The sequence below is a fragment of the Streptomyces erythrochromogenes genome, from assembly GCF_040684695.1.
Classification (GTDB): domain Bacteria; phylum Actinomycetota; class Actinomycetes; order Streptomycetales; family Streptomycetaceae; genus Streptomyces; species Streptomyces erythrochromogenes_C.
In genome coordinates, this window is sequence record NZ_JBFBGM010000006.1 from 113,388 (window position 1) to 170,097 (window position 56,710).

The window sequence follows — 56,710 nt, forward strand, 5'->3', positions numbered from 1 at the left end:
CGGCGGAGCGGCAGACCGTGCCGACGGCGTGGGCGATGTCCCCGATCCTGTTGCCGGGCACGGCGGCGGCGATGCCCGCCGCGAGGGCCGCCTCGGACGTCTCGATCAGCCGCAGGTCCTCGGGGCGGGCGCGGCCGACGGTGAAGCTGACCGCCGCGTCCCCCGCCCAGCCGCCGAGCTTCGCCCCGCAGTCGATGCTGACGAGGTCTCCGTCGCACAGCCGGTAGTCGTCGGGGATGCCGTGCACGATCGCGTCGTTGACGGAGGCGCACACCACCGCGGGGAAGGGCACCGGCGCGAAGCTCGGCCGGTAGCCGAGGAAGGGCGACGTCGCCCCGGCCCCGCGCAGCACCTCGCGGGCCACCCCGTCCAGGTCCGACAGGGCCACGCCGACGTGCGCGGCCTTCCGTACGGCGGCCAGGGCACGGGCGACGACCCGGCCCGCGGCGCGCATCTTCTCGATCTCGGGTGCTGTCTTCAGTTCCACCATGCCAATAACTATACCGGTATAACTGTAACGGGATAACTATTGGCCGTCCGGGTAGGATGGCCGCATGGTCCGTACCCCTCTCACCCCCGAAGAGCGCGAGCGCGGCGAGCGCCTGGGCGCCCTGCTGCGCGAGGCCCGCGGCACCCGCAGCATGGTCGAGGTCGCGGCCGGGGCGGGGCTCTCCGCCGAGACCCTGCGCAAGATCGAGACCGGCCGGGCGCCCACCCCCGCCTTCTTCACCGTCGCCGCCCTCGCCGAGGCGCTCGGACTCTCCCTCGACGACGTGCTCAGGCGCTGCGCGGCCGTACCCGCCTGAGGTCCCGGGCTGCCGGGCCGGGGCCGTCCGCCGGGCCTTTCGGGCGGGAGTCGAGGCCGAACGGCCCAATCCGCGGTGGGACTTGCCGTACGCGGGGCAGGCGTGAAGGCGTGTCAGCCACGAACGCAGCCAAGCGACTCGGATTCGCAGCCGTCGGCGCCCTCCTCGCGGGAGGGCTCCTGCTGGCGGCGTGCGCGCTGCCGGACGGCAGGTCCGCTCCCGTACGCGATGCCGACGGGCCGGGCCGGACGGGATCCGTCGAGCCGGGCGGCCCGCACGGCCGTTGAGCGGTGACGCCGGCGCCCGCCCCCGACCGGTGGGGTGAGGTACCCATCCGCGGGCCGGAGGGCACCGAACCCGAAGTGTGAGCACGTTCCGCACGGCCCCCGCCGCCTCCGCCGTGACCGCGGCGTGCGGGGCCGCGCCCCTGCCCGCACGCCGGACCGCGACCTCCGTCGGGTCGAGCCGGCCCCGGCCGTCGCCCGCATCCGGCGGCAGCGGTCGGTCCCACCGAGCCCGAGGAGCAACCGATCATGGACCACGCCCGCACCAGCACCGGCACCGGCGTCCGCACCCGCGTCCGCGCCCGCATCCGCCGTACGGCGATCGCCGCGGCCGCAGCCGCCCTCCTGCCCTTCGCGCTCGTGGCCTGCGCGGACTCCGGCGGTGACGCCGGGGCCGCCCCGGCCGCCGGGTCGGCCGAGGAGGGGGCGGCCGACGGCCCCGCGGCGGCCGAGGGCGCCGTGACGACCGAAGGCCCCTTCGGCCCGGCCTGCGCCGCGGTGCCCAAGCAGGGGGCGGGTTCCTTCGAGGGCATGGCCAAGGCCCCGGTGGCCACCGCGGCCTCCGGCAACCCGGCCCTGTCCACGCTGGTCGCCGCGATCAAGAAGGCCGGCCTGGTCGACACGCTCAACAACGCGAAGGACATCACGGTCTTCGCGCCGACCGACGAGGCCTTCGCGAAGCTCCCGAAGGCCGACCTCGACAAGGTCCTCGCCGACAAGGCCGCGCTGACCAGGATCCTGACCTACCACGTGGTCGGCCAGAGGCTGGCGCCGAGGCAGCTGGAGAGCGGCACCTTCGAGACGCTGCAGAAGGGCGAGCTGACCACCGACGGCCTGGGGGAGGAGTACAAGGTCAACGGCACCTCCAACGTGGTCTGCGGCGAGGTGGAGACCGCCAACGCCACCGTCTACCTCGTCGACACCGTCCTGATGCCGAAGTAGCGGCCGACGGGCCGGGCCGGTGTGCGGGGTCGGTGGGCGGGGTCGGCGGCCGTCCGCGCTAGGGTCCGGTCATGGGTCTCCAGGAGCTCGGCAGCGCGCGGTACGTCAGCCTCACCACCTTCCGCAAGGACGGCACGCCCGTGGCGACGCCGGTGTGGGCCGTCGCCGACGGGGGTGAGCTGTACGTGTGGACGCGCAGCGACTCCTGGAAGGTCAAGCGCATCCGCAACGACGGCCGTGTCACGGTCGCCGCGTGCGACGTGCGCGGGCGCCTCGCGGAAGGAACGCCCGTGTTCGAGGGGCAGGCCCGGCTGCTCGACGAGGAGGGCCTGCGCCGGGTGCGCAAGCTGATGTCGCGCAAGTACACCTGGCAGTTCTGGGCCGTGGACGTGCCCGCCGCTCTGGTGCGCCGCGGGCAGCGGCCGCACACCGCGATCGCCGTCAAGCTTTGAGACTCCCGTAGCCCGCCCGTAACACGGGTGGGGTCCAATGCGGTCATGGAGACCGCGACTTCACTGGCGATCAGTCAACTCTCCGGATATTTGCGGGGGTTGACGCAGAGGCTGGATGCCGGGGCAGGCTGGTACGGGGAGTTCCTGCGCCGGGATCCGGAGGGCGTGCGGGCCTGCCTGAACGGGGCGGCGATACCCCCGTGGGACGTGATCGAGTCCCTGCTGAGGGACCTCGAAGGGGCGGGCGGCGCGGAACTCGCGGCGCGGGAGACCGTATACGCGGCCCGGCTGCGGGCGGCGGCCGTCACCGTGTGGGACCGCCTGCCGGGGGGCGAGGAGGAACTGCGGACCCTGCTCGCGGCGGCCGCCGACCAGCGGGCCGAGTCGGAGGCGGCCCTGCGGAGCCTGACCGCCCGCCTCGGCGGCACCGCCGACCGGGCCGAGACCGACGCCCTGACCCGCGAACTGTCCTGGACCCAGGACGACGTGGCCCGCGCCGCGGCCCGCCACGAGGACCTGGCCGCCCGCCTGACCGCCCTGGAGACCGTCCCGCCGCCGACCGTGCCCCACCAGCGATCCCCCCTGCCGCCGCGGCCCGTGCCCCGAACCGACCCCACCCCCGCGCGGCCGGGCCCCTGGCCGCAGGCCCAGGCCGAGCCGGGTACCGGCCCCGGAGCTGCGCACGCGCGGTCCGCCGCGCCCTCGGGGGCCTGGCGGGCGGCATCGCCCGGGCCCGCCGAGCCCGTGCCGACCGGTGTCCGGGCGGGAGACCGGCCGCAGGCCCCGGAGGGGGCGGACGCGGGCCCCGAGGCCGCGGCCGAGCCGGCGGTGCTGCCACCCGTCGGGCGGGCGGAGGGGCGGTGGCTGCGCGGGGCGCGCCGGGCCGGGGGCGCCCGGTACGCCGGGGCGGCGGCCGACGGGGCCCCGGTCTTCACCCCGCCGCCGGGCCACCCGGATGCCGGGGCCGCGGGCGGGGCGCCGAGCCCGGAACCCCGTCCCGCCCCGCGCGGCGCCCGCTTCGGCCGGGCGATCCCCGACCCCGAGCCGCAGTCCGATCCACAGGCCGCGCCGGCGCCCGTACCGCAGGCCGCGCCGGCGTCCGCGCCCGCCCCCGCGCAGCCGACCGCCGGGCCCCGGGCCGTCGCCGCCGAACTGCTCGCGCTGCGCGCGCAGGGGCGTACCGGCGAGGCGCACGCCCTGCTCTGCCAGGCCGCGGCCTCGCCCGCCGCGCAACTGCCCGGGCTGGCCGCCGAACTGGCCCGGGCCGGCCTGGCGGCCGACTGGGCCACCCTGCTGTGGGAGGCGGCTTCGCTGCCGCCGGAACAGCTCGCCGCGGCCGCCGCCGCCCTCGGCGACGCCGGCCGGGAGGCCGACCGCGACGCCCTGCTGCGCCAGGGTGTCGCCCGCCCCGCCGCCGAGGTCGCCGACGCGGCCCTCGCCCTCGGCGCGGCCGGCCGCGACCGGGAGGCCGACGCCCTGCTCGGGGCCTTCGTGCGGGTCCGCACCGCCGAAGAGGCCGCCGACCTGGCCCGTTACGACCCGCGATGGCTCGCCCCGCGCCTGCTGCGGGCCGCCGGATCACTCCCCGGTGCCCGCCACCGCGACCTCCTCCACGCCCTGCGCGTGGCCGGCATCGTCGCACCCTAGGTCGTGTCGTCAAAGTCCCGTCTGCTGACCGCAAACGACCGCGGCGCGACGTAACGTGATCGACTACTCCAACCGCGCACGGCGCTCTTGCCCCACGCTGTGACGGGGCCTACGTTCTACTCCCTACGCACTCCGTCTACGTGCGTAGAACCGGCGTTCCCGTCGCAAGGAGCAGCTCATGGCCCAAGTCGTCCGCGCCGCGCTGGTCCAGGCCACCTGGACCGGAGACACCGAATCGATGATCGCCAAGCACGAGGAGTACGCCCGCCGGGCCGCCGCCGAGGGCGCGAAGGTCATCGGCTTCCAGGAGGTCTTCAACGCCCCCTACTTCTGCCAGGTCCAGGAGCCCGAGCACTACCGCTGGGCCGAGGCCGTCCCCGACGGCCCGACCGTCCGCCGCATGCAGGACCTCGCCCGCGAGACCGGCATGGTGATCGTCGTCCCGGTCTTCGAGCTGGAGAGCGAGGGCTTCTACTACAACACCGCTGCCGTCATCGACGCCGACGGCAGCTACCTCGGCAAGTACCGCAAGCACCACATCCCGCAGGTCAAGGGCTTCTGGGAAAAGTACTACTTCCGTCCGGGCAACCTCGGCTGGCCCGTCTTCGACACCGCCGTCGGCCGCATCGGCGTCTACATCTGCTACGACCGCCACTTCCCCGAGGGCTGGCGCCAGCTGGGCCTGGCCGGAGCGCAGCTGGTCTACAACCCCTCCGCCACCCACCGCGGCCTCTCCGCCTACCTCTGGCAGCTCGAACAGCCCGCCGCGGCCGTCGCCAACGAGTACTTCATCGCCGCGATCAACCGCATCGGCCAGGAGGAGTACGGCGACAACGACTTCTACGGCACCAGCTACTTCGTCGACCCGCGGGGCCGGTTCGTCGGCGACGTCGCCAGCGACAAGGAGGAGGAACTCCTCGTCCGCGACCTCGACTTCGACCTGATCAAGGAGGTCCGCGACCAGTGGGCCTTCTACCGCGACCGCCGTCCCGACGCCTACGGAGGGCTCGTACAGCCGTGACCAACCCCACCCCGCTCCACAACCGCCACCGCACCGTCCTGCCCGACTGGCTCGCGCTCTACTACGAGAACCCCATCGAGCTCACCCACGGCGAGGGACGCCACGTCTGGGACGCCGACGGCAACCGCTACCTCGACTTCTTCGGCGGCATCCTCACCACGATGACCGCGCACGCCCTGCCCGAGGTCACCAAGGCTGTCGCCGAGCAGGCCGGGCGGATCATCCACTCCTCCACCCTGTACCTCAACCGGCCGATGATCGAGCTGGCCGAGCGGGTCGCCGCCCTGTCGGGCATCCCCGACGCCCGCGTCTTCTTCACCACCTCCGGCACCGAGGCCAACGACACCGCCCTGCTGCTCGCGACGACGTACCGCCGCTCCAACCAGATCCTGGCGATGCGCAACAGCTACCACGGCCGGTCCTTCTCCACCGTGTCCATCACCGGCAACCGCGGCTGGTCGCCGACCAGCCTCTCGCCGCTGCAGACCTACTACGTCCACGGCGCCGTGCGCACCCGCGGCCCCTTCGCCCACCTCGACGACACCGCCTTCACCGCCGCGGCCGTCGCCGACCTGGAGGACGTACTCGGCCAGGCCCGCGGGGGAGTGGCCGCCCTCATCGCCGAACCGGTCCAGGGCGTCGGAGGCTTCACCTCCCCGCCCGACGGCCTGTACGGCGCCTTCCGCGAGGTCCTCGACCGCCACGGCATCCTGTGGATCAGCGACGAGGTGCAGACCGGCTGGGGCCGTACCGGCGACCACTTCTGGGGCTGGCAGGCCCACGCCCAGAACGGCCCGCCGGACATCCTCACCTTCGCCAAGGGCATCGGCAACGGCATGTCCATCGGCGGGGTCGTCGCCCGCGCCGAGGTGATGAACTGCCTGGACTCCAACTCCATCTCCACCTTCGGCGGTTCACCCGTCACCATGGCGGCCGGCGTCGCCAACCTCGGCTACCTGCTCGAACACGACCTCCAGGGCAACGCCCGCCGCGTCGGCGGCCTGCTCCTGGAACGGCTGCGCGGCATCGCCGCCTCCGTCCCCGCCGTACGGGAGGTCCGCGGCCGGGGCCTGATGGCCGGCATCGAACTGACCCGGCCCGGTACCGACGAGGCCGACCCGGACGCCGCCTCCGCCGTCCTGGAGGCCGCCCGCGAAGGCGGCCTGCTGCTCGGCAAGGGCGGCGGCCACAACACCAGCGTGCTGCGCATCGCACCGCCGCTCTCCCTCACCGTCGCCGAGGCGGAAGAGGGCGCCGAGATCCTCGAACAGGCACTCCGCCAAGTGAACCGCGCCGGGTAGGGGGAACCGCCCATGAGCAACCGCACCCTGATCAGCGGCGGCCTGGTCGTCACCGCCTCCGACGAACTCCACGCGGACGTCCTCGTCGAGGACGGCCGGGTGGCGGCGCTGGCCGCGCACGGCTCCGCGGCCGCCGCGGCCTGGACCGCCGAACGCACCATCGACGCCACCGGCAGGTACGTCATCCCGGGCGGCGTCGACGCCCACACCCACATGGAGCTCCCCTTCGGCGGGACCTCCGCCTCGGACACCTTCGAGACCGGCACCAGGGCCGCCGCCTGGGGCGGCACCACGACCATCGTCGACTTCGCCGTGCAGAGCGTGGGCCACTCCCTGCGCGAGGGACTCGACACCTGGTACGCCAAGGCCGACGGCAACTGCGCCGTCGACTACGCCTTCCACATGATCCTCTCGGACGTCAACGAGGGCACCCTGAAGGAGATGGACCTCCTGGTGGGGGAGGGCGTCACCTCCTTCAAGCTCTTCATGGCCTACCCGGGCGTCTTCTACAGCGACGACGGGCAGATCCTGCGCGCCATGCAGCGCGGCGCCGCCAACGGCGGGCTGATCATGATGCACGCCGAGAACGGCATCGCCATCGACGTCCTCGTCGAACAGGCCCTGGCGCGCGGCGAGACCGACCCCCGCCACCACGGCGAGGTCCGCAGGGTCCTGCTGGAGGCGGAGGCCACCCACCGCGCCATCCAGCTCGCCCGGGTCGCCGGATCACCGCTGTACGTCGTGCACGTCTCGGCGGAGGAGGCGGTGGCCGAGCTGGCGGCCGCCCGCGACAAGGGCCTCCCGGTCTTCGGGGAGACCTGCCCGCAGTACCTGTTCCTGTCCACCGACAACCTGGCGGAGCCGGACTTCCAGGGCGCCAAGTACGTCTGCTCCACCCCCCTGCGGCCCAAGGAACACCAGGCGGCGCTCTGGCGGGGCCTGCGCACCAACGACCTCCAGGTGGTCTCCACCGACCACTGCCCCTTCTGCTTCCGGGGCCAGAAGGAGCTCGGCCGCGGGGACTTCTCGAAGATCCCGAACGGGCTGCCGGGCGTGGAGAACCGGATGGACCTCCTGCACCAGGCCGTGGTGGACGGCCACATCAGCCGACGCCGGTGGATCGAGATCGCCTGCGCCACGCCCGCCCGGATGTTCGGCCTCTACCCGAAGAAGGGAACCATCGCACCCGGGGCCGACGCCGACATCGTCCTCTACGATCCGCACGCCGAGCAGGTCATCTCCGCCGAGACCCACCACATGAACGTGGACTACTCGGCGTACGAGGGCAAGCGGATCACCGGACGCGTCGACACCGTGCTCTCGCGCGGCGAACTCGTCATCGACCGGCGCGAGTACACCGGCCGGGCCGGCCACGGGGCCTTCGTCCACCGCTCCACCTGCCAGTACCTGTAAAGAGCGTCAAGGAGCCGCCCGATGGACTTCGGCCTCGTCCTGCAGACCGACCCGCCCGCCTCCCAGGTCATCAGCCTCATGAAGCGCGCCGAACGCAACGGCTTCCGCTACGGCTGGACCTTCGACTCCGCCGTGCTGTGGCAGGAGCCGTTCGTCATCTACAGCCAGATCCTCGCCAACACGCAGAAGCTGCACGTCGGCCCGATGGTGACCAACCCGGGCACCCGCACCTGGGAGGTCACCGCCTCCACCTTCGCCACCCTCAACGACATGTACGGCAACCGCACCGTCTGCGGCATCGGCCGCGGCGACTCCGCGATGCGGGTCGCCGGCCGGGCCCCCAACACCCTGGCCCGGCTCGGCGAGGCCATGGACGTCATCCGCGACCTCGCCGAGGGCCGCGAGGCCTCCGTCGACGGCAACCCGATCCGCATCCCCTGGATCAAGGACGGGAAGCTGCCGGTCTGGATGGCCGCGTACGGCCCCAAGGCGCTGGCCCTGGCCGGGCAGAAGGCCGACGGGTTCATCCTCCAGCTCGCCGACCTCTACCTCACCGAGTGGATGATCAAGGCGGTGCGGCAGGCCGCCGCGGAGGCCGGCCGGGACCCGTCCGCGATCACGATCTGCGTGGCGGCGCCCGCGTACGTGGGCGAGGACCTGGCCCACGCCCGCGACCAGTGCCGCTGGTTCGGCGGCATGGTCGGCAACCACGTGGCCGACCTCGTCTCCCGCTACGGCGAGCACTCCTCGATGGTCCCCGACGAACTCACCGAGTACGTCAAGGCCCGCCAGGGCTACGACTACAGCCACCACGGCCGCGCCGGGAACCCGTCCACCGACTTCGTCCCCGACGAGATCGTCGACCGCTTCTGCCTCCTGGGCCCGGCGGAGGCGCACATCGAGAAGCTGCGGGCCCTGCGCGACCTGGGCGTCGACCAGTTCGCCGTCTACGACATGCACGACGCACGGGAAGCCACCATCGACGCGTACGGGGCACAGATCATCCCCGCCCTGAACGCCTGACCCGCCCCGCCTGACCCGCCCCGCCGGCCCGGCCGCCACGGCCCGGGCCGGCCGGCAGGAGGCCGGCCGCGAGGGCGCGGGCGGCGAGGGGTCAGGCCTTCTTGCGGCCACGCAGGCCGAGGCCCACCAGGACCGCCGCCGCCAGCACGATCACCGCGTCCACCGCCAGGACCGTCCGCACCCCGCCGAACAGCGTGGCCTGCGTCGTCGCCAGCACCCCGAGCAGCGGGATGCCGATGGTCAGGCCCGTCTGCTGGGTCGTGGTCACCAGGCCGGTCGCCAGCCCCTGCTCCTCGTCGGGCACGCCGCTGGTCACCACCACCCCGTAGGCGATGATCGCGCCGAGGTGGCACATGCTCGCCAGCGAGACGGCCACGGTCGCCAGCAGGGCGCCCGACTCCGTCCCCACGCCGAGCAGCGCGGCCCCCAGCACGCCCTGGCCGGCCAGCGAGCCGACCAGGGTACGGCGGGCGCCGAAGCGGCCGATGACCCTCGGCGCGTACGCACCGGCGACGACGGAGGCGATGCCCTGGACGCCGAACACCAGACCCGTCCGGAAGGAGGACAGCTCCAGCGTCTCCTGGAGGTAGAGCGTCAGGACGAAGACGACCGTCGACATCATCGAGAACGTGACCAGACCGCCGAAGTTGCCCCAGGCGACCGTGCGCCGGCCGAGCATCGGAAGCGAGACCAGCGGGGCCGGCGACTTCGACTCCACCGCCACGAACACGACGAGCAGGACCAGTCCGGCCACCAGCGTGCCCCAGACGTCCGTGTCGCCGAAGCCGCGTTGGGCCGCCGACGACAGCGAGTAGATCACCGCGAGCAGACCGCCCGTGACCGTGACGGCCCCGGGCACGTCCAGGCGCGGGCGCTCGGGAGTGCGCGACTCCGGCAGCAGCCCCGGGGCGAGGACCAGGACCACACCCGCGGCCACCGCCAGCAGGCCCATCGTGGAACGCCAGCCCAGGGTGTCGGTCATGACTCCGCCGAGCACCATCCCGACGGTGAAGCCGAGCGACAGCAGGGTTCCGGAGATGCCCAGCGCCTTCTCGCGCAGCGGCCCCTCCGGGAAGGTCGTGGTCAGCAGGGACATGCCGGTGGGCACGATGACCGCCGCCCCCAGACCCTGCAGGGCCCGCCCGGCCAGGAAGGACGCCGGATCCCACGCGAGGGTCGCGAGCACGGAGGCCGCGCCGAAGACGACCAGGCCGGCGAGGAACAGCCGCTTGCGTCCGTAGAGGTCGGCGATCCGGCCGAAGAGGAGCAGGAACCCGCCGGACGGCAGCGCGAACGCGGTGACGGCCCACTGCAGCGCCGACCGGCTCAGCCCCAGGTCCTCACCGAGGACCGGCAGGGCCACGTTCAGCACGGAGAAGTCGAGCGCCACCATGAACTGGGCGGCGCAGAGTACGAAGAGGACCAGCCGGGCCCGCGCGGAGAGCCGGCCGTCCTGCGGGGCCGCCGTGTGCGGCCCGGTGGTCGTGGTGCGTGTGTCGATCGCCATGGCCACCACCCTCGTGGCCCGGGAATGCCCGTGCGGAGTGGGAACTTATCCTGTTGGTGGCACCACCAGGCAGCGGAACAGGGGGATTTCGTGGCGACAGCGACCGATGAGCGCCGACGGTCCGAACTGCGCGAGTTCCTCATGAGCAGACGGGCCCGGATCACCCCGACGGAAGCCGGCCTGCCGGACGGCGGGGCCCGCCGCCGCACCCCGGGCCTGCGCCGCGAGGAGGTCGCCGTGCTCGCCGGGGTCGGCGTCTCCTGGTACCAGTGGCTCGAACAGGGCCGCGACATCACGGTGTCCGGGCAGGTCCTGGACTCGGTGGGCCGCGTGCTGAAGCTGACCAGTGCCGAGCGCCGGCACCTGTACGCGCTCGCCGGGCTCAACCCGCCCGCCCTGGAGGTCGCCCCGGCCGACCGGGACATGTGCGACGGCCTGACGCGGCTGATCGACGCCTGGATGCCGTTCCCCGCGCACATCATGGACGCCTACTGGAACACCGTCCTCTACAACGACGCGGCCGCGCTGGTCTTCGGGATGCGCCCGGAGATCGTGCAGAACTGCCTGATCGCCTTCTTCACCGACCCGATCTACCGGTCCCGCGCCACGCGCTGGGAGGAGATCGCCGGCCAGGTGGTCGCCCAGTTCCGCGCGGCCTGCTCCGAGAGGCCCCACGACGACGGTTTCCGGGCCGTCATCGAGGAGGCGCGCGAGCTCAGCCCCGAATTCGCCGAACTGTGGGAACGGGGCGACGTGCGCCCGGGCGGGCAGACCCGCAAGGAGATCGAGCACCCGGTCGTCGGCACGCTCCACGTGGAGTCGACCCAGCTGCGGATACCGGCCCGGCCCGACCTGGCGATCGTGCTGCACACCCCGCAGCCGGGCACCGACACGGCCGAGAAGCTGGAGTGGCTGACGTCGCCCGAGGGCCGGCGCGGATCGATGTACCCGATCGCCGGCTGACCCGGTGACCGTGCGCCGCCCCGCGGCGCCGGCCCGGGGCGGTTCACCCGGCGGCCACCCGGTGTCCGCCTCCGTGTCCGGTACCGGCGGTGGGGTTTGTCGGCCGGGCGTGCTTTGCTGGAGGCATGATCGATGAGTTCCTGGCCCAGGGCCTGCCCGATGTGGAAGAGGCCGTCCGCAAGGCGGCGGCCATCGAGATCATGCCGAGGTTCCGGCAGCTCGCCGAGCACGAGGTCGTCGAGAAGAGCGGCCCGCACGACCTGGTGACCGTCGCCGACCGAAAGGCGGAGGAGCACCTCACGGCCGCGCTGACGCGCCTGCTGCCCGGCTCGGTCGTGGTCGGCGAGGAAGCCGTCCACGCCGACCCCGCCGTGTACGAGGCGCTGCGCGCGGACGCCCCGGTGTGGATCGTCGACCCCGTCGACGGAACCCGCCAGTTCGTCAACGGGGACCCGGCGTTCTGCACCCTGGTCGCCCTGGCGCAGCGCGGGGAGATCCTCGCCTCCTGGACCTTCGCCCCGGCACTGGAGGAGCTCGCCACCGCCGTGCGCGGGCAGGGCGCGTACGTCAACGGGCAGCGGATCCACAGCGGTTCGCCCGAGCCGGGCGCCGACCTGCGGGTCGCCACGGCCCACCCGCTCTACACCACCGACGAGAACAAGCGCACCCTGGCCCGGCTGGACGTGCCCGGAGTCGCCGCCAGGCCCTGCGGCTCGGCCGGCCTGGAGTACCTGAAGGTGGCCCGCGGGGAGATGGAGGCCCTCGCCTTCACCTGGCCCTCGGCCTGGGACCACGCCGCCGGGCTGCTGCTGGTCGCCGAGGCCGGCGGCGCCCAGAGCACCGTCGACGGCGTCCCCTTCCGGGTGGACTGCGACAACGCCCTGCCGTTCGCCGTCGGGCGGGACGAGGCCACCACCGTACGCATCCGGGACCTCCTCCGGGGTGTGTAGGGGGGCCTCGCGTCCCCCAGGGGGCCGGTCCCGCGCACACGTCGCCATATCCTGGGGGTGCAGGCGCCGCCGCCGGAAACGAAGGAGTCGCAAGTGCCGTCGATTTTCGATGTGGTCGTGGTGGGGGCGGGTCCCAACGGGCTGACGGCCGCCGTCGAACTGGCCCGGCGCGGCTTCTCGGTGGCCGTCTTCGAAGCCGGCGGAACCGTCGGCGGGGGAGCCCGGACCGAGGAGCTCACCCTCCCCGGCTTCCGGCACGACCCCTGCGCGGCGGTGCACCCGCTCGGCGCCGGATCACCGGTCTTCGCCACGATGCCGCTGAAGCGGTACGGGCTGGAATGGCTGCACGCCCCACTGCCCATGGCGCACCCCTTCGACGACGGAACGGCCGCCGTCCTCTCGCGCTCGGTCGCGGAGACGGCGGCGTCCTTCGGGCCGCGTGACGCGGGCGCCTACCGGCGCCTGGTCGGACCCTTCCTCGGCCGATGGGACACCCTGGCCCGGGACTTCATGTCCCTGCCGAACACCGCGCTGCCCCGCGACCCGGTGACCCTCGCCCGCTTCGGGCTCGCCGGCCTGCCGCCCTCGACCTGGCTGCTGCGCCGCTTCCAGGACGAACGGGCGCGGGCGCTGTTCGCGGGGCTGGTGGCCCACGTCATCGCACCCCTCGGCGGGATCGGCACCGGCGCCGTCGGTCTGGTCTTCGCCCTCGCCGCCCATGCGGGCGGCTGGCCCATGGCCCGCGGCGGCTCCCAGTCGATCTCCGACGCCCTCGCCGCCTACCTGCGCGACCTCGGCGGGTCGATCCACACGGACTTCGAGGTCAAGCGGCTCGACGACCTCCCGCCCGCCCGCGCCTACGTCTTCGACACCTCTCCGACCGCGCTGGCCCGGATCGCCCGCCTGGGGCACGCCTACGACGGCTACCGGTACGGCGCCTCCGTGTTCAAGATCGACTACGCGCTGGACGGCCCGGTGCCGTGGACGGCGCAGGAGCCGCGCCGCGCCGGAACCGTCCAGATCGGCCCGCGCACGCGCGACATCGACGCCGCCCTGCAGCTCGCCTCGGGCGGCCGGGCCCCCCGTACGCCGTTCCTCATCACGGCGCAGCCCAGCCTGGCCGACCCCGGCCGGGCCCCCGAGGGCAAGCACGTCTTCTGGGCGTACGGGCACGTCCCCCGGGGCTGGGACGGCGACCTCACCGACGCCGTCGAGCGCCAACTGGAACGCTTCGCACCGGGCTTCCGCGACCTGGTCCTGGCCCGCGCCACCGCCGGCCCGCCCCAGCTCGCCGCCCGCAACCCCAACTACGTCGGCGGCGACATCGCCTGCGGAGCCGCCTCGGGCCTCCAGCTGCTGCTGCGCCCCAGGCTCAGCCTCTCCCCGTACACGACGGCCCACCCGGCGGTCTTCCTCTGCTCCTCGGCGACCCCGCCGGGCCCGGGCGTCCACGGCATGTCCGGCCACAACGCCGCCAAAGCGGTCTGGCGCCACCTGCGCAAGGCATCCTGAGGCCGGCGCCCGGCGCCCGGCGCCCGGCGCCCGTCGCCCGACCCCGAACCCGAACCCACCCGCGAAGGAACTCCCGATGGTCCGCATCACCCTGGTCCGCGGTGACATCACCGCCGAGGAGGCCGACGCCATCGTCAACGCCGCGAACTCCTCGCTGCTCGGCGGCGGCGGGGTCGACGGGGCCATCCACCGCAAGGGCGGCCCGGAGATCCTCGCGGCCTGCGAGGACCTGCGGCGCGGCCACTACGGCAAGGGCCTGCCGACCGGCCGGGCCGTCGCCACCACCGCCGGCCGGCTGGCCGCCGGGCACGTCATCCACACGGTGGGTCCCGTCTGGTCGCGCGAGGAGGACCGGTCGGAGCTGCTGGCCTCCTGCTACCGCGAGTCGCTGCGCGTCGCCGACGAGCTGGGCGCCCGTACCGTCGCCTTCCCGGCCATCTCCACCGGCATCTACGGCTGGCCCATGGACGACGGTGCGAGGATCGCCGTCCGGACGGTCCGGGCCGCCCGCACCGAGGTCCAGGAGGTGCGCTTCGTCCTCTTCGACGAAGCCGCCCACGCCGCCTTCGAGGCCGCGGTCGAGGCCTCCCGCTAGACGGCCGGGGCCGTGCGGTCGGCGCGGTCGGCGCGGTCAGCGCGGGCGCCGGGAGGCGCCCGGCGCCGGCCGCGGATAGGTCCTGGACTGCTTCACACTGCCGTAGGCGAAGCTCGACTCGATCGAGGCGATCCCGGGGATGGCGTGGATCCGGTGGCGCACCAGGGCCTCGTAGGCCTCCAGGTCCTCGATCACGACCCGGAGCAGGTAGTCGCTGCTGCCCGCCATCAGGTAGCAGTCCTGGATGTGCTCGATGACCGCCACGTGCTCTTCGAAGAGCCGCACCGCCTGCGCCGTGTGCCGCTCCAGCCGGATCCGGACGAAGACGGTCACCGGCAGCCCGAAGGCGACCTGGTCGACCATGGCCGTGTAGCCGCGGATCAGGCCCGCCTCCTCCAGCCGTCGGACCCGGCGCAGGCAGGGCGACGGGGACAGCCGGACGCGGTCGGCCAGTTCCTGGTTGGAGAGGCGCCCGTCCGCCTGCAATTCCCGGATGATCTGCAGATCGACTGCGTCCATGGCCACTCCTTGGCAGATCCTGCCCCAAACGTATGTCCGAGAGGCAGAACTGGCAATCGGCTGCCCCGGCTGAAGCCCTAGCGTTGCCCCTGAGCGGACCGGACCGGTCCGTGACCCAGAGGCTGGAGCAGATCCTTGGTCGCGACGCACACCACCCGGGCGACCCTGCCTCCCGATGCGGCGGGCCCGCGCGCCGGACACCCCGGCCGGCGCGGGCTCTCCCCCCAGGCCCGGGGCATGCTGGCCCTGCTGGTGACGGTGTCGATCTGGGCGGCGTTCGCGCTCAGCGCCCGCGCCCTGAGCAGCTCCTCACTGCTGCCCGCCGACGCGGCCCTGCTGCGGTTCGGCCTCCCGCTCGTCCTCCTCCTGCCCGCCCTGTGGCGGCGCCGCCGCGCCATCGCCGCGGTGCGGCCGGGCCCCGCCCTGAAGATCGTCTGCGGCGCCGGGGTGCCCTTCTTCCTGGCCGCCATGTACGGCGGCTCCCTGACCTCCGCGGCCTTCGTCGGCTCCATCGTCCCCGGCATGGTCCCCCTCTTCGTCTCCCTGATCATGATCCGGCGCGGCCACGGCGTGCCCAGGGGCACCCAGGCCGTCGGCCTCGCACTCATCGCGGCCGGCGTCGTCGCCCTCGTCTGGCGCCACGTCGTCCCCGTGGACACGGACGTCCTCGCCGGCTCCGGCATCCTCCTGGTCGCCAGCGGCCTGTGGGCCCTCTACACCGTGGGGCTGCGCGAGGTGGACCTCGATCCCGTCGGATCGATCGGACTGCTCTGCCTGCCCTCCTTCCTCATCATCGGACTGCTCGTCCTGACCGGCGTCCTGCCCACGGGCATGGCGCACGCCGCGGGCTCCGACATCGCCCTGTTCCTGGTCGTCCAGGGCCTCGGGGTGGGGCTGTGCGCCGGCCTGCTGTACGCCTTCGCCATCCGCCGCCTCGGCGCCGAACGCAGCTCCGTCGTCGGCAGCCTCAGCCCCGTCGCCGTGGTCCTGCTCGCGATCCCCCTGCTCGGCGAATCACCGAGCGCCGCCGTCCTCGTCGGCGTCCCCCTGATCACCGCCGGCGTCGTCCTCGCCAACCGCCGTCCCCGACCCGAGGTCCCCGCAGATGCTTGAGCTCCTCCCCACGCCGCCCACCGACCCGCTGTGGGACCTGACGTACGAGTTCGGCGGCGACGAGCGGCCCCAACGGCTGAACCTGGTCCTCGGCGTCTACCGGGACCAGACCGGCACCACCCCGGTCATGGCCGCCGTCCGCGAGGCCGAACTCCGGCTGGCGCAGCGCTCCGAGTCCAAGGAGTACCGCGGGCTCTCCGGCAACACCGCCTTCAACCAGTCCCTGCTGGAGCTGGTGCTCGGCCCGGACGGGCCCGCCGAGCGGGCCGCGGCCGTCCAGACCGTCGCCGGCTCCGGCGCGCTGCGGCTGCTCGCCGACCTGGTCCACCGCACCCGCCCGGGCGCCACGGTGTGGATCAGCGACCCGGCCTACGTCAACCACCGGCCCATCCTGGAGGCCGCCGGACTCACGGTCCGCACCTACGGGTGGCGGGACGCCGGGGGCGGCTTCGACACGGCCGGCGTGCTGCGGGAGCTGGCGGACGCGGGGCGCGACGACGTCGTCCTGCTCCAGGGGTGCTGCCACAACCCCACGGGCGTCGACCCCCTCCTGGACGACTGGGAGGCGCTGGCCGACTCGGCCGCGCGGGCCGGCTGGGTGCCGTTCGTCGACCTCGCCTACCACGGGCTCGGCGACGGACTGGAGGCCGACCTGCTGGCCACCCGGATGCTGGCGGCCCGGGTGCCCGAGATGCTGATCGCCGTCAGCTGCTCGAAGAACTTCGGCCTCTACAGCGACCGCGTCGGCTGCGCAATCGTGCTCGGCGGCTCGCGGCAGGCCGTGCGGCACGCCGAGACGGCCCTGCAGAACGCCGCCCGGACCCTGTACTCCATGCCGCCCGAGCACGGCGCCGCCGTCGTGACGACGATCCTCCAGGACGAGGGCCTGCGGGCCTCCTGGCGGGCGGAGCTGGACGTCATGCGCGGCCGGATCATGGCCAACAGGGCGGACCTGACCGCGCACCTCGACGCGCTCGGCCGCACCGACCAGGCGCGCGCGCTGGCCCGGCAGAAGGGCATGTTCTCGATGCTGGCGCTGACCCCGAACCAGATGCTCCGGCTGCGCCGGCAGCACGCCATCTACGGAACGACCTCGGGGCGGATCAACATCGCCGGCATCCCGGCCCACCGCATCCCGTGCCTGGCCCAGGGGATCGCGGAGGTCCTGGACACGGCCGAGGTGCCCCGCCCGCGCGAGCTCGCCTGAGGCCGTGGGCGGTGACTCCCGCAGGTGGTGACTCCCGCGCGGCGCGGGAGTCACCGGGCCCTCACTTGGCGGCGGTGTCCTTGAAGCACCGGGAGTACACGGCGAAGTTGATCAGGCTCTCGCCGCCCTTCGAGCCGTCCATCCGCTTGGCCTCGAGCTGGGTGTGCGTCTGCTCGTGGACCGCCAGGACCTCGATCCGCTTGCTCTCGGTGTTCTCGTTCGGGCCGTTCTTCACGACCTTCCAGCCGTTTCCCGGAAGCTGCGCGGCGAGGCTCTGCATGCCCTTGTCGAGGGCGCCGTCGTCCACCCCGTACACGGACCAGACGTGCCGGACGTTGCGGAGACCCTCCTTCTTCTCCTCGTCGCTGCCGCAGGGGTAGGTCGCCGGGCCCCCCTCGGTCACCTTGCCCTTGACCTGGGTCATGTCGAGGGCCCTGCTCGACAGGTCGCCGACCTCCTTCTCCACCTCCTGGTGCGTGCGGGGCTGCGGGTCGTACGAGCGCTGGGCGGAGGGTTCGTTGTCCATGGAAGTGCATCCTGCGGTGAGGGCCAGGGCGCCCATGAGCGCCAGGGCGGTGATGGTGCGGCTGTTCCTTCGAATCACTGGGGGGCCTTCCTGTCCAGCTCGACCTCTTCGTAGCGCCCGGCTATGACGGCTGCCTGGTTCGAGAGGCTGATGGACGCCTTGCCGTCCTGCTCGTCCCAGAAGTTGCCGTGGCCCGGGGAATCGCTGTGCATCTTGTTGGCGCCGAAGGACTCGTCCGTGGGAATGGTCCAGTTGTCACCGAGCCCCATGAGCCGGCCGCCGAGCGTGACCGCGTTGTCGTCGCCGCCGCCCTCCATGGCCCACACGTGCTTCGGCTTGAAGCCCAGGTCCGCCGCGTGGTCGGCCTGCATACCGGGGCTGCCGACCGCGACCACGTCGTCGACGGGCAGGGGATCCGCCCAGGTGTCGGCGTACTCGCTGCGGTATTTGGCCGTGTCGCCGATCAACGTGGATCCGTAGCTGTGGCCGATGAGCGTCGTGTGGGAGTTCTCGCCACCGCCTGCCTGATGGGCCGTCTGGGTGCCGTCGAGGAACTGGCGCAGGCTCGGCGCCCCGTTCTGCGCCCACTTGTCCTGCGTGGCCTCGGGGAAGATGGTGTTCGGGGCGTCGTAGTCGAACCAGGTGATGGTCGACACCGACTTGCCCGGCGCCATCGCGGAGGACTCGCGCCACAGCGCGTCGCTCTTGGCGGCCTCGTCCTCGATGCTGCCCAGGGTCGTCTTCGTGCCCGGCACGAAGACGGCCGTGTGGTCCGCGGTGTCGGGGTTGCCGTTGGCCAGGATCACCCGGCCGTCGTTGTTCGCCTCGGCGTCGAACCCGAGCAGGTACGCCTGGGGCAGCCCGCGCTCGGCGCTCTCGTCGAAGCGCCTCTGGATGGTGTCCATGCCCTGCAGTCGGTCTTCCAAGTGGGCCTTGCGGTCACCGTACTTGTCGTTCCAGGTGCTCCACGCGTCGGTCTCCTCGCGCATCCAGGCGCGCCCGCGCTGGACGTAGTGGTACCGGGGCTCGGGCTCCTTGGGGATCCCGGTCAGCTCCGTCTTGTAGAGACCGTGCGTCTCCGCGAGGACCGTCCGGTTGGCGCTGTCGCGGACATCCGCCGGGAGCCCGTTCATCGCACCCACGCTCGCGGGCTGGAGGGTGATGTAGGCCTCCCTCTCCTTGTCGGAAAGGCCCTTCCACCACTCGGCGTTCAGCTCGGGGTCGCTGCCCTTGGGCGGCGGGGGCTTGATGTGGGCGAGGTAGTCCTTCGCCCCGGCCTGTACCTGACCGGTGTCCGCCGCGACGTCGGCCCAGTCGGACTCGGAGACGACGTAGTCGTCGTCGGCCTTGAGCTTGCGCAGCTTGGGCGCCCACTGGGTGTCGGCCTCGGTCGCCTCGGAGACGGCCTGCGCGATCCGGTTGGCTATCTCCACCGCCTTGCCGAAGTTCGGGTTCGGGTGGATGTTCGCGGCCTGCCGCTCCAGCGCGGCGGACAGGTCGTTGGCGTCCTTGGTGGGGTCGATGACGTTCCCGGACGGTTTGCCCTTGGCGCTGCCGCTGACCGTGCCGCCGTCCGGCAGCTTGCCGTCCTTCTCCTCGCCGGCGGGCGGGTAGCTGACCGAACCGTCCGCGCCCACCGAGAACTTCGCGGCCTCCGCGTCCGCGACGGCGGCGTCCAGCTTCGACTTCGCCGTCGTCAGCGAGGCCGCCAGGGCGTTCAACGAGGTCGCGGCAAGCCCGCATTCGACCTGCGTGTAGTGGAAGTTCTTCGCCAGCAGCTGGAGTTGCTCCACCGCGGCGTCGACCGCCTTGCCGCTCAGCCCGGACCGGAGCCGCGTCGTGATCTGCTGCTCGGCGCTCGCGTACGCGTTGTCGGCCATGCTGCTGACCGACCGGTACCCGTCCGCCGCCTCCGTGAACTCCGAAGGTTTGAGAGCCTTCAGCGTTGCGTAGTCCATCCCCGCGATCACCGACCCCGTACGTATCTGCGAATGCAATGGTCGGGATCTTACCTACGGGTGTCTGTGGACATGACAGTCCCCGGCAGTCCGTCGGTGCCATGAGCCATCCGCCGTCGCCGATGGCTCCCGTGGTCGGCACGTCCTGCCGGGGGCCTGGCCAGAGCCTGGATCGAAGTCACTCGGGCCCCAGGACGTCTCCTGAGGGAGGTGCGGCTCTTTCCGGTGATCCGGTGTATTAGTGAGTCTCCTCCCTATTCGTCCTGAGTCAATACTTTTCGGGACGTAGGCTGGAAGAAATTCGCGTCGCGCTCCGCACCAGGCCGACGGGAGGTGTGGCCATGACCGCAGCGCCGGATTTCCGGGTCGCCCGCGGGCCCGGCGCGACCGCCTGGGCACCCGAGACGCTCACCGCCGACCCGTACAACGCCCAGACCCCGGCGGCCGCCCTGACCGGGCCCGTCACCCCCGCCGCGGCCCTGTTCGTACGGGACCACTTCGGCATCCCGCCCACCGGCCCCGGCCCGTGGCGGCTGCGGGTCGGCGGCGCCGTGGCCACCGCCTTCTCCATCGGCCACGAAGAACTGCTCGCACTGGAACACCGCGAACTCGACGTCGTCGTCGAATGCGCCGGGAACGGCCGCAGCCTGATGCGGCCGGCCCCGCCCGGCGTGCCCTGGGGGCAGCGGGCCGTCGGCTGCACACGCTTCGCCGGCGTGCCCTTCCACGTCCTCGCCGACCGCGCGGGCATCGACCCGGAAGCCGTCGAGGTCGTCTTCACCGGAGCGGACCGCGGCAGCGTGCGCGGCCGCCCGACGCCCTTCGAACGCAGCCTCCCGCTCGCCGTGGCCCGCCACCCCGACACCCTCCTCGCCACCCGCATGAACGGCGAGCCGCTCACCCCCGGGCACGGCGCGCCCGTCCGCCTGGTGGTCCCCGGCCGCTACGCCGTCGCAGATGTGAAGTGGCTGGTCGGGGTGCGGGCCGTGACCGCCCCCTTCGGCGGTGTCTTCCAGGCCGAGGAGTACCTCTACGTCACCCCGCACGGCACCCCCGAAGGCCCCGTGACGACCCTGCGGGTCAAATCGCTCATCACCGAACCCGCTCCCGACGAGGACCTGCGCCGGGGCCACGAGACCCTGGTCCGGGGCCACGCCTGGTCCGGCGGCGGGGTGCCCGTGCACAAGGTCGAGGTACGGGCCGAGCACGAGGACGACGGCCGCGACCCGGACCGCGTCCGGGGCTGGCACGAAGCCGCCCTCGACCCGCCGGCCGGCCCGTACGCCTGGCGCGGCTGGTCCTACCGGTGGACCCCGCAGCAGCCCGGCCCCTACCGGCTGCTGTCCCGCGCGACCGACGCCCGCGGCGAGACGCAGCCGCTGCGGACCCCGTGGAACGCCCGCGGCTACGGCTGCAACCCCGTGGCCTCCGTGGAAGTGGTGGTCGTATGAAAGGCTCCGAGGCGACGATCGAGGTCATCGCCACCCCGTCGCTCGGGGACACCAGCTACCTGCTCGTCAGCGGCGACGAGGCCGCCCTCGTCGACCCGCAGCGGGACGTCTGGGCGGTGATGGACTCCTGCGCCGCCAAGGGCGTCCGGATCCGGTACGTCCTGGAGACGCACGTGCACAACGACTACGTCTCCGGCGCGCTGGAGGTCCGCGCGGCGACCGGCGCCACCGTCGCCGGCCCCGCCCGCGCCCCCTACGCCTTCGACCACCTGCCCATGGCCGAGGACGACGAGGTCTGCGTCGGCGACGCGACCGTACGGGCCGTGGAAACACCCGGCCACACCGCCGAACACACCTCCTACCTGGTCTTCGACGACGCGGGCCCCACCCCGTCGGCCGTCTTCACCGGAGGCAGCCTCCTCGTCGGCAACGCCGGCCGCACCGACCTGTCCGGCAGCGGCCGTACGGAAGAACTCGCCAGGGCCCAGTACCGGACCCTGCGCCGGCTCGCCCTGCTCCCGGACGGCACGCGCGTGCTGCCGACGCACGGGGCGGGCAGCTCCTGCGCCGCCGGCCCGGTGTCGGGGGAGCGGACCAGCACGGTCGGCACGGAGCGGCGCACCAACCCCGTGCTGTCCGCCCAGGACGAGGAGGAGTTCGTCAGGGGACGGATGTCCGGCCTGCCCCCGTACCCCGCCTACTACCGCCACATGGCACCGGTCAACCGGCACGGGCCGCGCGTCCTCGGTGGCCCGCCCGTGCTCCGCGCGCTCACCCCGAGCATGGTGGAGGGGCTCGCGGGCGGCGGTGCGCAGATCGTCGACGGGCGCGACCGGGCCGCCTTCGCCGCCGGCCACCTGCCCGACTCGGTCTGCGACGAGCTCGACGAGCGTTTCGCGGGCCTGGTCGGCGAGGTCGTGCCCTTCGGCACACGACTGGTCCTGGTCCTTCCCGAACCGGCCGCGGACGCCGCCCACGAGGCGATGGTCCAGCTCCTGCGGATCGGATACGACGACATCGCCGGCTACCTGGCGGGCGGCGCCGAGGCCTGGGCGGCCGCCGGCCGGCCGCTGCGCAGCTTCCGCACCGCGGACGCGGCCGCGCTCGCCGGGCGGCTCGACGGCCGGCGGGTGCTCGACGTGCGGCCGGACCGCCCCGAGGGCGGCATCCCCGGCTCCCTCGCGGTCCCCCTCGCCGAGCTGCCCCGCAGGATCGGCGAGCTGCCCCGGGACCGGGAGATCTGGGTGGTGTGCGGCAGCGGCCGCCGGGCGGCCGTCGCGGCGGGCCTGATCGACCGGGCGGGCATCGCGGTGACCGCGGTCATCAGCGGCGGCGTCCAGGACCTGGTGGCGCACGCCTGACCGACGCCCCCCGGTACGGCGTGGATTTTCGAGCCGGCGGGTTTCCCGCCGCCCCCGCGGAGGTACGGGTCCTACCCGCCCTTCCGGCGGACACAGAGCCCGGCGCCGACGCCTCGGATAGGGTGAATCGGTAGGAATCGGGCCCCCGGGGTGAGGTCGGTGTGGACACTTACCAGTCGACGAGCGAGGTGCCGGACCCGCCGGCGGCGGTTGTCGGCTACGCGGGCGTACTCCGCGAGCTGCTGCCGATCGCCCTGTGGCGGGAGGACGCCGACGGACGCATCGCGGAGTGGTCCCTGGCCGCCCAGGACCTGCTCGGGCACCGCCCCGAGGACATCCTCGGCCGCCCCGGATCCTCCGTACTCGTCCCCGAGGCCAATCAGGAGCTCGCCGACCAGCTGACCCGCCGCGTCCAGGCGGGCGAGACCGTCGTCGGCACCCTCCCCGTGCGCCACCGCGACGGGCACCGCGTCGTGATGGAGATGTGGATCGTCCCCGCCGTGGACGCCGCCGGGCGGACGGGCGCCCTGCTCATCGCCGTGGAGACCTCCGAGGTCCTCCACATGCGCGACTCCCTCGCAGCCCTCCAGAGCCTGTTCACCCAGTCGCCCATCGGACTCGCCACCCTCGGCCCCGACCTGCGCTTCCTGCGGGTCAACGACGCGCTCGCCCGGATGAACGGCGTCTCCGCCGCCGAGCACCTCGGCAAACGGCTCACCGAAGTGGTGCCCGGCGTCAACGCCGCCGCCCTGGAGGCGACGATGCAGCAGGTCCTCGACCGCGGCGCCGCCGTCGTCGACGTCCGCCGCACCGGCCGCACCCCCGCCGACCCCGAGCACGACCGCACCTGGTCCTGCTCCTACGCCCCGCTCCTGGACGGCTCCGGGCGCCCCCTCGGCCTGATCGCCTCCCTCATCGACATCACCGAGAGCCAGCGGGCCCAGGCCGAGGCCGAGCTGGCCCAGCACCGCTTCGCCCTCCTCGCCGAGGCCGGCACCCGCATCGGCACGACCCTCGACCTGCGCCAGACCGCCCAGGAGGTCGTGGACCTGCTGGTGCCGCAGCTCGCGGACTCCGCCGACGTCCAGCTCCTCGAATCCGTCCTGGGCCCCGACGAGGGCGCGGCACCCGCCGCCTCCACCCGCGGGGTCCTGCGCCGCCTGGCGGCCCACTTCCCCGACCCGACGGCCCCCACCGCGAAACTCGCCGAGGGCCAGACCTTCCAGATCCCCGCGGGCACCGTCTACGAGCAGGTGATCACCGAGGGCCGGCCGATGAACCTCTACGTCTCCGACATCCCGGCCCTGATCACCTCCCCGCGGGCCGACGCCCTGCGGGCCTACCTGGCCACCCTGGGCTCGGCCCGCCTCGTCCCGCTCGTCGCCCGCGGCACCGTGCTGGGCGCCGTCGCCGTCACCCGGACGCGCGAGCGCGAGCGCTTCGACGAGCAGGACTGCGTCCTCGTCGACGAACTCGTCGCCCGGGCGGCCCTCAACATCGACAACGCCCGCATGTACACCCGCCAGCGCCAGGCCGCCCTGACCCTCCAGCGCAGCCTCACCAACAGCGCCCTGCCCCGGGTCCCCGGCCTCGAACTCACCGGCCGCTACCTGCCCGCCAGCGACCACGACGTCGGCGGGGACTGGTTCGACGCCATCCCGCTGCCCGGCGGTCGCACCGGGCTCGTCATCGGGGACGTCATGGGCCACGGCATCCACGCGGCGGCCGTCATGGGCCAGCTGCGCACGGCCGTACGGACCCTCGCGCGCCACGGCGTACCCCCGGCCCAGCTGCTCCGCTCCCTCGACGCGGTGGTCGCCGACCTCGGCGAGGACGAGATGGCGACCTGCGTGTACGCCGTCCACCACGCGGCATCGGGCACCTGCGTGATCGCCCGCGCCGGCCACCCGCCGCCCGCCGTCGTCGCCACCGACGGGGCAGTGACCTTTCTCCACGGCCCGCCCGGGACCCCGCTGGGCGCCGGCGGACGGGACTTCCGCACCGAGGAGGTGCACCTGCCCCCGGGCAGCCTGCTCGTCCTCTACACCGACGGACTCATCGAGGCCCGGGACCGCGACCTCGACCAGGGCATGGAACAGCTGGGACAGGCCCTGCACGGCGTGGAGCAGCCCCTGGAGGGCCTGTGCGACCAGATCCTGCGGCGGCTGCTCCCGTGCGCCCAGCAGGACGACGTGGCGATGCTGCTGGCCCGTTCCAGGCCGCGGTGACGTTCCAGGCCGCGGTGACCCGGCGTCCGTGATCCCGGCCGCCGCGACCGGCCCGGGGCGGGCGCCCGACGGGCCGCGACCTCACCAGGCCAGGTCCTCCAGCGCGTCCAGGTCCGGCGGGGCCGGCGGCTGCGGCTCCGCGCCGCCGGTCAGCGGCAGCTCCGCCCAGATGACCTTCCCGCGGTCCGTGTAGCGGGTGCCCCAGCGTTCGGCGTACTGCGCGACGAGGAACAGCCCGCGCCCGCCCTCGTCGGTGGTGGCCGCGTACCTCAGGTGCGGGGAGGTGCTGCTGCCGTCGGAGACCTCGCAGATCAGGCTCCGGTCGCGCAGCAGGCGGACCCGTACGGGCGCGCTCCCGTACCGGATCGCGTTGGTGACCAGCTCGCTGAGGATCAGCTCCGCGGCGAACGCGATGTCTCCCAGACCCCACGCGACGAGCTGCGCCGAACCGGCGTTGCGCACCCGTGAGACGGCCGCGTGGTCGCCGGGCACCTCCCATTCGGCGATCCGGTCCGCCTCCAGTCGCCGGGTGTCCGCGATCAGCAGCGCGATGTCGTCGCTCGGCACCGGGAACAGCATCGCCGCGAGCACGTCCGAGGCGGCCTCGTCGGGGCTGCGGCCGGGACGGGACAGCGTGTCGGAGAGCAGCCGCAGACCGGTGTCGAAGTCCCGGTCGCGGTCCTCCACCAGGCCGTCCGTGAACAGCACGAGCCGGCTCCCCTCGGCCAGCTGGAACTCCGCCGCCTCGAAGGGCATCCCGCCCACGCCGAGCGGGAGCCCGGCCGGCAGCTCGGGGAACTCCACCCGGCCGTCGGGCCGGATCAGCGCGGGTCCCGGATGTCCGGCGCTCGCCATCCGGCAGTGCCCGGTGACCGGGTCGTAGACCGCGTAGAGGCAGGTGGCGCCGGTGACGGCGGAGGCGCGCCCGGGCGCGCCATCGGGCTCCGGGTCCTCCCCGCCCGACCTGCCGCCGTCCCCGTTCGCGTTCCCGTTCCCGTCCCCGGGCCCGCCGCCGCCCGCCTCGTCCTGGTCGATCCGGTTGATCAGCTCGTCCAGGTGACCCAGCAGTTCGTCGGGCGGCAGGTCCAGGGTGGAGAAGTTGTGCACCGCGGTCCGCAGCCGGCCCATGGTGGCCGCGGCGTGCACCCCGTGCCCGACGACATCGCCCACCACCAGCGCCACCCGGGTGCCCGGGAGCTGGATCACGTCGAACCAGTCGCCCCCCACCCCCGCCGTCGCCGGCAGGTAGCGGAAGGCCACGTCCACGGCGCTCTGGTCGGGCAGCACCCGGGGCAGGAGGCTGCGCTGGAGGGTCACGGCCATCGCGTGCTCGCGGGTGAAGCGGCGGGCGTTGTCGATGGAGACGGCCGCCCGCGCCCCCAGCTCCTCCGCGAAGGACAGGTCCTCCTCGTCGAAGGGCTCCGGGGTGTCGGCGCGCCAGAAGTTGGCCATGCCCAGGACCACCCCGCGGGCCTGGAGGGGTACGGAGATCAGGGAGTGCAGCCCGTACTCCAGGGCCACGCGGGTGCCCTGGGAGTCCTGGGCCCGCCAGCCCATGGCCGCGTTCAGATCGGCCGCGAGGACCGCGTGCCCCTCGTCCAGGGCCGCGGCCATCGGGGCCGTCGGCACCTCGAACCGGATGAGGTCGCCGACCGGCTGGAGCGGGGAGTCGGCGCGCACGCCGGTGATGGCCGCCCGGCGCATCTCGGTGTACACGCCGCCGGCGGAGGGCTCGTCACCGCGCATCACGGGCTCCAGCAGCTCCACCGTCACGAAGTCGGCGAAGCGCGGCACGGCCACTTCCGACAGCTCCTCGGCGGTCCGCGCCACGTCCAGCGTGGTGCCGATCCGCACCCCCGCGTCGTACAGCAGCTGGAGGCGGCTGCGGGCGATCTCGGCCCGGCCGGTGAGCGAGGCGAGCTCGGTCGTGTCGCGCAGGGTCACCACGCGGCCCGCCGGCCGCCCCGCGTACGCCATGGTGGGCCGCACGTTGACCGCGAGCAGCCGGTCGCCCGCCAGGTGCACGTGGTCCGTCACGACGCGCCCGGAGGCGAGGAGCTCGGTGGTGCGGGGGTCGAGTCCGAGGTCGCCGACGGCGCGCTCCTCGGCGTCCTGCGGCAGGTCCAGGAGCCTGCGGGCCTCGTCGTTGGCCAGGATGAGCCGCTGGTCGTTGCCGATGATGAGCACGCCCTCGCGCACGGCGTGCAGAACGGCCTCGTGGTGTTCGTTCATCCGGGTCATCTCGGCGGCGCCCAGGCCCCGGGTCTGGTGCAGCAGCCGCCGGCTGACCAGGGCGGCGCCCGCCGTGCCGAGCAGCAGGCCGCTCGCCGTGGCGCCCACGAGCAGCGGGAGCTGCCCCTCCACGGCGTGGGAGACGTTCTCCACCTCTATGCCGGTGCCGACCAGGCCGATGACCTCGCCCTGGGCGTTCCGTACGGGGACCACGGCCCGTACCGCGTCGCTCGGCTGGCCCTTGAACACCTGCGTGAAGGATTCGCCGGCGACGGCCCGGGAGACGTCGGCGGCCCGCTGGCCGATCAGCTCGGGCCGCGAATCGGTGTAGCGCACCCCGCGGAGGTCCATCACGGCGATGAAGTCCAGGCCCGAGGCCCTGCGGGCGGCCTCGGCCAGCGGCTGGAGCGCGGCCGTCGGATCCCGGGACATCAGCGCCTCGGGGAGGCCCGGAGCGTGCGCGAAGGCCTCGGCGGCGGCGAGCGAGCGGTTGCGGGCGTCGCGCTGGCTGTCGTAGCGGGCCTGGAAGACCAGGGCCAGCGCGGCGGCGGTGATCAGCACCACCACGATCAGCGCCTGGAGGGCGAAGACCTGACCGGCGACACTGTGCGCCCCCCGGGACATGCGCGCGGACATGCGCGAACCCCACCCGGTCGGCTGTCGACCAAAACGTCCGGTCATGAGCCCTTTCTAACACTGTCCGCGCGTTTGGGCGTGGCCGGGCCGCAGGGCCGTCCGGAGCCGCCCGCACGGCGGCCCGCACGGCCTCCCGATCCGGCCCGTGGAACGGCAGCGGCCCGGCCCCCGGACGGGGGACCGGGCCTGCGGACCTGCCGGGGTCAGAGGACGTCGGCGGCGATGTTCGCCGCGACCTGCTCCAGGAGGGGACCGGCGTTCGGGATGGACTTGGCCGGGTCGGGCTCCAGGTCCGTCAGCGGGTACGCCTTGCCGATGCCCGCCGCCCGCAGGGCCTCCTGGCCCAGCAGCAGCCGGCCGCAGACCGCCACGACCGGCTTCCCGGCGGCCCGCGCGGCCGCCGCGACACCGGCGGGAGCCTTGCCGTGCAGGGTCTGCTCGTCCAGCGAGCCCTCACCGGTGATGACCAGGGTGGCCCGCTCCAGGGCCGGCGCGAAGCCCAGCACCTCCAGCATCAGCTCGATGCCGGGACGGAAGCTCGCGCCCAGCAGCAGCGCGCCGTAGCCGATGCCGCCCGCACCGCCCGCGCCCGGGGAGGCGGCGAGCTCGGTGGCCTTGGGGCCGATCGACTTCTCCAGCACCTGCGCGTAGTGCGCCAGCGCCGCGTCGAGCGTCGCCACGTCCTCCGGCGAGGCGCCCTTCTGCGGTCCGTAGACGGCCGCGCAGCCCTTCGGGCCGGTCAGCGGGTTGTCCACGTCGCTGGCCAGGACGAAGTCGACCTCCGCGAAGCGGGGGTCCACGCCCGACAGGTCGGCCGAGGCCAGGTCGGCGAGTGCGCCGCCGCCCGGACCGACCGGTTCGCCGTTCGCATCCAGGAACACCGCGCCGAGTGCCGCCAGCATGCCGGCGCCGCCGTCCGTGGTGGCGCTGCCGCCCACGCCGAAGACGATCGAGCGGGCGCCCGCGTCCAGCGCGGCCTTGAGGACCTCGCCCGAGCCGTACGTGGTCGCCGTCAGCGCGGCGAAGGTGCCCGCCGGCAGCAGCTGGAGGCCGGAGGCCTCCGCCATCTCGACGACCGCGGTGTCCCCGCGCAGCGCGAAGGCGGCCGTGACCTGGTCCCCGAGGGGCCCGGTGACCCGTACCTCCCGGCGTTCGAAACCGGCCGCCACGGCGGCCGCGACCGTACCGTCGCCGCCGTCCGCGACGGGGAGGGTCTCGATCTCCACGCCCGGTACGGCCCTGCGAAGGCCGGCCGTCACCCGCTCCGCGACCTGAACGGCCGTGAGCGAGCCCTTGAATTTGTCCGCGGCGATGAGCACGCGCGCGGCCTCAGTTACTGCTCCGTCCGTCACCTTTGCTATCCCTTGCTATCGAACAGTGCAGTCGCGCCGCCATGAGCTTATCCGGAGGATCCTCCTATGCCCATGAGTGGCCTGGGCCACACCCGGCGCGCCATGCCCCTAAATAGGGATATACGCCTGCATAGTGTGGCCGCATGAGCGCCGAATCACTGGAACAACCCCGTCCGGACACCCCCGGCGAGGGACCCGGCAGTCCGGTGGACGGCGCCCCCGACCACACCGTCGTGACCGTCGGCGTGCTCGCCGTGCTGGCCGTCGTCGCCTGGGCGGCCCTCGGCGAGGACTCCTTCGACACCGCCTCCGCCACCGCGCTGGCCTGGGTCCTGAACAACTTCGCGTGGCTGTTCGTGATCGCCGCCGACCTCTTCCTCGTCCTGTGCGTCGTCCTCGCGATCAGCCGCTTCGGCCGGATCCGCCTCGGCGCCGACGACTCCGAGCCCGAGTTCACCAACCTGTCGTGGATCGCGATGATGTTCAGCGCCGGCATGGGCATCGGCCTGATGTTCTACGGCGTGGGGGAGCCCCTCACCCACTACCTGGCCCCGCCGCCCGCCTCCGGAGCGGCCCCCCGCACGGGCGCGGCCGCCCTCGCGGCCATGGAGTACTCCTTCTTCCACTGGACCCTCACCCCCTGGGCCATCTACGGCATCGCCGGCCTCGCCCTCGCCTACGCGACCTTCCGCAAGGGCCGCGGCAACCGCCTCAGCTCCGCCTTCGTCCCCCTGATCGGCCGGGAGCGGGCCGACGGCGCGCCCGGCAGGGCCATCGACCTGCTCGCCGTCTTCGCCACCGTCTTCGGCACCGCCACCAGCCTCGGCCTCGGCGCGCTCCAGGTGTCCAAGGGCCTCAGCCTCACCACCGGGATCGAGGACTCCACCACCGTCGAGCTGATCATCATCTGCTCGCTCTCGGCGGCCTTCGTGCTCTCCGCCTTCTCCGGCCTGCACAAGGGCGTGAAGTGGCTGAGCACCAGCAACATCGTGCTCGCCGCCGTCCTGATGGTCTTCGTCTTCCTCCTCGGGCCCACCGTCTACATCCTCGACGTGATCCCGGCCGGCGTCGGCGGCTACCTGAGCGAACTGCTGCCCATGGCCAGCCGCACCGGCGCCTTCACCGACAGCGCCTGGCTCGGCGCGTGGACGATCTTCTACTGGGCGTGGTGGCTGTCCTGGGCCCCCTTCGTCGGGACCTTCATCGCCCGCATCTCACGCGGCCGCACCATCCGCGAGTTCCTCATCGGCGTACTGCTCGTACCCAGCGGGGCCACCGTCGTCTGGTTCTGCGTGATGGGCGGCACCGCCATCCGCCTCGACTCCACCGGCGCCGTCGACTTCGCACCCGAGCTCAAGGAGGGCACCGAAGCCTCGCTCTTCGCGATGCTGGACGGGCTGCCGCTGTCCACCGTCACCTCGTGGGTCGCCATGGTCCTGGTGATGACCTACTTCGTCACCAGCGCCGACTCCGCCTCCCTCGTCATGGGCTCCCTCACCAGCCGCGGCTCCCTCCACCCGCCCACCTGGCTCGTCGTCACCTGGGGCGTGCTCATGGCCGCCGTGGCCGCGGTGCTGCTCGTCGCGGGCGGCCTGAAGTCCCTGCAGACCGCCACCATCCTGGTCGCGCTGCCCTTCGTCGTCGTCATGCTGCTGCTCTGCTGGGCCCTGCTCAAGGAGCTCCGCGAGGACCCCGGCGCGGGCCCCGCGCGCCACCACCCCCTGCACGGCATGCGGGACGCGGTGCGGGCCATGGTCGGCGACGCCGTCAGCGAACAGGGGCGGGCGGCCGACCGGCGGCCCCCTCGGTAGGGTGGCCGGGTGACCACCACGGATGACTTCGCCACGTACATCGCGAGCCTGCCCCGGGTGCTGGCCGGCGCGGCCGCCCTCTACCGGGACGCCGAGGGCCGGGTCCTGATCGTCGAGCCCAACTACCGCGAGGGCTGGGCCCTGCCGGGCGGCACCATCGAGTCGGACCAGGGCGAGTCGCCGCGCACCGCCGCCCGCCGGGAGAGCGCGGAGGAGATCGGCATCGACGTCCCCCTCGGCCGCCTCCTCGCGGTGGACTGGACGCTCGGCCCGGGCCGACCGCCGCTCGTCGCCTACCTCTACGACGGGGGCGTGCTCGACGAGGCCCGGTTGGCCTCGATCAGGCTCCAGGAGGAGGAACTGATCTCGTGGCGGCTCGTCGACCCCGCCGAACTCACCGCCTACCTGCCCGGATCGCTCGGCCGGCGCACCGAAGAGGCCTACCGCGTCCTCCAGTCGGGTGAGGGCACCGTGGAACTGGAGAACGGCCGGCCCCCGGTCACCTCGTAAACACCCGGCTTACTTCGACCAGGACAGAATCAGAAGATGATCACGATGTACGCCTGGCCCAGCACGGCTGACGGGCCGGACGCCCTGCCCATGGTCCACTTCACGACGGACCAGCAGGCCGGTGGAGAGGTGACCCCCGACGGGACGCCGGTGTGGCTCTTCGACACCGCGATACGCGAGGGCGGGTGGGCCCGGTTCGACGACTTCGAGGGCTGGTCCGCCCCCGCCCCCGAATGGCGGGCCCTCTACCGCCGCGAGGACGACTTCCTCGCCGTCACCGGTCCCGGCGCCTGCGAGGGCTGGTACGAGGGCAACCTCGGCGCCGACACCGACTGGGTGGCGGCGGCCGCCACCCAGCAGAGCGTGGTGCTGCTCGCCGCCCCCGTGCAGCACCCCTCGCTCTACGGCTACGCCGTCGAGGCCGGCGCCGCCTTCGCCCTGCTCGTCCCGCTCCTCGTGGTCTGACCCGCGGTCAGGCCAGCAGCTTGGCCTTGGCGCGGTCGAACTCCTCCTGGGTGATGTCGCCCTTGTCCTTCAGGGCGGAGAGCTTGTGCAGCTCGTCCGCCGAACCGCCGCCGGGGCCGGCCGCCTGCTGGACGTACTTCTTGAAGGCCGCCTCGTTCTCCTGCATCTGCTTCATGTCCCGCTCGCCCATGCTCTTCCCGCGGGCGATGAGGTACACGAACACGCCGAGGAACGGCAGGATCAGCACGAAGATCAGCCAGCCCGCCTTGCCCCAGCCGCTCATCGTGTGGTCACGGAAGATGTCCGTGATGATCTTGAAGAGCAGGAAGAACCACATGATCCACAGGAACAGCCACAGCATCGTCCAGAAGAGGTTCAGAAGCGGATAGTCGTCCATGCCCGGCTCCGATCGTGTTGCGGTATTTCTTTCATACAGGCGCACCCGTATGTCCGCATGCGGAGCGATCTGTCCTCGGACCTCCTTGGAGTGACTTCGGCTCCTCCTCCGCTGCGGCGACCCCGCCGGACGCCACCCGGATGCTTGCCTGGGGGCGCAGGGCCGCACGTACGCGGCCGCAGCCGACCCCACAGGAGCAGACCCCCATGGCCGCACCCCCGGAACCGGACGCCGCGAAGGTGGAAGCCTTCATGGAGAAGGCGCTCGGCGACCTGAGCGGAGCCATGGCCACCGCCCTGTGCGCCATCGGCGACCGGCTCGGCCTCTTCAAGGACCTCGCCGCCCACGGCCCCACCCGCAGCCAGGACCTCGCCGACCGACTGGACCTGCGCGAACGCTACGTCCGCGAGTGGCTGCGCGGCCTCACGGCCGCCGGCTACCTCACCGAGCCCGAACCGGGCACCTTCGCCCTGCCCCCCGCACACGTCCCCGCACTCGCCGGCGAACCGGGACCGATGTTCCTGGGCGGCGTCCACCAGATGCTCCCCGGCCTCTGGCAGCCCTACGAACAACTCGTTGAAGCCTTCCGCACCGGCGGCGGCGTACCCCAGGCCGCCTACCCGCCCTCCGTGTGGGACGGCATGAGCCGCTTCTCCGGCAGCTGGTTCGAAAGCGTCATGATCGACGACTGGCTCTCCACCTTCCCGCACGTCATCGGCAAACTCGAACGCGGCAGCCACGTCGCGGACGTCGGCTGCGGCGCCGGCCGGGCCGTCATCGTGCTCGCCAGAGCCTTCCCGCGCTCACGGTTCACCGGCTTCGACGTCTTCCCCGCCCAGGTCGAACGCGCCCGCGCCAACGCCGAACGGGCCGGGGTCGCCGACCGCGTCTCCTTCCGCGTCCTCGACGTCGCCGAGGGCCTCCCCGACCGGTACGACATCGTCACCACCTTCGACGTCATCCACGACGCCGCGGACCCCCGGGGACTGCTGGCCGCCATCAGAGCCGCCGTCAAGGACAACGGCGACTACCTCATGCTCGAAGTCAACTCCCGCGACCGCCCCCAGGACAACGTCGGCCCGGTCGCCTCGCTCCTGTACGGCTTCAGCGTCTTCTACTGCATGACCACATCCCTGGCCGGCGACGGAGCCGCCCTCGGGACCTGCGGCCTGCCCGAGGAGACCGTCCGCACCCTCTGCGCCGGGGCCGGCTTCCGCGAAGTCACCCGTTCCCCCGCCGAAGACCCCTTCAACGTCCTCTACGACGTCAGACCCTGACCGGCCTCGAAGGCCAGCAGCCGCACCTTGCGCTCCACCCCGCCGCCGTAGCCGGTCATGCTGCCGGAAGCCCCGATCACCCGGTGGCACGGCACGATGATCCCGACCGGGTTCTTCCCGTTGGCCAGACCCACCGCGCGCGAGGCGTTCGGCTTGCCCAGCTTCGCCGCCAGCTCCCCGTACGACCACGTCTCGCCGTACGGGATCCGTACGAGCTGCTCCCAGACGCTGCGCTGGAACTCCGTGCCCTCCATCCGCAGCGGGAGGTCGAACTCGGTCAGCTCCCCGGCGAAGTACGCGGCCAGCTGGCGCACCACTTCGGGGAAGGGCTCCTCGCCGGCCGCCACCCGCTCCCCGAAGGACTCCTCCGCCGGACGGTGGCGCTGCCCGGTCATGTACAGGCCGCTGAGGACGCCGTCCGAGGCGACCAGGGTGAGCGGACCGTACGGGCTGTCCACGACGGTGTGCTGCTTGACGTTCACGGCTGCTCCTCAGACCGGCAGGTGGTTGATGGGGTGGGCGTCCGTGGCCCACAAGTACTGGACGGCGTACGCGCGCCAGGGCCGCCAGCCGGCGGCCCGCGCCGTCAGCGCGGACGGGGTCGACGGCAGACCGAGCCCCTGCGCCGCGCGCCGCACGCCCAGATCGGACGGCAGGAACGCGTCCGGGTCGCCCAGCGCCCGCATCGCGATCACCTCGGTGGTCCACGGGCCGAAGCCGGGCAGCGCCGACAGCTGCGCACGGGCCGCGTCCCAGTCGCTGCCGATGCCGAGCGGCAGCGAACCGTCCGCCAGCGCCTTCACCAGGGTGGTCAGCGTGGCCCGGCGGCTGCGCGGCAGCGCCAGCGACTCCGGGTCGAGCCCGGCCAGGGCCTGCGGCGACGGGAACAGGTGCGTCAGCCCGCCCAGCGGGTCCTCGACGCGCTCCCCGTACGCAGTGACCAGCCGGGCGGCGTGCGTGCGCGCCGCCGCGGTGGACACCTGCTGGCCCAGCACGGCCCGTACGGCGAACTCCGCCGCGTCGACCGTACGTGGGACCCGGCGGCCCGGGGCCTTGTCCACGAGCGGGGCCAGCAGCGGGTCGGAGCGCAGCTGCTCGTCGACGGCCTCGGGGTCGGCGTCGAGGTCGAGCATCCAGCGGCAGCGGCTGATGGCGATCGTGAGGTCGCGCAGGTCGGTGAGGGCCAGGCGGCAGCCGATGTGGTCGGGCTGCGGGGTCAGGGCCACGACGCCGGTGCCGTGGGGGAGGCGCAGGGTGCGGCGGTAGGCGCCGTCGCGCCACTCCTCGACGCCGGGGACCGCGGTCGCGGCGAGGTGCCCGAAGAGGTTGTCGGGGTTCAGGGGGGCCCGGAACGGCAGCCGCAGGCTGATGGTCCCCGGGATCCGGGGCGGGGCGTCCTGCTTCCGCCCGGCCTTCACGGACCGCTCCCGCAGTTCGCTCGGGGAGAGGGCGAAGACCTCGCGGACGGTGTCGTTGAAGGTGCGGATGGAGGCGAAGCCGGCGGCGAAGGCGACGTCGCCCATCGGGAGCTCGGAGGTCTCGATGAGCAGCCGGGCGGTCTGGGCGCGCTGGGCCCGGGCCAGGGCGAGGGGGCCGGCGCCGAGCTCGGCGCCGAGCTGCCGTTCCACCTGGCGGGTGGAGTAGCCGAGGCGGGCGGCCAGGCCCGGGACGCCCTCGCGGTCGACGACCCCGTCCTGGATCAGCCGCATCGCCCGGGCGACGGCGTCGGCGCGGGCGTTCCACTCGGGGGAGCCGGGGCTGGTGTCGGGGCGGCAGCGCTTGCAGGCGCGGAAGCCGGCCTGCTGGCAGGCGGCGGCGCTGGGCAGGAAGGTCATGTTCTCGACCTTCGGCGGCACGGCGGGGCAGCTGGGGCGGCAGTAGATCCGGGTGGTCAGGACGGCGGTGAAGAACCAGCCGTCGAAGCGGGCGTCCTTCGACTGCACGGCCCTTACGCAGCGCTCGGTGTCGGTGTGCATGGCTCCAGGATCCGGGGCGCGATCCCCGGCGGCTGGCGGTTTTCCGACATCAAGGCTAACCCGGTCCGGGCCGGACCGGGCCGGGTGCGCGGCGGGGGTGGTGGGGGTCGGGCGGGGCCGTGGCCGGCGGCGGGGCGGGGCCCGTCCGGGGTAGGCATGATTTATGGCCCCTCGGCCGAATGAGAAGTCGGCCCGCGACACGGGCCAACAAATCACGTTTTACACCCCGGACGGCCCCCGCCCCACCGCCGACCCCGTCCCCGCCCTCAGGCGCCCTACCGCCCCCGTGTGCGGTGTCGCGGGCCGACGGGCCGGGTCGGGGACGGGGTCGGTGGTGGGGCGGGAAGCGTCCGGGGTGTAAAACGTGATTTGTGGCCCGTGACGCCGAGTGCTGCGGGCTCCCGCTCGGGGGCCATAAATCATGCCTACCCCGGACGCTTCCCGCCCCGCCGCCGGCCACGGCCCCGACCCCACCCCCGCCGCCCTCCCCGGGCACGCAGAGGGCCCCCGGATGCCCATGGCATCCGGGGGCCCTCATCGGTACAGCTAGCGCAGCGACGTCGCTCGGGCTTCGCGGCGGTTGTGGCGGAAGGTGTTCGCCCTCCGCGTCGTCGCGAACAGCGGAATGGTCGCCGCCATCGCGATCTGCAGCGCGCAGCCGGTCTGGAGCAGCAGCTGACCGCCCGGGGCGTCGAACGCCCAGGCCGCCAGCAGACCCATCGCGCTGATGATCCAGGCGAGCATCGCCACCGCGAGGACACCCCGCGGCTTGGGGTACTCGACCCGGCTCACCATCAGCCAGGCCACCCCGATGATCGCCAGCAGCGTCGGGATGAACGGGAGCTCCAGCAGCACGATCGAGACGACCGTCAGCGCGCCGAAGGGGCTCGGCATGCCCTGGAACATGCCGTCCTTCATCGTCACGCAGCTGAATCTCGCGAGCCGGAGCACCACGGCGAGCAGCACCACGATCGCGGCCAGCGCCGACATCTTCTGGTCCGCGTCGACGGCGACCATGCCGTAGACGAGGACGAAGTAGGCCGGGGCCAGACCGAAGCTGATCAGGTCGGACAGGTTGTCCAGCTCGGCACCCATCGGCGAGCTGCGCAGCTTGCGGGCCACGATGCCGTCGAAGAGGTCGAAGACCGCGGCGAGCAGCATCAGTATCACCGCCGTGGCGGCGCTGTTGCGGGCCATGCCCGTCTCGCCGCTCCCGGTGAGGTGCGGGATGAGGATTCCGGTGGTGGTGAAGTACACCGCCATGAATCCGCACGTGGCGTTGCCGAGGGTGAGGGTGTCCGCTATCGACAGCCGCAGCGAGAGCGGCATGTCGTCCTCGGCGGACTCCTCCTCGGAGGACTCGGGCACCCAGCCGGTGGCCGGAGTCTCAGGGTCAGTCACGGTCAATTCGTGTCACCCCCGCGGTGGTGGCCTGACCGACCTCGACCGCGACCTCGACGCCCTCCGGGAGGTAGATGTCGACGCGGGAGCCGAAGCGGATCAGACCGATGCGTTCGCCCTGCTCCACCTTGGTGCCGGCCGGCAGGTACGGGACGATGCGCCGCGCGACGGCGCCGGCGATCTGCACCATCTCGATGTCACCGAGCTCGGTGTCGAAGTGCCAGACAACGCGCTCGTTGTTCTCGCTCTCCTTGTTGAAGGCCGGGACGAATCCGCCGGGGACGTGCTCCACGGACGTCACCGTGCCCGCGAGGGGCGCGCGGTTGACGTGGACGTTGAGCGGGCTCATGAAGATCGCGACCCGGGTCCGTCCGTCCTTCCACGGCATGATGCTCTGCACCACACCGTCGGCGGGCGAGATGACGCGGCCCTGAGCGATCTCGCGCTCGGGGTCGCGGAAGAACCACAGCATGCCCGCGGCGAGCGCGGTTGCGGGCACGGCCGCGGCGGCCCAGCGTCCGGACTTGCGGGCCCGGGTGAGGCTGAGCGCCGCGGTGGCGACGGTCGGCAGAAGCCACGGCGATGCTCCGCGGGCGAGACGTACGCCGAGTCGGCTGTCGCGGGGTGCAGAGGTTTGGCTGTGGGGCATGGATGACCTTCGTAGCGGGTGATTGCCGCGCCGCAAACAGGGGGACGGGACGGCGGCTTTACTGGAATGCTATCGGTTGCGCGCAACAACTGGGCAAGCCAGAAGCCGAGTCGATGACCGTCGGCCAGTGACTGGTAGTGACCTTGCTGCGACGGACCCATGGAGGATCCGCCGCAAAAGGGACTTTCAGCCCTGGAGTCGGTACTCCTCGAGCAGGCGTCGCCCGATGATCATTTTCTGGATCTCGGCGGTACCTTCGCCGATCAGCAGCATCGGGGCCTCGCGGTAGAGGCGCTCGATCTCGTACTCCTTCGAGAATCCGTATCCACCGTGGATCCGGAAGGCGTCCTCCACCACCTCCTTGCAGTACTCGGAGGCGAGGTACTTCGCCATCCCTGCTTCGAGGTCGTTTCGTTCCCCGGAGTCCTTTTTGCGTGCTGCATTCACCATCATCGCATGAGCGGCTTCGACCTTGGTAGCCATCTCGGCCAGCTTGAACTGGATGGCCTGGTGTTCGGCGATCGCCTTGCCGAAAGTGTGACGTTGCTGGGCATACGAGACACCGAGTTCGAAAGCACGCTGAGCGACGCCGCAGCCACGCGCCGCCACGTTGACGCGGCCGACCTCGACGCCGTCCATCATTTGGTAAAACCCTCGGCCGGTCTGGCCGCCGAGGACGCGATTGGCCGGAATGCGCAGTCCGTCCATGATGAGCTCGGTCGTGTCGACGCCCTTGTAGCCCATCTTGTCGATCTTGCCGGGGATCGTCAGGCCCGGGCGGACCTCACCGAAGCCGGGCTCCTTCTCGACGAGGAAGGTCGTCATCGACTTGTGGGGCGCGGTGCCCTCGGGGTGTCCTTCGTCACTCCGGACGAGGACGGCCACCAGGGTGGAGCTGCCGCCGTTCGTCAGCCACATCTTCTGGCCGTTCAGGACGTACTCGTCGCCGTCCTTCACCGCCTTGGACGTGATCGCCGACACATCGGAGCCGAGCGCCGGCTCGGACATCGAGAACGCGCCGCGCACCTCGCCCAGCGCCATGCGCGGGAGGAAGTGGTCCTTCTGCTCCTGCGTGCCGTGCTGCTTGAGCATGTACGCCACGATGAAGTGGGTGTTGATGATGCCCGAGACGGACATCCAGCCGCGCGCGATCTCCTCGACGCACAGGGCGTAGGTGAGGAGCGACTCGCCCAGGCCGCCGTACTCCTCCGGAATCATCAGCCCGAAGAGGCCGAGCTCCTTGAGGCCGTCGACGATCGCCTGCGGGTACTCGTCGCGGTGTTCCAGCTCGGTGGCGACCGGGATGATCTCCTTGTCGACGAACTCGCGGACGGTCTTGAGGATCTCCCGCTGGACGTCGGTCAGCCCGGCGGTCTGGGCGAGTCGGGCCATGGCTACTTCTCCTGGGTCTTCGGCTGGGGGCGGCCGGGCTGCTCGCCGCCGCGCTCCTTGATGTACGTCTCGGTCGGGACCATCACCTTGCGCCGGAAGACGCAGACGAGGGTGCCGTCCTGCTTGTAGCCCTTGGTCTCGACGTAGACGATGCCGCGGTCGTTCTTCGACCTCGACGGGGTCTTGTCGAGGACCGTGGTCTCGCCGTAGATCGTGTCGCCGTGGAAGGTCGGCGCCACGTGCCGCAGGGACTCGATCTCCAGGTTGGCGATGGCCTTCCCGGAGACGTCCGGCACGGACATGCCGAGCAGCAGCGAGTAGATGTAGTTGCCCACGACCACGTTCTTGCCGAAATCGGTGGTGTTCTCGGCGTAGTTCGCGTCCATGTGGAGCGGGTGGTGGTTCATGGTCAGGAGACAGAAGAGGTGGTCGTCGTACTCGGTGACCGTCTTCCCGGGCCAGTGCTTGTAGACCGCCCCGACCTCGAACTCTTCGTACGTGCGTCCGAACTGCATGGGGGTCAGGCCTCCGGGATCTCGAACTTGGTGGTGCGCTCCATGCCCGCGGCGCGGCCCTTGCCCGCGATGACCAGGGCCATCTTGCGGCTGGCCTCGTCGATCATCTCGTCGCCGAGCATCGCGGAGCCCTTCTTGCCGCCGGCCTCGGAGGTGCACCAGTCGTACGCGTCGAGGATCAGCTCGGCGTGGTCGTAGTCCTCCTGGGAGGGGGAGAAGACCTCGTTGGCCGCGTCGACCTGGCCGGGGTGCAGCACCCACTTGCCGTCGAAGCCCAGCGCCGCCGCCCGGCCGGCCACCTCGCGGTAGGCGTCCACGTCGCGGATCTGGAGGAAGGGGCCGTCGATCGCCTGGAGGTTGTGCATGCGGGCCGCCATCAGGATCCGCATCAGGATGTAGTGGTAGGCGTCCGCCGGGTAGCCGGGCGGCTGCATGCCCACGACCAGGGACTTCATGTTGATGGAGGCCATGAAGTCGGCCGGGCCGAAGATGATGGTCTCCAGCCGGGGGGAGGCGGCGGCGATCTCGTCGACGTTGACCAGGCCCTTGGCGTTCTCGATCTGCGCCTCGATGCCGATCTTGCCGACCTCGAAGCCCATGGTCTTCTCGATCTGGGTCAGGAGGAGGTCGAGGGCCACGACCTGCTGGGCGTCCTGGACCTTCGGAAGCATGATGCAGTCGAGGTTCTGGCCGGCTCCCTCGACGACGGTGACGACGTCGCGGTAGGTCCAGTGGGTGGTCCAGTCGTTGACGCGCACGACGCGGGTCTTGCCGGTCCAGTCGCCGTTGTTCAGCGCGTCCACGATGGTGTGGCGGGCGCCTTCCTTGGCGAGCGGGGCGCAGGCGTCCTCCAGGTCCAGGAAGACCTGGTCGGCCGGCAGGCCCTGGGCCTTCTCCAGGAACCGCGGGTTCGAGCCGGGCACCGCGAGGCAGGAGCGACGCGGGCGAAGGCGGTTCACCGGGTGGACGGGCGTGGTCATGCGGGGACCTCCGTGCTTGCAACGAGTGCGTTGTCTGTGTCGAGGGGGGCGAGCTTGTTGGCCTTGCGGATCTCGTCGACGATACGGCCGATGATCTCCGTGATGCCGAAGTCCTTCGGCGTGAAGACCGCGGCGACCCCCGCGGCCTTGAGCGCGACGGCGTCGGCGTTCGGAATGATGCCTCCGACGATGACGGGGATGTCACCCGCCCCCGCCCCGCGCAGCCGCTCCAGGACGTCCGGGACCAGGGCGCTGTGCGATCCGGACAGGATGGACAGTCCCACGCAGTGCACGTCCTCGGCCAGCGCGGCGGAGGAGATCTCCTCCGGCGTCAGCCTGATGCCCTGGTAGACCACCTCGAAGCCGGCGTCGCGGGCGCGGACGGCGATCTGCTCGGCGCCGTTGGAGTGCCCGTCCAGGCCGGGCTTGCCCACCAGCAGGCGCAGCCGGCCCGAGCCGAGCTCGTCGGCGGTGCGGGCGACCTTCTCGCGGACCTCGTGCATCGGGGTGCCCGGCTCGGCGGTCACGGCGACGGGGGCCGAGGAGACGCCGGTCGGTGCGCGGAACTCGCCGAACACCTCGCGCAGGGCGCCCGCCCACTCGCCGGTGGTGACACCGGCCCGGGCGCACTCCAGGGTGGCCTCCATGAGGTTCTCGGTGCCCGCCGCGGCCTCCTTCAGGCGCTCCAGCGCCTGCTGGGTGGTGGGGAAGACGAACGGGTCGCCGTTGCCCTGACGGTCCGAGGACTCCTGGCGCTCGGCGCGCCAGCGGCCGATCCGCTCGACGGTGAATGCCTCCGTCGCCGGGTCGACCGTCATGATCGCGCCGTCCAGGTCGGCCGTGAGCGGGTTCTCCTCGGTCTGCTCGAAGCAGTTGACACCGACGATCTTGTCCTCGCCGGCCTCGATCCGCGCCCGCCGTTCGGCGTGCGAGGAGACGAGCTCGCCCTTGAGGTAACCGGACTCGACGGCCGCCATGGCGCCGCCCATCTCCTGGATCCGGTCGATCTCGGCCAGGCAGTCGGCGACCAGGGAGTCGACTTTGGCCTCGATGACGTGGGATCCGGCGAAGATGTCGTCGTACTCCAGCAGGTCGCTCTCGTGGGCGAGGACCTGCTGGATGCGCAGCGACCACTGCTGGTCCCAGGGCCGGGGCAGGCCCAGCGCCTCGTTCCAGGCGGGCAGCTGCACCGCGCGGGCGCGGGCGTCCTTGGAGAGGGTGACCGCGAGCATCTCCAGCACGATGCGCTGGACGTTGTTCTCCGGCTGCGCCTCGGTCAGTCCCAGGGAGTTGACCTGGACGCCGTAACGGAAGCGGCGCTGCTTCGCGTTCTCGATGCCGTAGCGCTCCTTGGTGACCTGGTCCCAGATGCGGCCGAAGGCGCGCATCTTGCACATCTCCTCGATGAAGCGGACGCCCGCGTTCACGAAGAAGGAGATACGGGCGACCACCTCGCCGAAGCGCTCCTCGGGAACCTGTCCCGAGTCGCGCACCGAGTCCAGGACTGCGATCGCCGTGGACATCGCGTACGAGATCTCCTGGACCGGGGTGGCCCCGGCCTCCTGCAGGTGGTAGCTGCAGATGTTGATCGGGTTCCACTTCGGGATGTGGTTGACCGTGTACGCGATCATGTCGGTCGTCAGCCGCAGGGACGGCCCCGGCGGGAAGACGTGCGTCCCGCGCGAGAGGTACTCCTTGACGATGTCGTTCTGGGTGGTGCCCTGGAGCTGGGCGATGTCCGCGCCCTGCTCCTCGGCGGCCACCTGGTAGAGCGCCAGCAGCCACATGGCGGTGGCGTTGATCGTCATCGAGGTGTTCATCTGCTCCAGGGGTATGTCCTGGAACAGCCTCCGCATGTCGCCCAGGTGGGAGACCGGGACCCCGACCCGGCCGACCTCGCCGCGGGCGAGGATGTGGTCGGGGTCGTAGCCGGTCTGCGTCGGCAGGTCGAACGCGACCGACAGGCCGGTCTGGCCCTTGGCGAGGTTGCGGCGGTACAGCTCGTTGGACGCCTCGGCCGTGGAGTGGCCGGCGTACGTCCGCATGAGCCACGGACGGTCCTTCTGGCGCTCTGTCATCTCAGGCTGTCCCTTAGGCCTTTGAACGGTCTCAGACGTTGCGGAAGCGGTTGATCGCGTCGAGGTGCTCGGCGCGCATCTCGTGGTTGCGGACGCCGAGGCCCTCCTCGGGGGCGAGCGCGAGGACGCCGACCTTGCCCTGGTGGAGGTTGCGGTGCACGTCGTAGGCGGCCTGGCCGGTCTCCTCCAGGGAGTAGACCTTCGACAGGGTGGGGTGGATCTTGCCCTTGGCGATCAGGCGGTTGGCCTCCCACGCCTCGCGGTAGTTGGCGAAGTGCGAGCCGACGATCCGCTTCAGCGACATCCACAGGTAGCGGTTGTCGTACTGGTGCATGTAGCCCGAGGTCGAGGCGCAGGTGGTGATGGTGCCGCCCTTGCGGGTGACGTAGACCGAGGCGCCGAAGGTCTCGCGGCCCGGGTGCTCGAAGACGATGTCGATGTCCTCGCCGCCGGTCAGCTCGCGGATCTTGGAACCGAAGCGCTTCCACTCGCGCGGGTCCTGGGTGTGCTCGTCCTTCCAGAACTTGTAGCCCTCGGCGTTGCGGTCGATGACCGCGGTGGCGCCCATGGCCCGGCAGATGTCGGCCTTCTCCGGGGAGGAGACGACGCAGATCGGGTTGGCGCCGCCGGCCAGCGCGAACTGGGTGGCGTAGGAGCCGAGGCCGCCGCTGGCGCCCCAGATCAGGACGTTGTCGCCCTGCTTCATGCCGGCGCCGTTGCTGGAGACCAGCTGGCGGTAGGCCGTGGAGTTGACCAGGCCGGGGGAGGCGGCCTCCTCCCAGCTGAGGTGGTCGGGCTTGGGCATCAGCTGGTTCGACTTGACCAGCGCGATCTCCGCCAGGCCGCCGAAGTTGGTCTCGAAGCCCCAGATGCGCTGCTCGGGGTCGAGCATCGTGTCGTTGTGGCCGTCGGAGGACTCCAGCTCGACCGAGAGGCAGTGCGCGACGACCTCGTCGCCCGGGTTCCAGGCGTTGACACCGGGACCGGTGCGCAGGACGACGCCCGCCAGGTCGGAGCCGATGATGTGGTACGGCAGGTCGTGGCGCTTGGTGAGCTCCGACAGGCGCCCGTAGCGCTCCAGGAAGCTGAAGGTGGAGACGGGCTCGAAGATCGAGGTCCACACCGAGTTGTAGTTGACCGACGAGGCCATGACCGCGACGAGGGCCTCGCCCGGGCCCAGCTCGGGCAGCGGGACGTTGTCCAGGTGCAGGGACTTGCGGGGGTCCTTGTCGCGGGTGGTGAGCCCGGCGAACATCTCCGCCTCGTCCTTGTGCACGGTGATCGCGCGGTAGGACTCGGGGAGCGGCAGGGCCGCGAAGTCGGCGGCGGTGGCGGACTGCGACTGAATCGCGTCCAGGATGTCCTTCACGGTGAGCCTCCGGCTAGCGCTGATGAGGGTGCGCTGAGGTGAACGGGTGCGTGGAGCGGGTGCGGTGTGCCGTCGGTCCGGCTGTGCTGTGGTGCTCGTCGCCGCCCGTGGTGGGGCGTGCGGGGTGCCTGGTGACGCAGGCGTCCGGGGCGCGTTCCGTGCCGTGTGGGCGTGGGTCGCGGGGACATCCGGACGACTTCAACGTATGGCACCCCGTGTCACCCGGCAAGGCACCGCGTGCCAAAACTTTCTCTCATTTGCCGATTGACCTGCGCAGATGAGCGATGATCGATCAGAGTTACCGCCGAGTAGGGGCAACCCGGACATACGAAAGCGGCCGCCCCCTCCTCGGGGACGGCCGCTGTGACGAGCATCGCTTCCGGTGGTGCTACCTCGCGCGCAGCGCCTCTTCGATGGTCCGCATGACCTCGTCCAGGGGCGCGTCGGTGCGGGCCACCGCCACCAGCACCTCGCCCTCCGTACGGACGGCCGCCGGCGCGGACGGCGCCGCCGGGCCCAGGGTGCGGCCCGCGCCGATCCCCGATCCGAAGGTCTTGCGCACGATCGAGAAGGCGTGGTCCAGCTGCGCCTCCACGTCGCCCTGGCCGCCGGCCCGCAGCCAGCGCCGCAGCACGTGGTTGTGGGCGGTGACCACCGCCGAGGCGGCCACCTCGGCCAGCAGCGGGTCGTCGTTGCCGTCGTGGTGGTCGGTCTCGTCGAAGTGCGCCAGCAGGTAGCGCGTGAAGAGCCGCTCGTACCGGGCCACGGAGGCGATCTCCCGCTCCCGCAGCGCCGGCACCTCGCGGGTCAGCCGGTAGCGCTCCACCGACACCGCGGGCGAGGCGGCGTACATCTTCATGACTTCCTTGATCCCGCGGCACACCGTGTCGAGCGGGTGCTCGTGCGCCGGGGCCACGTCCAGGACCGCCTCGGCGCGGATCAGGGTGTCGTCGTGGTCCGGGAAGATCGCCTCTTCCTTCGACCGGAAGTGCCGGAAGAAGGTCCGACGGGCGACCCCGGCCGTCGCGGCGATCTCGTCGACCGTCGTCGCCTCGTACCCCTTGGTGGCGAACAGCTCCATGGCCGCCGTGGCGAGCTCACGGCGCATCTTGAGCCGCTGGGCGGCAGCCCGGGTGCCGGCCGCGCTCTCCGGGGCGTCGGGGGCCGAGGAGGCGCGGGGCGAGGTCTTGGCGGGCTGGGACATAGAGCGAAAGTACTTCATTCGCGCAGGGGAGCGCGCCTGAGGGGGGTGGGAGAGGGGTGGATGCGGGGGAGAGCCCGCACTGGGCTCGGGAGGGTCAGTCCGCCGTGAGGGTCCGGCGGACCCGAGCAGCCCTCCCCACGCATCCGGCTCATGGCCCGCTCGGTTACCGCCGGGCGTACTCACGGAATCCGCGGCCGGTCTTCCGGCCCAGGCAGCCCGCCGCCACCAGGTGCTCCAGCAGCGGGGACGGGGCCAGGCCCGGGTCGCGGAACTCCTTGTGGAGCACCTTCTCGATGGCCAGCGAGACGTCGAGGCCGACCACGTCGAGCAGCTCGAACGGACCCATCGGGTAGCCGCCGCCCAGCTTCATCGCCGCGTCGATCTGGTCGAGGCTCGCGTAGTGCTCCTCCACCATCTTGATCGCGTTGTTGAGGTACGGGAACAGCAGCGCGTTCACGATGAAGCCGGCCCGGTCCCCGCAGTCCACCGGGTGCTTGCGCACCTTCACGCAGATCTCGCGGACGGTGGCGTGCACGTCGTCGGCCGTCAGGACGGTCCGGACGACCTCGACCAGCTTCATCGCCGGGGCCGGGTTGAAGAAGTGCATGCCGATCACGTCCTGCGGACGCGAGGTCACCCGGGCCACCGCGATCACCGGCAGCGAGGAGGTGGTGGTGGCCAGCACCGCACCCGGCTTGCAGACCTTGTCCAGCGCCGTGAACAGCTCCTGCTTGACCGCCAGGTCCTCGGCGACCGCCTCCACCGCCAGGTCCACCTCCGCGAAGGCGTCCAGCGACCCGGCCGGGGTGATCCGGCCCAGGGTCTCCTCCGCCGCCTCCTGCGTCAGCCGGCCCTTGGACACCGCACGGCCCAGGGACTTGCCGATGGCGGCCTTGGCGGCCTCCGCCTTCTCCTGGCTGCGCGCCGCCAGGACCACGTCGAACCCGGACTGGGCGAAGACCTGCGCGATGCCGCTCGCCATGGTGCCGGAGCCGGCCACGCCGACCGAGCTCACCGGACGGCCCGCACCCAGCAGGGACCCGTCCAGCGGGGTCTGCAGATCGCGGACGATCACCGAGCTGCCGGGCGCCTCGTACGTGTAGAAACCGCGCCCGGACTTCTGCCCGGCCAGCCCGGCCTCGGCCAGCTGCCCCAGGATCGGGGCCGGGGCGTGCAGCCGGTCGCCGGAGGAGGCGTACATGGCCTCCAGGACCGTACGGGCGGTGTCCACGCCGATCAGGTCGAGCAGCGCGAGCGGGCCCATGGGCAGGCCGCAGCCGAGCCGCATCGCCGCGTCGATGTCCTCGCGGGAGGCGTACTTCGCCTCGTACATGGCGGCGGCCTGGTTGAGGTAGCCGAAGAGCAGGCCGTCCGCGACGAACCCGGGCCGGTCGCCGACCGCCACCGGCTCCTTGCCGAGCTCGCGGGCCAGCTCCGTGACCGACTCCACGGCCGTCGGCGCGGTCAGGACGCAGGAGACGACCTCGACCAGCTTCATCGCCGGGACCGGGTTGAAGAAGTGCAGGCCCAGCACGCGCTCGGGGCGCTGGGACTCGGCGGCGAGCCGGGTCACCGACAGGGCGTTGGTGCCCGTGGCCAGGATCGTGTCGGGCCGCACGACCGCGTCGAGCTCGCGGAACACCTGCTGCTTGACCTCGTACGACTCCGGCACGACCTCGATGACGAGGTCCGCCTCGGCCGCCGCGGCCAGGTCGGTGAAGGTGCGGAAACGGGCCAGGACGTCCGCCCGCTCCTGCTCGGTCAGGCGCTCCCGGGCGACGGAACGCGCGGTCGCCGCGGCGAGGGAGGCCGAGGCCCGGCGGGCGGCGGTCTCGCTGATGTCGATGCCGATGACCTCGCGGCCGGCCCGGGCGAGGACCTCGGCGATGCCGGTGCCCATCGTGCCGAGGCCGACGACGGCGATGGTCTGGAGGGTGGGCTGACTGGACTGACGGTCCATCGAGGGACTCCAGTGGAAGAGGGTGACGACTGAGGGGGCGCGCGGCGCACGGCGCGCGCGGATGCCGTACGGAGTGCCGTGCGGTGAGGAGCCCGGGGCAGGAACGGCCCGGACGGGAACCCGGCGGGAGGAAACCCCGGGGGTGGAAGCGGCAGGACCCTGTCCCGGGGCCATGCCGTGCATGCGAAACGAACCGACCGGCACGAGGCGGCTGCGTCACCAGGCCGCCCTCGTACGTGTTGCAACGACAGTAACTCGCCGGTAACTGGTGCGCCAGAGCGCGGAGATGTGACCTGTACCGCCGAAATGTACCGATCATCGATCATCGATCAACCGGCCTTGATCATCTGTGGGAACCGGGCGTGCAGCCCGCCCCACCGCCCTAGGGTGGGGCGCGTGAACGACGTGCTGGAGCGCCTGCGGGCGGAGGCGGGCGGCTCGCCCGAGTACGAGGTGCTGCTCGCGGCCGGCCCCGACGCCCTCGCGGACTCCCTCACCTCGACCGGGCTGCCCCTGTGGGCCCGCGAGCTGGCCGCCTACCGGCTCGGGCTCGCCGGGGACCGGCGCGCCTTCGAATCCCTCGTGCTGCTCCTCAACCACCGCGACCCGCCCCGCTGCGCGGCCGCCGCCGAGGCCCTGGCCGTGCTCGGCGACCCGCGCACCGCCCGCGCCGCCGCGGCCCTCGCCACCAACGGGCTGCGCACGGCCTACGCCCTCCAGCCGGTCCGGCTGCTCACCGCCCTGCGCGCCCCCGAGTCCGTACCGGCCCTGCTCGCCACCCTGACGCGGCTGCTGTCCCCGAACGACCCCTACTGGCGGGTGGCCCTGGCCTGCGTCGAGGGCCTGGGCGCCCTCGGCGACCCCCGCGCACGCGATGTCCTCACCCGTGCCCAGTCCCACCCCCGCCTGGCGGTGGCCGCGACGACCGCCCTGCGCGCCCTGCCCGCCTGACAGGAGCGGGCTGAGGGGTCCGGCGGGCCGGCGGGCGCCGGGCCCGCCGGGCCCCGAGGTCAGCCGCGGAAGCCCAGCAGGCCGTGCAGGGCGGCGCCGCCGGCCGAGGACGGCACGGCGCGGGTCGCCGTCGTCGGCTGCGGGGCCGCCTGCGCCGGGCAGCTGGCGTCCGCTGCCTGCCCGGTCCTCAGGTAGGCCGCCACCTTCTCGTCCAGGCACTTGTTCCCGCTCAGGGCGATGCCGTGGTTGCCGCCGCCCTGCTCCACCACCAGGGCCGAGCCCGACAGCTTCTCGCGCATGCTGACCGCCCCGTCGAAGGGGGTCGCCGCGTCGTCCGTCGCCTGCAGGAGCAGGGCGGGCGGCAGGTCCGCGTTGGTCACGTCCGGGGCGCGGAGCGGCTCGACCGGCCAGAACGCGCACGGCGCGTTGTACCAGGCGTTGTTCCATGTCATGAACGGCGCCTTGGTGTGGGTGCGCCACATGTCCGCGCGCCACTCGTTCCAGTTCCGGGGCCAGGCCGAGTCGCGGCACTGCACCGCGGTGTAGACGCTGTAGCTGTTGCCCGCCGAGGGCTCCACCGCGCCGAACCGCTCGTACGCCGCCACCAGCGGCTTGCTGTCCTTCTTCACCGCGTACGCCGCGAAGGCCTCGGCCAGGTTGGGCCAGTAGCCGTTGTAGTAGCCGCCCGGCATGTAGGTGTCCTCCAGCTCCGACGGGCCCACCTTGCCGCCGGCCGGGGCCTGGCGCAGCGACTGCCGCATCGCGTACCAGCGCGCCTCGACCGCCGCCGGGTCGGTGCCGAGCCGGTAGGTCGTGTCGTGCCGCGCCACCCACGCCAGGAACGCCTTGTGGCGGGCGTCGAAGGCGAGGTCCTGGGAGAGGTTGTCCTGGTACCAGACCCCGTTCGGGTCGACGACGGAGTCCAGGACGAGCCGGTGCACCCGGCCCGGGTGGAGCTTGGCGTAGACCGCGCCCAGGTAGGTCCCGTAGGAGTAGCCGAAGTAGCTGAGGCGCTCCGCGCCGAGTGCGGTGCGCAGCGCCTCGATGTCCCGGGCCGCCGAGACGGTGTCGATGTACGGCAGCACGTCCGCGTGCTTGGCGCCGCAGGATTCGGCGAAGGCCCGTACGCGGTCCAGGTTGGCCCGCTCGGTCGCGGCGTCCTGCGGCACGGAGTCGGGCCGCACCGGGGAGAAGTGCCCGGACGCGCAGTCGAGGGCGGGCTCGCTCTTGCCGACGCCGCGGGGGTCAAAGCCGATGACGTCGTACTGCGCGGCCACGTCCTTGGGCAGGGCGGAGGCGATGAACCCGGCGAGCGCGCGCCCGCTGCCGCCCGGACCGCCCGGGTTGACCAGCAGCGGGCCCTGGGAGGTCTTGGCTGTGTGGGGGACCCGGGTCAGGGCGAGCTTGATCGTCCGGCCGGCGGGCCGGTCGTGGTCGAGAGGCACCTCGAGGGACGCGCACTGCAGCGTCGGGTAGCGGGGCGTCGCGCAGCCGGTCCAGCGCAGGGCGGCCTGTGCGGCGGCGGAGGCCGGGGCGGGCGAGGCGGGGGCGGCCGTCACCGGGCTCGTGAGGGCGGCGGCGACGGTGGAGATCGCCAGCAGGACGGCGGCGCGCTTCTTCAAGGGGTGGAGCATGGGGCCTCCCAGCCGAGGGTTCTGGGCGGAATCGTCCCGGAAACCACGCCTGGAAGACGGGATTGGAAGGGCTATTGGCCCGATGTGATGACCGTTCGGGGCGTGATGGACGTCAGAGGAGGGTGAGCTGGGTGGCCCCGGCCGGCCCGGGTCCGTCCGGGCGATCGGGGGCGGCGATCCGGCGGGCCTCGCCCCGCCGGGCCGGGCCGATGCCGAATTCGGCCGCCAGTTCGTGGACTTGACGGGTAATCATGCGCTGGTACCAGGTCGGCGCGTACGAGCCGCCCGCGTACATGCGCTCGTAGCGTTCGACGAGGTGCGGGTGGTGCTCGCGCAGCCACGCGGTGAACCACTCGCGGGCCCCGGGCCGCAGATGGAGTACCAGGGGTGTCACGGAGGTGGCGCCGGACTCGGCGACGGCCCGTACGGTGGCCCGCAGCTGCGCGGGGGAGTCGCCGAGGAAGGGGACCACCGGGGCCATCAGCACCCCGCACTCGATCCCGGCGTCGGTCAGCGTCCGTACGGCGTTCAGCCGGGCGGCGGGGGAGGGCGTCCCGGGCTCCACGGTCCGCCACAGGGGCGTGTCGGTGAAGCCGACGGAGACCGAGATCCCGACCTCGGTGACCTCGGCCGCCTCGCGCAGGAGCGGGAGGTCCCGCAGGATCAGCGTGCCCTTGGTGAGGATCGAGAAGGGGTTGGCGCGGTCGCGCAGGGCCTCGATGATCCCGGGCATCAGCCGGTAGCGGCCCTCGGCGCGCTGGTAGCAGTCCACGTTGGTGCCCATGGCGATGTGCGCGCCGGTCCAGCGGGGCGCGGCGAGCTCGCGGCGCAGCAGTTCGGGGGCGTTGGTCTTGACGACGATCTGGGAGTCGAAGCCGAGGCCGGTGTCGAGGTCGAGATAGCTGTGCGTCTTGCGGGCGAAGCAGTACACGCAGGCGTGGCTGCAGCCCCGGTAGGGGTTGACGGTCCATTCGAACGGCATGCGCGAGGCGCCGGGGACCCGGTTGACGATCGACCGGGCCCGCACCTCGTGGAAGGTGATCCCCCGGAACTCGGGCGTGTCGACGGTACGGGTCACGACGGCGCCGGCCCCGAAGAGCGCGGCCGGCCCGGCGGGGCCCTCGGTCAGGTTCTCCCAGCGCATGGTGCGCCTCCCTTGCTGGCTCTGCCGAGAGAATAGAACAAACGTTCCCATGATCGTGCGCCCGGGGAAACCTGCTGGTCGACGCGGTGGCCGGGGTGCGAGGCTGTGCCGCATGGCGGGATACAGACTCACGGTGTGCCTTCCGCGCGAGGCCCGTGACCGGCTGGAGGACGCGGTCGCGGACGCGATGGAGCCCTTCCGGATCGAGGGGGACCGGCCGTACTCGGACGACCTGTGGATCTGGGACCACTGGCGGATCACGGGCGGCGCGAGCGGGTGCGGCTACCGCGTCCGGCCGGGCCACGAGGGGGACGCCCGGCTCGTCCACGACCAGCCGCTGCGGGACGGCACCCGGGAGCCGAGTAGGCCGGGCCGGTGCGCGGGCGGCCCGCGCGGACTGCTCGTCGTGGGCGAGGACCGCGAGCGCGCCGTGCGCCTCGCCGGTGTCGTCTGGGACGGCTGGCGGGAACTGCTGCGTGAACACCCGCCCGGCCGGCCGTGGCGGGGGTACGAGCCGGTCCGGTCGGCCGGACCCGGCACGCACGCGTGCACCGAGCGGTACCGTGCGGCCCACGCCGTCCACCTCGCGCAGACGCCCGCGGCCGCATTCCGGCGGTGGGCGGACGGAGTGTCGCTGGACCCCGCGGACGAGAAGTTCCGCTTCGCCCTCTTCAGTACGTCCGACCCCGGCCGGTGGATCGGTGAGCGGGACCGGGAGGAGTTCGTCGCGCGCGAGGCCGAGCGGGCCACGGGACCGTGCAACCTCCTCACCGTCGACGGCTGGTGGTGGGAGGAGGGACACCGGCCCGTGCACGGGGCGTGCGACGATCCCGCAACCTGCCCGCACACCCCGCCGGCGGCCCCCGGTCCCGCGGGCACCGCGGCCCACCTCGCCGGGCTCCCCGACGACACCCTCCTCGTGTACGTCCGCTGCCACGTCTGACCCGGATTTGGGCCACCGCCCCGGAGGTGGTTGGCTTCGCCGTGACGAGCGGACACAACTGCTGGAGGAACAGGTATGGCGCAGGTCGAGGCCACCACGGAGCGCATCATCGGGGCCGACGCGGAGACGGTCTTCGACACGCTGGCCGACTACAGCGGATCCCGGAGCAAGCTGCTGCCCGAGCACTTCAGCGAGTACGAGGTGCGCGAGGGCGGCGACGGCGAGGGCACCCTGGTGCACTGGAAGCTCCAGGCCACCAGCAAGCGCGTGCGCGACTGCCTGCTGGAGGTCACCGAGCCCACCGACGGGCAGCTCGTGGAGAAGGACCGCAACTCCTCCATGGTCACCACCTGGGTCGTCACCCCGGCCGGCGAGGGCAGGTCCAAGGCCGTCGTCACCACCGTGTGGGACGGCGCCGGCGGCATCGGCGGCTTCTTCGAGCGCACCTTCGCGCCCAAGGGCCTCGGCCGCATCTACGACACCCTGCTGGCCAACCTGGCCGCGGAGGTCGAAGGCAAGGCCTGAGCAAGGCTGTTGCCCGGGCCCGGGCGGGCCCGGGCGGGGTCCGGCGGCCTCACCGGATCGGGTGGACTTTCCGCCCCGGGCCCCTCCCCGCCGTGCCCCCGGGCCCTCCCCGCCGTGCCCCCGGCCCCTCCTCCCGCGCCCCGGCCCTCCTTCCGGCCCCGGCCCCCTTTCGCCCTGCCCCCGCCGCGCCCCGGACCGACGCCGCGCGCTGATCCGCCGCGGACGGCGGCACAGCCCTTAGGCTGGGCGCAGCGCGTGCCGGCCACGTCGCGCGCGACCGCGCAACCGACTGCCCGGGGGCCCGATGAAGATCCTCATCTCCGCCGACATGGAAGGCGCCACCGGCGTCACCTGGCCCGCGGACGTGCTGCCCGGCACGCCCCAGTGGGAGCGCTGCCGCGGGATGTTCACCTCCGACGTCAACGCCGCCGTACTCGGCTTCTACGACGGCGGCGCCGACCGGGTCGTCGTCAACGAGGCCCACTGGACCATGCGCAACCTGCTGCTGGAGCGCCTCGACGCCCGCGCGGAGATGCTCACCGGCCGCCACAAGTCCCTCTCCATGGTCGAGGGCGTCCAGCACGGCGACGTCGACGGCATCGCCTTCGTCGGCTACCACACGGGCGCCGGCTCCGAGGGCGTGCTCGCCCACACCTACCTCGCCAACTCCATCACCGGGGTCTGGCTCAACGGGGCCCGCGCGAGCGAGGGACTGCTCAACGCCCACGTCGTCGCCGAATACGGGGTCCCGGTCATCCTCGTCACGGGCGACGACCTGACCTGCGTGGACGCCGCCGGCTACGCCCCGGACGCGGTGACCGTCGCGGTCAAGGACCACGTCTCGCGCTACGCCGCCGTCTGCCGGACCCCGGCCCGCACCGCCGCCGACATCCGGACCGCGGCCAAGGAGGCCACCGCCCTCGCCGGCCGGCGCGACCCCGTGCCCGGCGGCGGCCCGTACACCCTGGAGCTGGAGTTCGACGCCGAACACCTGGCGATGTCCGCCACCGTGGTCCCCGGGGTGCGGCGCAGCGGGGAGCGCAGGGTCGCGTACACCAGCGAGACGATGTACGAGGGGATCCGCACCTTCAAGGCGGTCACGACGGTCGTCTCGGCGGCCGTGGAGGAGCAGTATGGCTGACATGCGCGCAATCGACACCGGGGCTCCCGTCGAAGCCGGCGACGCCGTGAACGCCGTGGACGCGGTGGCCCTCGACGAGGCCGTCGGGTTCACCTCGGACCTCATCAGGATCGACACCACCAACCGGGGCGGCGGCGACTGCCGCGAGCGGCCCGCCGCCGAGTACGTCGCCGAACGGCTCGCCGCCGCCGGCCTGGAACCGCTCCTGCTGGAGCGCACCCCGGGCCGCACCAACGTGGTCGCCCGGATCGAGGGCACCGACCCCGCCGCCGACGCGCTCCTCGTCCACGGCCACCTCGACGTGGTCCCCGCCGAGGCCGCCGACTGGAGCACGGACCCCTTCTCCGGCGAGGTCCGGGACGGTGTCGTCTGGGGCCGCGGCGCCGTCGACATGAAGAACATGGACGCGATGGTGCTGGCCGTCGTACGGGCCTGGGCGCGCGCCGGCGTGCGGCCGCGCCGCGACATCGTGATCGCCTACACCGCCGACGAGGAGGACAGCGCCGTCGACGGCTCCGGCTTCCTCGCCGACCACCACCCGGAGCTCTTCGAAGGCTGCACGGAGGGCCTGAGCGAATCCGGCGCCTTCACCGTCCACACCGGTCCCGGCCGGGCCCTCTACCCGATCGCCGCCGGTGAACGCGGCACTGCCTGGCTGAAGTTGACGGCGCACGGCACCACCGGCCACGGCTCCAAGCCCAACAGGGCCAACGCCGTCAGCCGGCTCGCCGCCGCGGTCGCCCGGATCGGCGAGCACGAGTGGCCGGTCCGGCTCACCGACACGGTCACCGCCTGCATCACCGAACTCGCCGCCCTCCAGGGCCTGTCGGTCGACCCTCGGCGCCCCGGCTTCGACCTCGACACGGTCCTCGGCAAGCTGGGCCCGGCCGCCGCCCTCGTCGAGGCGACCGTCCGCAACAGCGCCAACCCCACCATGCTCAGCGCCGGTTACAAGCTCAACGTGATCCCGGGCCAGGCCACCGCCTTCGTCGACGGACGCATGCTGCCCGGCGGCGAGGCCGAGTTCATCGCCACCCTCGACGCGCTCACCGGCCCGGACGTCACCTGGGAGTTCCACCACCGGGAGGTCGCGCTCGAAGCCCCCGTGGACGGGCGGACGTACGCCGTCCTGCGCGAGTCCGTCGAACGCTTCGACCCGGACGGGCACGTGGTGCCCTTCTGCATGGCCGGCGGCACCGACGCCAAGCAGTTCTCCCGGCTCGGCATCACCGGCTACGGCTTCTCCCCCCTGAAGCTGCCACCCGGCTTCGACTACTGGTCCCTCTTCCACGGCGTGGACGAGCGGGTCCCCGTCGAGGCCCTCCACTTCGGCGTCCGGGTCCTCGACCGCGCCCTGCGGACCCTGTGAGCGGGGCCCGGTCATGACCGCCGCGCAGACCTGCCCGTACGGGAGCTGGCCCTCGCCCATCGACGCCGGCCTCGCCGCCTCGCTCGACGGACGCCCCGAGTACCTCGGCACGGTCGGCGCCGAGCTGTGGTGGACCGAGCCCCGGCCGCAGGAGGCCGGCCGCCGCACCCTCGTACGCCGCCGCCCCGTCGGGTCCGGGACCGAGGTCAGCGAGCTGCCCGCGCCGTGGAACGTGCGCAGCCGGTTCACCGAGTACGGCGGCCTGCCCTGGGCGGGGGCCGAGCGGGCGAGCGGCGGCCCCCTGCTGGTCTTCGTCCACTTCGCCGACCAGCGGCTGTACGCGTACGAGCCGGACGCGCCCGGCGCCCCCGGGCCGCGGCCCCTGACCCCGGTCTCCGCGACCGGCGGCGGGCTGCGCTGGGCCGACCCGGTGCTGCGCGGGGACGAGGTCTGGTGCGTGCTGGAGGAGTTCACCGGGCCCGCGCCGACCGATGTGCGCCGCGTGCTGGCCGCCGTACCGCTGGACGGGTCGGCGGCCGGTGACCGGTCGGCCGTACGGGAACTCACCGGTGACCGGCACCGCTTCAGCACCGGCCCCCGGCTCTCCCCGGACGGCCGGCGGGCTGCCTGGCTGGTGTGGGACCACCCGCTGATGCCCTGGGACGGCACCGAACTGCAGCTGGCGGAGGTCACCGCGGACGGGGAACTGGCCGGGGCCCGGACCGTCCTCGGCGGCCCCGACGAGTCCGTCGCCCAGGTGGAGTGGACGGCCGACGGAACCCTCCTCGCGGTCAGCGACCGCGGCGGCTGGTGGAACCCCTACCGGGTGGACCCGGACACCGGGTGGGCCGTCAACCTGTGCCTGCGCGAGGAGGAGTTCGGGGGAGCCCTGTGGAAGCCCGGGCTGCGCTGGATCGCCCCGCTCCCCGACGGGCTCGTCGCCGTACTGCACGGCCAGGGCTCCTCGGTGCTCGGCATCCTCGACCCGGAGAGCGGCGACCTGGTGGACGCGGCCGGGCCGTGGACCGCCTGGCAGCCGACGCTCGCCGTGCAGGGCGGCAGGGTCTACGGGGTCGCCGCCAGCCCGCGCAGCGCCTACGAGGTCGTCGAGCTGGACACCGCCGGCGGGCACGCCAGGGTCGTCGGCGCGCAGGGTGCGGATCCGGTGGACCCGGCCTACTACCCCGAGCCGCAGAGCCGCACCTTCCTCGGCCCGGACGACCGGCAGATCCACGCGCACGTCTACCCGCCGCACCACCCGGCCTGCCGGGCCGCCGCCGACGAACTGCCCCCGTACGTGGTGTGGGCGCACGGCGGGCCCACCGACCACGTGCCGCCCGTGCTCGACCTGCACATCGCCTACTTCACCTCGCGCGGGATCGGCGTGGTCGAGGTGAACTACGGCGGCTCCACCGGCTACGGCCGCGCCTACCGGGAGCGGCTGCGCGAACAGTGGGGCGTGGTGGACGTGGAGGACTGCGCGGCGGTGGCCCGGGCCCTGGCCGCCGAGGGCACCGCCGACCCCGCCCGGCTCGCGATCCGCGGCGGCAGCGCGGGAGGCTGGACGGCGGCCGCCTCGCTCGCCGCCACCGACCTCTACGCCTGCGCGGCGATCATCTACCCGGTGCTGGACCTGCTGGGCTTCGCCGAGGAGACCCACGACCTGGAATCCCGCTACATCGACGGCCTGGCCGGGCCGCCCCAGACCCTGGCCGTCGTGAGCCGCGAGCGTTCCCCGGTGGCCAACGCCGACCGGATCACGGCACCGTTCGTCCTGCTCCAGGGGCTGGACGACGCGGTGTGCCCGCCGGCCCAGGCGGAGCGGCTGACGGCCGCGATGCGGGGGCGGCCGGTGCCCCACGCCTACCTGGCCTTCGAGGGCGAGGGCCACGGCTTCCGCCGCGCCGACACCATGGTCCGGGCACTGGAGGCCGAACTCTCGCTCTACGCGCAGGTCTTCGGGATCGAGCGCACCGATGTCCCGAGGCTCCCCCTGGAGACCGCCTAGCCTGGGCGGATG

The 56,710-nt window shown here is 72.8% G+C and carries 50 protein-coding genes (2 of these 50 only partly in view); 29 read left to right on the plus strand and 21 right to left on the minus strand.

Annotated elements, in window-relative coordinates; translation table 11 throughout:
* Positions 1 to 490 carry the 5' portion of a type I methionyl aminopeptidase gene (gene map / locus AB0O53_RS12420; protein ID WP_365195010.1) on the minus strand. 278 nt of this gene lie to the left of the window's left edge, so the window shows 490 of its 768 coding nt (coding positions 1–490); it begins with the start codon at positions 488 to 490; the stop codon falls past the left edge of the window.
* Positions 491 to 554: 64 nt separating this feature from the next.
* Between map and AB0O53_RS12425 the strand changes: the two genes are divergently transcribed.
* From AB0O53_RS12425 to AB0O53_RS12465, 9 genes are all read left to right on the plus strand, one after another.
* Positions 555 to 806 (plus strand): helix-turn-helix domain-containing protein, encoded by a 252-nt coding sequence (locus AB0O53_RS12425; RefSeq protein ID WP_030855121.1) that lies wholly within the window; start codon positions 555 to 557, stop codon positions 804 to 806.
* A 110-nt stretch (positions 807 to 916) separates the two neighbouring features.
* Positions 917 to 1,093, plus strand: a complete 177-nt coding sequence (locus AB0O53_RS12430; protein ID WP_359119768.1) for a hypothetical protein — start codon at positions 917 to 919, stop codon at positions 1,091 to 1,093.
* A 246-nt stretch (positions 1,094 to 1,339) separates the two neighbouring features.
* Positions 1,340 to 2,032, plus strand: coding sequence for a fasciclin domain-containing protein (locus tag AB0O53_RS12435; protein WP_365195013.1), 693 nt, complete (start codon positions 1,340 to 1,342; stop codon positions 2,030 to 2,032).
* Between the two features lie 71 nt (positions 2,033 to 2,103).
* Complete coding sequence (locus AB0O53_RS12440) at positions 2,104 to 2,484, plus strand: PPOX class F420-dependent oxidoreductase (protein WP_365195015.1); 381 nt, start codon at positions 2,104 to 2,106, stop codon at positions 2,482 to 2,484.
* Between the two features lie 99 nt (positions 2,485 to 2,583).
* A complete protein-coding gene (locus tag AB0O53_RS12445; protein WP_365195018.1) occupies positions 2,584 to 4,131 on the plus strand; it encodes a hypothetical protein in 1,548 nt (515 codons plus the stop codon).
* Positions 4,132 to 4,309: 178 nt separating this feature from the next.
* The gene (locus AB0O53_RS12450; protein ID WP_350992304.1) at positions 4,310 to 5,152 is read left to right on the plus strand and encodes a nitrilase-related carbon-nitrogen hydrolase; all 843 of its coding nucleotides are present in this window, start codon (positions 4,310 to 4,312) and stop codon (positions 5,150 to 5,152) included.
* Positions 5,149 to 6,453 carry an aspartate aminotransferase family protein gene (locus AB0O53_RS12455; RefSeq protein ID WP_350992302.1) on the plus strand — a complete coding sequence of 435 codons (1,305 nt, stop codon included), beginning with the start codon at positions 5,149 to 5,151 and terminating at the stop codon, positions 6,451 to 6,453. Before AB0O53_RS12450 ends, AB0O53_RS12455 begins: the two co-directional genes overlap by 4 nt.
* A gap of 12 nt (positions 6,454 to 6,465) precedes the next feature.
* Positions 6,466 to 7,866 (plus strand): dihydropyrimidinase, encoded by a 1,401-nt coding sequence (gene hydA / locus AB0O53_RS12460; RefSeq protein ID WP_365195022.1) that lies wholly within the window; start codon positions 6,466 to 6,468, stop codon positions 7,864 to 7,866.
* A gap of 21 nt (positions 7,867 to 7,887) precedes the next feature.
* On the plus strand, positions 7,888 to 8,889 hold the full coding sequence (locus AB0O53_RS12465; RefSeq protein WP_350992298.1) for a TIGR03842 family LLM class F420-dependent oxidoreductase: 1,002 nt from the start codon (positions 7,888 to 7,890) through the stop codon (positions 8,887 to 8,889).
* Between the two features lie 91 nt (positions 8,890 to 8,980).
* Here AB0O53_RS12465 and AB0O53_RS12470 read toward each other — a convergent pair whose 3' ends face one another.
* Positions 8,981 to 10,396, minus strand: coding sequence for an MFS transporter (locus AB0O53_RS12470; protein WP_350992296.1), 1,416 nt, complete (start codon positions 10,394 to 10,396; stop codon positions 8,981 to 8,983).
* 141 nt (positions 10,397 to 10,537) lie between these two features.
* Here AB0O53_RS12470 and AB0O53_RS12475 point away from each other — a divergent pair, with 141 nt between their 5' ends.
* The 4 genes from AB0O53_RS12475 to AB0O53_RS12490 all read left to right on the plus strand — a co-directional run bounded on the left by AB0O53_RS12475 (position 10,538) and on the right by AB0O53_RS12490 (position 14,416).
* Positions 10,538 to 11,359 (plus strand): helix-turn-helix transcriptional regulator, encoded by an 822-nt coding sequence (locus tag AB0O53_RS12475; RefSeq protein WP_350992658.1) that lies wholly within the window; start codon positions 10,538 to 10,540, stop codon positions 11,357 to 11,359.
* A gap of 125 nt (positions 11,360 to 11,484) precedes the next feature.
* Positions 11,485 to 12,309, plus strand: a complete 825-nt coding sequence (locus tag AB0O53_RS12480; protein WP_350992294.1) for an inositol monophosphatase family protein — start codon at positions 11,485 to 11,487, stop codon at positions 12,307 to 12,309.
* A gap of 93 nt (positions 12,310 to 12,402) precedes the next feature.
* Entirely contained in the window at positions 12,403 to 13,821 is a 1,419-nt protein-coding gene (locus AB0O53_RS12485) for a phytoene desaturase family protein (RefSeq protein ID WP_350992292.1), read from the plus strand.
* A gap of 76 nt (positions 13,822 to 13,897) precedes the next feature.
* Positions 13,898 to 14,416, plus strand: a complete 519-nt coding sequence (locus tag AB0O53_RS12490) for an O-acetyl-ADP-ribose deacetylase (RefSeq protein ID WP_350992290.1) — start codon at positions 13,898 to 13,900, stop codon at positions 14,414 to 14,416.
* Between the two features lie 36 nt (positions 14,417 to 14,452).
* Here AB0O53_RS12490 and AB0O53_RS12495 read toward each other — a convergent pair whose 3' ends face one another.
* Positions 14,453 to 14,935, minus strand: a complete 483-nt coding sequence (locus AB0O53_RS12495; RefSeq protein ID WP_350992288.1) for an Lrp/AsnC family transcriptional regulator — start codon at positions 14,933 to 14,935, stop codon at positions 14,453 to 14,455.
* Positions 14,936 to 15,070: 135 nt separating this feature from the next.
* Here AB0O53_RS12495 and AB0O53_RS12500 point away from each other — a divergent pair, with 135 nt between their 5' ends.
* Positions 15,071 to 16,048: a DMT family transporter gene (locus tag AB0O53_RS12500; protein WP_365195028.1), complete on the plus strand. Its 978-nt coding sequence runs from the start codon at positions 15,071 to 15,073 to the stop codon at positions 16,046 to 16,048.
* Positions 16,041 to 17,255: an amino acid aminotransferase gene (locus AB0O53_RS12505; RefSeq protein ID WP_350992284.1), complete on the plus strand. Its 1,215-nt coding sequence runs from the start codon at positions 16,041 to 16,043 to the stop codon at positions 17,253 to 17,255. The genes AB0O53_RS12500 and AB0O53_RS12505 overlap by 8 nt, the downstream gene beginning before the upstream one ends.
* A 61-nt stretch (positions 17,256 to 17,316) precedes the next feature.
* Here AB0O53_RS12505 and AB0O53_RS12510 read toward each other — a convergent pair whose 3' ends face one another.
* Together AB0O53_RS12510 and AB0O53_RS12515 are read right to left on the minus strand one after the other, a co-directional pair.
* Complete coding sequence (locus tag AB0O53_RS12510) at positions 17,317 to 17,859, minus strand: hypothetical protein (RefSeq protein WP_350992282.1); 543 nt, start codon at positions 17,857 to 17,859, stop codon at positions 17,317 to 17,319.
* Entirely contained in the window at positions 17,856 to 19,739 is a 1,884-nt protein-coding gene (locus AB0O53_RS12515; RefSeq protein WP_350992280.1) for an alpha/beta hydrolase, read from the minus strand. Before AB0O53_RS12515 ends, AB0O53_RS12510 begins: the two co-directional genes overlap by 4 nt.
* 341 nt (positions 19,740 to 20,080) lie before the next feature.
* Here AB0O53_RS12515 and AB0O53_RS12520 point away from each other — a divergent pair, with 341 nt between their 5' ends.
* The 3 genes from AB0O53_RS12520 to AB0O53_RS12530 all read left to right on the plus strand — a co-directional run bounded on the left by AB0O53_RS12520 (position 20,081) and on the right by AB0O53_RS12530 (position 24,779).
* Positions 20,081 to 21,190, plus strand: a complete 1,110-nt coding sequence (locus AB0O53_RS12520; protein WP_350992278.1) for a sulfite oxidase — start codon at positions 20,081 to 20,083, stop codon at positions 21,188 to 21,190.
* Positions 21,187 to 22,551 carry an MBL fold metallo-hydrolase gene (locus tag AB0O53_RS12525; protein WP_350992276.1) on the plus strand — a complete coding sequence of 455 codons (1,365 nt, stop codon included), beginning with the start codon at positions 21,187 to 21,189 and terminating at the stop codon, positions 22,549 to 22,551. Before AB0O53_RS12520 ends, AB0O53_RS12525 begins: the two co-directional genes overlap by 4 nt.
* 161 nt (positions 22,552 to 22,712) lie before the next feature.
* A complete protein-coding gene (locus AB0O53_RS12530; RefSeq protein ID WP_350992275.1) occupies positions 22,713 to 24,779 on the plus strand; it encodes a SpoIIE family protein phosphatase in 2,067 nt (688 codons plus the stop codon).
* Positions 24,780 to 24,860: 81 nt separating this feature from the next.
* On the opposite strand, the gene AB0O53_RS12535 is transcribed toward AB0O53_RS12530, so the two are convergent.
* On the minus strand, positions 24,861 to 27,647 hold the full coding sequence (locus AB0O53_RS12535) for a SpoIIE family protein phosphatase (RefSeq protein ID WP_350992273.1): 2,787 nt from the start codon (positions 27,645 to 27,647) through the stop codon (positions 24,861 to 24,863).
* 203 nt (positions 27,648 to 27,850) lie between these two features.
* Positions 27,851 to 28,999 (minus strand): glycerate kinase, encoded by a 1,149-nt coding sequence (locus AB0O53_RS12540; RefSeq protein WP_350992271.1) that lies wholly within the window; start codon positions 28,997 to 28,999, stop codon positions 27,851 to 27,853.
* A 143-nt stretch (positions 29,000 to 29,142) separates the two neighbouring features.
* Here AB0O53_RS12540 and AB0O53_RS12545 point away from each other — a divergent pair, with 143 nt between their 5' ends.
* From AB0O53_RS12545 to AB0O53_RS12555, 3 genes are read left to right on the plus strand one after another with little or no spacing between them, the layout of a single operon-like run.
* Complete coding sequence (locus AB0O53_RS12545) at positions 29,143 to 30,810, plus strand: BCCT family transporter (protein ID WP_365195036.1); 1,668 nt, start codon at positions 29,143 to 29,145, stop codon at positions 30,808 to 30,810.
* Positions 30,811 to 30,819: 9 nt separating this feature from the next.
* Positions 30,820 to 31,320 carry an NUDIX domain-containing protein gene (locus tag AB0O53_RS12550; protein WP_350992267.1) on the plus strand — a complete coding sequence of 167 codons (501 nt, stop codon included), beginning with the start codon at positions 30,820 to 30,822 and terminating at the stop codon, positions 31,318 to 31,320.
* A gap of 36 nt (positions 31,321 to 31,356) precedes the next feature.
* A complete protein-coding gene (locus AB0O53_RS12555; RefSeq protein WP_350992265.1) occupies positions 31,357 to 31,785 on the plus strand; it encodes a hypothetical protein in 429 nt (142 codons plus the stop codon).
* Positions 31,786 to 31,792: 7 nt separating this feature from the next.
* On the opposite strand, the gene AB0O53_RS12560 is transcribed toward AB0O53_RS12555, so the two are convergent.
* Positions 31,793 to 32,182: an SHOCT domain-containing protein gene (locus AB0O53_RS12560; RefSeq protein WP_350992263.1), complete on the minus strand. Its 390-nt coding sequence runs from the start codon at positions 32,180 to 32,182 to the stop codon at positions 31,793 to 31,795.
* A 206-nt stretch (positions 32,183 to 32,388) separates the two neighbouring features.
* Between AB0O53_RS12560 and AB0O53_RS12565 the strand changes: the two genes are divergently transcribed.
* Positions 32,389 to 33,459: a class I SAM-dependent methyltransferase gene (locus tag AB0O53_RS12565; protein ID WP_365195041.1), complete on the plus strand. Its 1,071-nt coding sequence runs from the start codon at positions 32,389 to 32,391 to the stop codon at positions 33,457 to 33,459.
* Here the strand turns inward: AB0O53_RS12565 and AB0O53_RS12570 are convergent.
* From AB0O53_RS12570 to AB0O53_RS12620, 11 genes are all read right to left on the minus strand, one after another.
* Complete coding sequence (locus tag AB0O53_RS12570; RefSeq protein ID WP_350992259.1) at positions 33,441 to 33,941, minus strand: methylated-DNA--[protein]-cysteine S-methyltransferase; 501 nt, start codon at positions 33,939 to 33,941, stop codon at positions 33,441 to 33,443. The two genes, AB0O53_RS12565 and AB0O53_RS12570, sit on opposite strands and share 19 nt — an antisense overlap.
* 9 nt (positions 33,942 to 33,950) lie before the next feature.
* Entirely contained in the window at positions 33,951 to 35,435 is a 1,485-nt protein-coding gene (locus tag AB0O53_RS12575; protein ID WP_350992258.1) for an AlkA N-terminal domain-containing protein, read from the minus strand.
* Positions 35,436 to 35,981: 546 nt separating this feature from the next.
* On the minus strand, positions 35,982 to 36,764 hold the full coding sequence (gene pssA / locus AB0O53_RS12580; RefSeq protein WP_381889681.1) for a CDP-diacylglycerol--serine O-phosphatidyltransferase: 783 nt from the start codon (positions 36,762 to 36,764) through the stop codon (positions 35,982 to 35,984).
* A gap of 64 nt (positions 36,765 to 36,828) precedes the next feature.
* The gene (locus AB0O53_RS12585; protein WP_046779883.1) at positions 36,829 to 37,485 is read right to left on the minus strand and encodes a phosphatidylserine decarboxylase; all 657 of its coding nucleotides are present in this window, start codon (positions 37,483 to 37,485) and stop codon (positions 36,829 to 36,831) included.
* A gap of 186 nt (positions 37,486 to 37,671) precedes the next feature.
* Complete coding sequence (locus tag AB0O53_RS12590; RefSeq protein WP_060177728.1) at positions 37,672 to 38,877, minus strand: acyl-CoA dehydrogenase family protein; 1,206 nt, start codon at positions 38,875 to 38,877, stop codon at positions 37,672 to 37,674.
* Between the two features lie 2 nt (positions 38,878 to 38,879).
* Complete coding sequence (locus tag AB0O53_RS12595; protein WP_365195045.1) at positions 38,880 to 39,392, minus strand: MaoC family dehydratase; 513 nt, start codon at positions 39,390 to 39,392, stop codon at positions 38,880 to 38,882.
* Between the two features lie 5 nt (positions 39,393 to 39,397).
* Positions 39,398 to 40,372: an HpcH/HpaI aldolase/citrate lyase family protein gene (locus AB0O53_RS12600; RefSeq protein WP_030010164.1), complete on the minus strand. Its 975-nt coding sequence runs from the start codon at positions 40,370 to 40,372 to the stop codon at positions 39,398 to 39,400.
* Positions 40,369 to 42,450: a protein meaA gene (locus AB0O53_RS12605; RefSeq protein ID WP_350992254.1), complete on the minus strand. Its 2,082-nt coding sequence runs from the start codon at positions 42,448 to 42,450 to the stop codon at positions 40,369 to 40,371. The genes AB0O53_RS12600 and AB0O53_RS12605 overlap by 4 nt, the downstream gene beginning before the upstream one ends.
* Positions 42,451 to 42,481: 31 nt before the next feature.
* On the minus strand, positions 42,482 to 43,819 hold the full coding sequence (gene ccrA, locus AB0O53_RS12610; protein ID WP_350992253.1) for a crotonyl-CoA carboxylase/reductase: 1,338 nt from the start codon (positions 43,817 to 43,819) through the stop codon (positions 42,482 to 42,484).
* Between the two features lie 388 nt (positions 43,820 to 44,207).
* Positions 44,208 to 45,023 carry a TetR family transcriptional regulator gene (locus AB0O53_RS12615; protein ID WP_350992252.1) on the minus strand — a complete coding sequence of 272 codons (816 nt, stop codon included), beginning with the start codon at positions 45,021 to 45,023 and terminating at the stop codon, positions 44,208 to 44,210.
* Positions 45,024 to 45,186: 163 nt separating this feature from the next.
* Positions 45,187 to 46,983, minus strand: coding sequence for a 3-hydroxyacyl-CoA dehydrogenase family protein (locus AB0O53_RS12620; protein WP_350992250.1), 1,797 nt, complete (start codon positions 46,981 to 46,983; stop codon positions 45,187 to 45,189).
* A gap of 396 nt (positions 46,984 to 47,379) precedes the next feature.
* Between AB0O53_RS12620 and AB0O53_RS12625 the strand changes: the two genes are divergently transcribed.
* Positions 47,380 to 47,934: an adenylosuccinate lyase gene (locus AB0O53_RS12625; RefSeq protein ID WP_350992248.1), complete on the plus strand. Its 555-nt coding sequence runs from the start codon at positions 47,380 to 47,382 to the stop codon at positions 47,932 to 47,934.
* 59 nt (positions 47,935 to 47,993) lie between these two features.
* On the opposite strand, the gene AB0O53_RS12630 is transcribed toward AB0O53_RS12625, so the two are convergent.
* Positions 47,994 to 49,568, minus strand: a complete 1,575-nt coding sequence (locus AB0O53_RS12630) for an alpha/beta hydrolase (RefSeq protein WP_350992246.1) — start codon at positions 49,566 to 49,568, stop codon at positions 47,994 to 47,996.
* A 112-nt stretch (positions 49,569 to 49,680) separates the two neighbouring features.
* Positions 49,681 to 50,712: an Rv2578c family radical SAM protein gene (locus AB0O53_RS12635; protein ID WP_350992244.1), complete on the minus strand. Its 1,032-nt coding sequence runs from the start codon at positions 50,710 to 50,712 to the stop codon at positions 49,681 to 49,683.
* A 112-nt stretch (positions 50,713 to 50,824) separates the two neighbouring features.
* Here AB0O53_RS12635 and AB0O53_RS12640 point away from each other — a divergent pair, with 112 nt between their 5' ends.
* From AB0O53_RS12640 to AB0O53_RS12665, 6 genes are all read left to right on the plus strand, one after another.
* Complete coding sequence (locus AB0O53_RS12640) at positions 50,825 to 51,655, plus strand: hypothetical protein (protein WP_365195052.1); 831 nt, start codon at positions 50,825 to 50,827, stop codon at positions 51,653 to 51,655.
* A 75-nt stretch (positions 51,656 to 51,730) separates the two neighbouring features.
* Positions 51,731 to 52,180, plus strand: a complete 450-nt coding sequence (locus AB0O53_RS12645) for an SRPBCC family protein (protein WP_350992240.1) — start codon at positions 51,731 to 51,733, stop codon at positions 52,178 to 52,180.
* A 304-nt stretch (positions 52,181 to 52,484) separates the two neighbouring features.
* Entirely contained in the window at positions 52,485 to 53,321 is an 837-nt protein-coding gene (locus AB0O53_RS12650; protein ID WP_350992238.1) for a M55 family metallopeptidase, read from the plus strand.
* A gap of 1 nt (position 53,322) precedes the next feature.
* Positions 53,323 to 54,690, plus strand: coding sequence for a M20/M25/M40 family metallo-hydrolase (locus AB0O53_RS12655; protein WP_365195056.1), 1,368 nt, complete (start codon positions 53,323 to 53,325; stop codon positions 54,688 to 54,690).
* Between the two features lie 13 nt (positions 54,691 to 54,703).
* Positions 54,704 to 56,698 carry a prolyl oligopeptidase family serine peptidase gene (locus tag AB0O53_RS12660; protein WP_350992234.1) on the plus strand — a complete coding sequence of 665 codons (1,995 nt, stop codon included), beginning with the start codon at positions 54,704 to 54,706 and terminating at the stop codon, positions 56,696 to 56,698.
* 9 nt (positions 56,699 to 56,707) lie between these two features.
* Positions 56,708 to 56,710 carry the start of a GNAT family N-acetyltransferase gene (locus AB0O53_RS12665; protein ID WP_350992232.1) on the plus strand. 555 nt of this gene lie beyond the right edge of the window, so only the first 3 of its 558 coding nucleotides appear in the window; it begins with the start codon at positions 56,708 to 56,710; the stop codon falls past the right edge of the window.

Excerpts from the sequence above, each read along its gene's own strand:
- AB0O53_RS12470 (WP_350992296.1), bottom strand. The coding sequence starts at position 10,396 with ATGGCGATCGACACACGCACCACGACCACCGGGCCGCACACGGCGGCC.
- hydA (WP_365195022.1), top strand. The coding sequence starts at position 6,466 with ATGAGCAACCGCACCCTGATCAGCGGCGGCCTGGTCGTCACCGCCTCC.
- AB0O53_RS12620 (WP_350992250.1), bottom strand. The coding sequence starts at position 46,983 with ATGGACCGTCAGTCCAGTCAGCCCACCCTCCAGACCATCGCCGTCGTC.
- AB0O53_RS12555 (WP_350992265.1), top strand. The coding sequence starts at position 31,357 with ATGATCACGATGTACGCCTGGCCCAGCACGGCTGACGGGCCGGACGCC.
- AB0O53_RS12435 (WP_365195013.1), top strand. The coding sequence starts at position 1,340 with ATGGACCACGCCCGCACCAGCACCGGCACCGGCGTCCGCACCCGCGTC.
- AB0O53_RS12545 (WP_365195036.1), top strand. The coding sequence starts at position 29,143 with ATGAGCGCCGAATCACTGGAACAACCCCGTCCGGACACCCCCGGCGAG.
- AB0O53_RS12440 (WP_365195015.1), top strand. The coding sequence starts at position 2,104 with ATGGGTCTCCAGGAGCTCGGCAGCGCGCGGTACGTCAGCCTCACCACC.
- AB0O53_RS12655 (WP_365195056.1), top strand. The coding sequence starts at position 53,323 with ATGCGCGCAATCGACACCGGGGCTCCCGTCGAAGCCGGCGACGCCGTG.
- AB0O53_RS12585 (WP_046779883.1), bottom strand. The coding sequence starts at position 37,485 with ATGCCCCACAGCCAAACCTCTGCACCCCGCGACAGCCGACTCGGCGTA.
- AB0O53_RS12465 (WP_350992298.1), top strand. The coding sequence starts at position 7,888 with ATGGACTTCGGCCTCGTCCTGCAGACCGACCCGCCCGCCTCCCAGGTC.
- AB0O53_RS12615 (WP_350992252.1), bottom strand. The coding sequence starts at position 45,023 with ATGTCCCAGCCCGCCAAGACCTCGCCCCGCGCCTCCTCGGCCCCCGAC.
- AB0O53_RS12525 (WP_350992276.1), top strand. The coding sequence starts at position 21,187 with ATGAAAGGCTCCGAGGCGACGATCGAGGTCATCGCCACCCCGTCGCTC.
- AB0O53_RS12515 (WP_350992280.1), bottom strand. The coding sequence starts at position 19,739 with ATGGACTACGCAACGCTGAAGGCTCTCAAACCTTCGGAGTTCACGGAG.
- AB0O53_RS12605 (WP_350992254.1), bottom strand. The coding sequence starts at position 42,450 with ATGACAGAGCGCCAGAAGGACCGTCCGTGGCTCATGCGGACGTACGCC.
- AB0O53_RS12645 (WP_350992240.1), top strand. The coding sequence starts at position 51,731 with ATGGCGCAGGTCGAGGCCACCACGGAGCGCATCATCGGGGCCGACGCG.
- pssA (WP_381889681.1), bottom strand. The coding sequence starts at position 36,764 with ATGCCGCTCTCGCTGCGGCTGTCGATAGCGGACACCCTCACCCTCGGC.
- AB0O53_RS12565 (WP_365195041.1), top strand. The coding sequence starts at position 32,389 with ATGGCCGCACCCCCGGAACCGGACGCCGCGAAGGTGGAAGCCTTCATG.
- AB0O53_RS12600 (WP_030010164.1), bottom strand. The coding sequence starts at position 40,372 with ATGACCACGCCCGTCCACCCGGTGAACCGCCTTCGCCCGCGTCGCTCC.
- AB0O53_RS12450 (WP_350992304.1), top strand. The coding sequence starts at position 4,310 with ATGGCCCAAGTCGTCCGCGCCGCGCTGGTCCAGGCCACCTGGACCGGA.
- AB0O53_RS12595 (WP_365195045.1), bottom strand. The coding sequence starts at position 39,392 with ATGCAGTTCGGACGCACGTACGAAGAGTTCGAGGTCGGGGCGGTCTAC.
- AB0O53_RS12495 (WP_350992288.1), bottom strand. The coding sequence starts at position 14,935 with ATGGACGCAGTCGATCTGCAGATCATCCGGGAATTGCAGGCGGACGGG.
- AB0O53_RS12560 (WP_350992263.1), bottom strand. The coding sequence starts at position 32,182 with ATGGACGACTATCCGCTTCTGAACCTCTTCTGGACGATGCTGTGGCTG.
- AB0O53_RS12490 (WP_350992290.1), top strand. The coding sequence starts at position 13,898 with ATGGTCCGCATCACCCTGGTCCGCGGTGACATCACCGCCGAGGAGGCC.
- AB0O53_RS12635 (WP_350992244.1), bottom strand. The coding sequence starts at position 50,712 with ATGCGCTGGGAGAACCTGACCGAGGGCCCCGCCGGGCCGGCCGCGCTC.
- AB0O53_RS12590 (WP_060177728.1), bottom strand. The coding sequence starts at position 38,877 with ATGGCCCGACTCGCCCAGACCGCCGGGCTGACCGACGTCCAGCGGGAG.
- AB0O53_RS12575 (WP_350992258.1), bottom strand. The coding sequence starts at position 35,435 with ATGCACACCGACACCGAGCGCTGCGTAAGGGCCGTGCAGTCGAAGGAC.
- AB0O53_RS12480 (WP_350992294.1), top strand. The coding sequence starts at position 11,485 with ATGATCGATGAGTTCCTGGCCCAGGGCCTGCCCGATGTGGAAGAGGCC.
- AB0O53_RS12650 (WP_350992238.1), top strand. The coding sequence starts at position 52,485 with ATGAAGATCCTCATCTCCGCCGACATGGAAGGCGCCACCGGCGTCACC.
- AB0O53_RS12505 (WP_350992284.1), top strand. The coding sequence starts at position 16,041 with ATGCTTGAGCTCCTCCCCACGCCGCCCACCGACCCGCTGTGGGACCTG.
- AB0O53_RS12660 (WP_350992234.1), top strand. The coding sequence starts at position 54,704 with ATGACCGCCGCGCAGACCTGCCCGTACGGGAGCTGGCCCTCGCCCATC.
- AB0O53_RS12535 (WP_350992273.1), bottom strand. The coding sequence starts at position 27,647 with ATGTCCGCGCGCATGTCCCGGGGGGCGCACAGTGTCGCCGGTCAGGTC.
- AB0O53_RS12520 (WP_350992278.1), top strand. The coding sequence starts at position 20,081 with ATGACCGCAGCGCCGGATTTCCGGGTCGCCCGCGGGCCCGGCGCGACC.
- AB0O53_RS12475 (WP_350992658.1), top strand. The coding sequence starts at position 10,538 with ATGAGCAGACGGGCCCGGATCACCCCGACGGAAGCCGGCCTGCCGGAC.
- AB0O53_RS12640 (WP_365195052.1), top strand. The coding sequence starts at position 50,825 with ATGGCGGGATACAGACTCACGGTGTGCCTTCCGCGCGAGGCCCGTGAC.
- AB0O53_RS12425 (WP_030855121.1), top strand. The coding sequence starts at position 555 with ATGGTCCGTACCCCTCTCACCCCCGAAGAGCGCGAGCGCGGCGAGCGC.
- AB0O53_RS12630 (WP_350992246.1), bottom strand. The coding sequence starts at position 49,568 with ATGCTCCACCCCTTGAAGAAGCGCGCCGCCGTCCTGCTGGCGATCTCC.